The sequence below is a fragment of the Vineibacter terrae genome (assembly GCF_008039615.1).
Classification (GTDB): Bacteria; Pseudomonadota; Alphaproteobacteria; order Reyranellales; family Reyranellaceae; genus Vineibacter; species Vineibacter terrae.
Genome location: NZ_VDUZ01000020.1, coordinates 57,453 through 112,874, shown reverse-complemented (window position 1 = coordinate 112,874; position 55,422 = coordinate 57,453). Strand labels below are relative to the sequence as shown.

Genomic DNA, 55,422 nt, shown 5'->3' with positions numbered 1-55,422 from the left:
TGGAGCGGCAGGACGTGGCGCTGCTGGCGCCCGGCTCGCAGCGGCCCGTGGCGGCCGCGGTGCCGGCGCAGAAGGCGGCCGAAGCCTACCGCCTGCTGTCGGCACCGGACGCCACTGCTACCGATGCCGAGGCGCTGGGCCTGCGCGCGATCACGCCGCAGTCGCTGGGCGTGTCGTATCGCAAGAACCTGCGCAACAACGTGCCGCCCTATGTGCTCTCGGCCAAGGACATGCCGGTGGCAGCGATCGAGCACCACATGTTCATGGCCTCCTACAAGGGCCTGACGGATATCGTCACCAAGCACGTGTGGCCGGCGCCGGCGCTGGTCGCGACGCGGTGGTGCGCGGCGCACGGCATCTCGCCCAACGCCGTGACCCTGCTCAGCTTCCTGTGCGTCGTGGCCGCCACGGTGCTGTTCTGGTTCGGCTGGTTCCTGACCGGGCTGCTGTTCGCTTGGGCGATGTGCTTCCTCGATACCGTCGACGGCAAGCTGGCACGCGTGACGCTGACCTCGTCGAAATGGGGCAATGTCTTCGACCACGGCACCGATCTGGTGCATCCGCCCTTCTGGTGGTTCGCCTGGTACTGGGGCCTGGGCACGCTGCCGTTCGCGCCGCTGCCCGGCATGCAGCTGGCGATGTGGGTCGTGCTGGCCGGCTATGTGCTGGGCCGCCTCGAGGAAGGCATCTTCCTGTGGGCCTTCAAGTTCGAGATGTTCACCTGGCGGCGGATCGATGCCCTGTCGCGGCTGGTCACGGCGCGGCGCAATCCGAACCTGATCATCCTGTCGGTGTTCACGCTGGCCGGCCGCCCCGACATCGGCCTGGCCGCCGTCGCGATCTGGACCGCGCTGTGCATCGGCTTCCATGCCGTGCGCATCCTGCAGGCCTTCGCCGAACGCCGGCGGGGCCGGCCCGTCGCGTCCTATCTCGCCGGTTCCGGCGCGGCGGCATGACCGCGATGGCCGGCCGCGACGAGGCCCGCGCGGCGCTACGAGCCCTGCTGGCGCGCGAGGCCGACCAGACGGTGAACGCGCCGGCACGCGCCATGAGCGATGCCATCGCGATGCGCCATAAGGACTGCCTGGTCGCAACCCTGTTCTATGGCTCATGCCTGCGGCCGGCCGACCACGGCGATGCCGCCGTGGTCGGCCCCGGCGCCGCCGGCGAGCAGCTCATGGATTTCTATGCCGTCGTCGACGATCTGCGGCGGGCCAACGCGAACGCAATTGCGGCGCTGGGCAACCGGCTGCTGCCGCCCAACGTCTTCTACCTGGAAGTGCCGTACGATGGCGGCCGCGTGCGCTGCAAATACGCCATCGTGACGCTGGCGCAGTTCCGCCGCTTCGTGCAGGCCGGCACGCTGCAGAACTATTTCTGGGGCCGCTTCTGCCAGCCGACCGCCGTGCCGTTCGCGCGCCGCGCCGGCACCCGCGATGCGCTCATCGACGCCCTGACCGACGCCGTGATCGCCACGGTGAGGGCGACGGCGCCGCTGCTCGCGGCACCTTTCGATGCCCGCACGCTGTGGGTGCGCGCCTTCGCCGAAAGCTACGGCGCCGAGCTGCGGCCCGAATCGGCGGCGCGGCCGGCCCAGGTCCATGACGCGAACGCCGCGCGCTATGCGACGCTGACCCCGGCGGCGCTGGTTGCCGCCGGCTTCACGGTGATGGTCGACGCCGACGGCCGCTTCGCGCCGGTGGCCGACGCCGCCGCGCAGGGTCGCGCGCGGCGCGCGTGGTTGCGGCGACGCTGGCTGGGCAAGACGCTCAACGTGCTGCGGCTCATGAAGGCGGTGTTCACCTTCGAGGGCGGCGCCGATTATGTCGCCTGGAAGATCCAGCGTCACTCGGGCGTGCGCATCGACATGAGCGACTGGCAGCGCCGGCACCCGCTGCTGGCCTCGCCGGTGCTGGCGGTGCGCTATTGGCGCAAGGGCGCATTCCGATAAGAGCCGGCGCTGTCGGACGCGCCGGCAGGCAACGCGGCGGCTATGCCGGGCGGCGCGGCAGCAGCCCCGGCGCGGCATGCAGCAGCGCATGAATGGCGAAGCCGATGAACAGAACGCCCGACATGCGCGTGATCAGAATTTCGTGCCGCCGGTACGAGCGGCGCACCGCTTCAGCGCCGACGACGGCGACAAGGATCGCATAGGCCATCAGGCCGCCGACGCAGCTTGCCACGACCAGGACCGGCAGCATGCTCCACGTGAGAAGGCCTGCCTTGGCCGAGAGCAGCGCCGTGAAGGTCGCGACCGCAACCGGGTAGGCCTTCGGATTGGTGAGGCCGAAGATGGTCCCGTGCAGCAGGGGATTGCGCACCGGGGCGGCGGCGACGCCATCGGATGAACGCGACACGCGCACCGCGCGCCATCCCAGCCAGAACAGATAGATGCCGCTGATCAGGCCCAGGATGTCGAACACGAGCGGGCCGATGGCGGCGACGCCGATGATCGCCACCAGCGCGATGCTCGCCCACAACACATCGCCCACGAGATGGCCGGCGAGAAAGGCGGCGCCGGCACGCCGCCCCTGCCCCGCGCCGATGCCCAGCACGGCCAGGACGCCCGGCCCGGGTGTGATGCCGTAGACGAAGCCGGCCAGCGCCGCCGCGGACAGGAGCGACATGTCCATGGCGATCACGCCACGGCGGCAGAGCGCTCCTGAGGCAGCACGCCGAAGCGATGGCCGACCTCGGCCAGAACCTCGACCATGTGCTGGAGCTGGCCGCGCGAATGGGCGGCCGACAACGAGCAGCGCAGCAGGCACAGGCCGCCCGGCGTCGCCGGCGGCACCGCCACGTTGACGTAGATGCCGGCCTCCATCAGCGCCTGCCACACGCCGACCGTCGTCATCTGGTCGGGCATCACGACGGCGACCACGGGCCCGTGCTCCGGGCCCAGCCGGAAGCCGGCCTTGGCCAGGCCGTCATACAGCGTGGCGACGTTGTCCCACAGCCGCTTGCGCAGCACGGCGCCGTCCTTGCGCACGATCTTCAGCGCGGCGCGGACCGAGGCCACGATCGAGGGCGGCAGCGACGCGGTGAACATGTAGGCCCGCGTCGCGACGCGCAGCGCCTCGAAGCCCTCGACGTCGGAGACGCAGAAGCCGCCGATGGCGCCCAGGGTCTTGGAGAAGGTGCCGACGACGAAGTCGACCTCGTCGAGCACGCCGGCCTCCTCGACCAGGCCGCGACCGCGCTCGCCCAGCGCGCCCAGCGAATGGGCCTCGTCGACCAGGATGTAGCCGCCGTAGCGCTTGGTGACCTCGACGAACGCCTTCAGCGGCGCCGTGTCGCCCAGCATCGAATAGATGCCCTCGACCACCACCAGCTTGTTGCCCGGCTCGTCCTTCAGGCGGCGCAGACGCGCCTCCAGGCTGGCCGGGTCGTTGTGCCGGAAGCGGATGATGGTGGCCTGGGTCTGCTTGCAGGCATCGTAGATCGAGGCATGGCTGTCGGCGTCGATGACAAGGTAGTCACCTTCGCCGACCAGCGTCGAGATGATGCCCAGATTCGCCTGATACCCGGTGGTCATCACCATGCAATGCTTCTTGCCGTAGAACTCGGCCATCTCGGCCTCGAGCGCGGCGTGCTGCGCATAGGTGCCGTTGGCCGTGCGCGAGCCGGTCGTGCCGGTGCCCTCGGCGCGGGTCGCCTCGATCGCAGCCTCGATGCAGGCCTTGTCGAAGGTCAGGCCGAAATAGTTGTTGGTGCCCACCAGCAACGTCCGGCGGCCGTTGATGACAGCCTCGGTCGGCGACAGCACCCGCTCCATCACCACGAGCGGATCAGCGCCGGTCGCCTGCATCGCCCGGTGCGTCTCCAGGAGATGCAGGTGGCGATCCAAGATACCCATGATTCAATGGCCCCCGATCTTGCGCAGGACCGCGTCCGCCAGCTCGTCCACGGTGTGGATCTCGGCGACGTCGTTGAGCGGTATCGAGATGTCGAACCGATCCTCGAGCTCCATGACCATGTCCATCACGGCCAGCGAGTCGATATTCAGATCCTTGGTGATGACGGTCGCCCCGACCACCGGCCGGGAATCAACCCGGAACGGTTCCAGACGTTGGACGATCTCGGCGACCACCTGCTCGCGGGCCGGCGTATCGGAGTCGCCCGGCACGGTCTCGGTGAAGTCGTAGACTTTGAACTTGTGTGCGCTGCGCATGGCTCAAGGGCCCTGACGGAAGAGGGAGCCCCATTGGACAAAACCTTGGCAAATCAGGCTATTAACAAATTGTTACCCTCTGTTACGCCAGCACTACAGCCACCTGTGGCGCAAATACCACAGAATCGTGTCCTCGAATCCGAGCCGCAGATCGAAATTCGGCACGATTCCCAGCGCCTGCATCAGGCGCCGATCGGTGACGACCCAGTCGTCATGGAAGATCTCGCGGACCTTGCCCAGGCTCAGGATCGCCGGCCGTCCCGTCAGCCGGGCGACCATCTGTTGCACGCCTGCCACACCCGTCATCAGCGCCCGCGGCACCCCGATGGTCCGCGGCCGGCTGCCCAGGACGCCGGCGGCGGCGCCCGCCATGTCGGCCAAGCTGTAGCCGGCGGCAGTCCCGTCGTCGATCTCGTAGACCCCGCTCTGCGTCGGACGGGACACCGCGGCCAGGAGCACCCGGCACAGGTCGCCGACATGGATCAGCGACAGTCGGCCGCGGCCGGCACCCGGGACCGGCGCCAGGCCTCGTTTCACACAGCGAAAGAATGCCAAGGTCTCGCGATCGCCCGGCCCATAGACGGCCGGTGCCCGCACGGCGAGCCAGCCGGGCGCCGGCGCGGCTGCGACCAGGCAATCCTCCCCGGCGCGCTTGCTGGCCGCGTAGTCGGACAGGCCGGGCGCGCGCGCCGCCAGGGACGAGACCAGGATGACCCGCGCCGTCCCGCCGACCGCCGCGGCTGCAGCCAGCAGATCATGCACTGCCTGTGCGTTGAAGCGGAAGAAATCGGCCCGATGGACAGCCTTGATGGCGCCGGCCAGGTGGATCACGACGTCGGCGCCGTCGACCAGCCGGCGCAGGGCTGCCTTGTCGCCAAGGTCGCCCACCACCAGCTCGATCGCCTCAGGGGAGGATGTGGCCGGGAGGGCTGGCAGGCGTCGGACCAGCAGGCGCTGGCGCACGCCGTTGGCGGCCAGCATCGCGATCAGGTGTTGGCCGATGAAGCCGGTGGCACCCGTGACCGCGACCAGGGCGCTCATGACGCGGGCTTGCGGCCGCCGTCCTCGTAGGCGCCGGCCAGCCACTGGGTGCGCGCGCGCGAACGGCTCAGCTTGCCCGAGGAGGTCATGGGCAGCCCGACGGACGGCAGGATCAGCTGCACCGTGCCGTCGATCCCGACGGTCTCCTTCACCTTCTGGGCGATGGCGGCGCTCAGCGCCGCGCGGGCATCAGCCTCCATGGGCCATGACTGGACCACGACCACGACCTGCTCGGCGCCGTCGTCGCCCTGGACCGAGAAGGCGCAGGCATCGCCGCGCCGCAGCGGCGCGATGGCCTCGACCGCCCATTCGATGTCCTGCGGCCAGATGTTGCGGCCGTTGACGATGATCAGATCCTTGGCGCGGCCAGTGACGACGATCTCGCCCTCGCGCCAGTAGCCGAGGTCGCCGGTGTCGAGCCAGCCGTCCTTCAGCACCTCGGCGGTGGCTTCCGGCGCGCCGAAATACCCCGGCATGACGCTGGGGCCGCGGGCGAAGATTCGGCCGACCCGGCGCTCGCCCAGGGGCTTGCCGTGCTCGTCACGGATCTCGACCGTGTGGCCGGGCAATGGCCGGCCGCACACCACGAGCTCGCGCGCGTTGGCGCCGCTGGCCGGCTCGGCGACGTTGCGCTCGACCAGCGCGGCGCGATCGACCGTGTCGGTCAGGAACCCGCGATCGAGCGGCGAGAACGTCAAGCCGACGCAGACTTCCGCCATGCCGTAGCACGGCACGAAGGCGCGCGGATCGAAGCCTGCCGGCGCGAAGGTCTCGCTGAACCGGCGCAGCACAGGCGCCTGGATCATGTCGGCACCGATGCCGGCCAGGCGCAGGCGCGACAGGTCGAGGCCGGCCGGCGATTGCGTCTGCGCCCGCCGCGCCGCCAGATCGTAGCCGAAGCTGGGACTGTAGGTGATGCTGGCGCCGCGCTGCGCCGCCAGCGCCAGCCACTGCAGGGGTCGGCGCGCGAACTCGCCGGCCGGCATCACGTCGGCCGACCGCTGGGAGCAGACCGCTGCCAGCAGAAAGCCGATCAGCCCCATGTCGTGGTACCAGGGCAGCCAGCTCACGGCATGGTCATCGGGGCGGATGTCGGACCCCTGCGACGAGAGCGCGGCATCGATATTGGCCATCAGCCGGTCCTGGCGGATATCGACACCCAGCGGGAAACGCGTGCTGCCGGATGAAAATTGCAGGTAGCAACGTTCGCCCGCCGTCAGCGGCCGCAGGTCGACCGCCTTTTCCGGCAACGTCTCGAACGCCGCCATGGGCCCGACCAGCCGCACCGACGACCCTTCGGCCGCAGTGGCGAGATAGCCCGCCATCGAATCGACCGACAACGCCGCCACCGCGCCTGACGCCTCGAGCTGCCGTCGGAGCTGCTCGATATAGGCGTCACGCGCACCCAATCCGGCGGGCAGCGACACCGGCACCGGCAGCAATCCGGCATACTGGGCGCCGAAGAACGCGATCACGAACCCGGGCCAGGTCTCGGCCGTGATCAGCAGCCGGTCGCCGACCGCGAAGCCGGCGCCGATCAACCGGCGGGCGAAGACATGGGCGCCAGCCTGCGCCTCCCGCCAGGGCAGCGCCGCGGTCAGCCGGCCGCGCGCGTCGAAGAAGCTGACGCCCGTCTCCCCACGCGCGGCATAGTCGAGCGCCTCGGCGAGGCACCCGAACCCCCCGCGCCGAAAGGGCAGGGCGGCGTTTCGCGTCGGCGTGGGCGTCATCTGGTCTTCGGGCGGTTGATCGGGAAGTGGGGCCTGTAGCAAATGATATGGGCACTCACAAGCAAGGGCGGCGGCGCGTCGCGGGCGGCGACGTTGACGGCCTCGCCGGCTTATGATGATTTTTGGCAGCCCGCAGCCCCCGTGCGGCAATGGTGATCGCGAGCGCCACAAAGCCGCCGCATTTCGCTTCGCATAGCCCGCCTATGTCGTCACCCGACCCGTCACTTCCCCCGGCGTCGCCACAGACCTGGCTCCGCCGGCTCTGGTCATGGCGACGCGACGTCACGCTCAAGAAGCTGTACGCCAACACCATCATGCTGTTCTCGGGCCGCGCCTTCAGTGCCGTCATCGGGCTGGGCTCGGTCTGGTTCACCACCGCCGGCCTGGGGCTGTGGCAGTTCGGCATCCTGACGGCGCTGCTCAGCTTCACCAGCCTGGTCGGCAACACGCTGAAGTTCTCCACCTGGGAAGCGGTGGTGAAGTACGGCGCCGACGACCTGATGCGCAACGACCGCGACGCGCTGCGCCGGCTGATCGCGTTCAACACGCTGCTGGATATCGGCACGGCGCTGGTCTCGCTGGCGGTCTGCGCCGGCCTGGCCTTCGTCGTGCTGCCGCTGATCAAGGTGCCGTCCGAATACCTGCATTTCGCGCTGTTCCTGAGCGTCAGCGCCTTCTTCACGGTCAGCGCCACCCCGGTGGGCGTGCTGCGCCTGTTCGATCGCTTCGGCCTGCTGGCCGTCACCGAGCCGATCGGGCCGGCGGTTCGGCTGATACTGTGCGTGCTGTGCTACAAGCTCGAATGGAGCATCTGGGGGTTCGGCGCAGCCTATCTCGCCTCCTCGGCGATCGACCGCTTCATCACCGTGTGGTTCGGCTGGCGCGAACTGCGCCGCCGTGACCTGACGCCCGGCTGGCGCGACATCTTCGCACGCCACACCGACGGCCACCCCGGCCTTTGGAAATTCGTGCTGGCCAACAACGGCCGCACCTCGCTGGGCGTCCTCACCAAGCAGTCCGACGACATGATCGTGGCCGCCTTCACCGGTCCGGCCGGCGCGGCGCTATGGAAGATCGCCAAGCAGGCCGCTTCCGTCCTTTCCGGACCGGCCCGGATGTTCGTCATCTCGGTCTTCCCGCAGCTGGCGCATCTGTGGAGCGCGCGCGACTACCGCGGCTTCCGCCGGCTGGTCGTGCGCAGCAGCGCCACCTCGACCCTGGGCGCCGTGCTGGTGGTGGGCGTGTTCGCCGTGCTCGGGCCACCCCTGCTCGGCCTGTTCTTCCACAAGGCGGCGCAGCAGCATTTCGCCTCGGCCTACGTTCCGGCCCTGATGCTGATGATTTCGCGTGTCGCCTCGGTGGCGATGTCACCGTTCATGCCGGCGATGACCGCGATGGGCCGCGCCGTGCGCAACCTGAAGCTCGCCCTGATCCTGGCCTGCATCTCCGTGCCGACGCTGCTGGTGCTGGCGTGGCAGTTCGGGATCGTCGGCGCCGCCCTTTCGCGTATCTTCGCGGAAGTGCTGACGGCCGTCGTCTTCGGCTGGACGGTGATGCATACGATCAATACGCGCGTGCGCAAGGCCGAGGCGCCCGCACCGGCACCGGCACCGGCACCGGCGGCGCTGGGCCCGCGCCCCGGGCCGGCCGCGGCGGAATAGCGCGTCAGTCCAGAAGCGCGCGGATTCGATCGGCTGCCGCCGGCAGGTCGTCCGGCGGCGGCGTGGTCGGCACCAGCTTCGTGCCCAGGACATGCACATGATGGGCACGTGCCAGCGGCTGCCACAGCGCCGCCATGTCGCGGGGCAGCATGGCCCATCCGCCGGCATGCAGCGCATCGACGACGCCGCGCGGCAGGTGACGCCACAGCGCCCGTGGCCCGCGCTCCCGCGGCGAATCGTCGAGCGGCACGGGTGCCACGGATACCGGCTTGCCGCTGTGGCAGGCCTCGGCAAGCATCGACGCGCTGTCGCCGCTCACCACGATGCGATCCGCAAGGGCGATGAACGCCGCATAGGCGTTGGACGTGTCGTTCGGCCGCCAGCGATGCGCCAGCAGCGGCACCTTGATCTCGCCCAGCAGCGCCGTCGCCACCGCCTCGGGCGTGCGTCGGCTGGTCACCGCCAGCACCGAGCCCTGTAGCGTGCGCGCCAGCGCATCGACACCGCTGCCGATGGCCCGGCCCGCCGCGGCATCGAACCGCAGCGGCCGCGCCCGCCCGCCGATCAGCACGGCGATGTAGGGCGGCTTCAGATCGCCCAGCTGCAGCGCCCACGCTGCCGCCCCTGCCTGCATCGCCGCGGCATCGAGGCGGTTGAACGGCAGCCGGGCGGGCCACACATTGTCGCGGGCCGGCAGCTGGTACTGCGGCATCGCGATCACGAGATCGAAGGCGGCAAGCGGTCCCCAGGGCCGCCCGACATTGACCAGCTTGGCGCGCCCGGCGCTGCGCCGGCGGATCCAGCCGGCGACCGGTGTCGCCCGCCGCCCCGCAGACAGCACGAGATCCGGCCACGGCGGCACCAACCCGGCGTCGGACGGTGATGCCAGGGACATCGTGGAAGCCCCCAGCAGCCGGTTGGGCAGCCGGTACAGGCCGTTGAATTTCAACGGCTTCTCCACCCACGGCCAATCCAGCGCGCGGGCCAGCTGGCGCAGCTGCGCCGTGTCGCCGCCCTTGTCGCCTGTCAGCAGCCACACCACCGGCGCCGCGCGCGTCTTGCCGTTCATGACGGAGTTGTAACGGACGGCGGCGGCACCCTCAAACCAACAAGCCCTGCATCCGGTTGACAGCATGCCGGCCGGTCCGGATAGTGCCGCCCCGCGGCGTTTTCCGGCGATCGGCGGGTCCGAGGCTGGAGCGTCGCGTTTTTGTTGGCGAATGATGGAGGCTGTCGTGATACCGGCCGTGATGCCGACGTACGATCGGAAGGACGTCGCCTTTGAGCGTGGCGAGGGCTCCTACCTCTACGCGGCGGATGGCCGACGATTCCTCGATTACACCTCGGGCATCGCCGTCAACAATCTCGGCCATTGCCACCCCACCGTGGTGAAGGCGCTGCAGGAGCAGGCGGCCAGGCTCTGGCACACCTCGAACCTCTATCGCATCGCCCACGGCGAACGGCTGGCGCAGCGGCTGGTCGAGAACTCGTTCGCCGACACGATGTTCTTCAGCAACTCGGGCGCCGAGGCGATCGAGGGCGGCATCAAGCTGGTGCGCAAGTACCAGTACGTGAACGGCAGGCCGCAACGCTACAAGATCATTTGCTTCGACCAGGCGTTCCATGGCCGCACCGGCGCGGCCCTGGCGGCGACCGGCAACGAGAAATATCTGCAGGGCTTCGGCCCGCGGGCGCCCGGCTTCGTGCACGTGCCGCTCAACAACACCAACGTGGTGCGCGACGCGATCGACGACGAGACCGCCGCCATCCTGGTGGAGCCGATCCAGGGCGAAGGCGGCGTGCGGCCCGGCAGCGGCGAGTTCCTGCGCGCGCTGCGCCAGATCTGCGACGAGTTCGGCCTGCTGCTGTTCTTCGACGAGATCCAGTGCGGCTTCGGCCGTACCGGCAAGCTCTGGGCCTATGAATGGTTCGACGTGAAGCCCGATGTCATGGCCGTCGCCAAGGGCATCGGCAACGGCTTCCCGCTGGGCGCCTTCATGGCCACGGAGAAGGCTGCCGCCGGCATGGTGTTCGGCACCCATGGCTCGACCTATGGCGGCAACCCGCTGGGCACGGCGGTGGGCAACGCCGTGCTCGACGTCATGCTGGCGCCGGGCTTCTTCGCGGGCGTGCGCGAGCGCATCGGCTACTTCCGGCCCAAGCTCGAGGCGCTGGTCGCCAGGCATCCCAAGGTGCTGGCCGAGGTGCGCGGCACCGGCTTCATCACCGGCCTGCGCTGCGTCGTGCCCAGCGCCGACATGGTCAATGCCCTGTTCGAGCGCCAGATGCTGACCGTCGGCGCCGGCGACAACGTCGTGCGCATCTATCCGTCGCTGGTCGCGACGCGCGAGGATCTCGACCACGGGCTGGCCATCATCGACGACGCCTGCCGGGCGCTGGCAGGAGCGGCAAATGGCTGAGACGCGGCACTTCCTCGACCTCGACCGGCTCGATCCGTCGCTCCTGCGCAGCATCCTGGACCGCAGCCGCGACTACAAGCACGCCCGCCGCAACGGCGGTCACGACCAGCCGCTGGCCGGCAAGACGCTGGCCATGATCTTCGAGAAGCCCTCGACCCGCACGCGCGTCTCCTTCGAGGTCGGCATGCGCGACCTCGGCGGCGGCACGGTGATGCTGGGCACCACCGACACCCAGCTCGGCCGCGGCGAGACCATCGCCGACACCGCGCGCGTGCTGTCGCGCTATGTCGACGCCATCATGATCCGCACGACCGCCGAGGAGAAGCTCCTGGAGATGGCGAGGTTCGCCACCGTGCCTGTGATCAACGGCCTCACCGACAAGACGCATCCCTGTCAGCTCATGGCCGACGTGATGACGTTCGAGGAGCATCGCGGCCCCATCAAGGGCAACGTCGTGGCCTGGTCCGGCGACGGCAACAACATGGCCACGAGCTGGATCCATGCCGCCGCGCAGTTCGACTTCGAGCTGCGCATCGCCTGCCCGCCCGAGCTGACGCCGCCCGCCGACGTGCTCGCATGGGCCACCAAGCGCGGCGCGCGTGTGCGCGTGGTCCACGATCCGGCCCAGGCGATCACCGGTGCCGATTGCGTCGTGACCGACACCTGGGTTTCTATGGGCGACGAGGACGAGGCCAGCGCCGGACGCCGGCACAACCTGCTGCGCGCCTATCAGGTCGACGAGCGCATGATGAAGCTCGCCAAGAACGATGCAATCTTCATGCACTGCCTGCCGGCGCATCGCGGCGAGGAGGTCACGGCTGCTGTTCTTGACGGCCCGCAGTCGGTGGTATGGGACGAGGCGGAGAACCGCCTGCACGCCCAGAAGGGTATCCTCGCCTGGTGCCTGGGGCACGTCTGACGCGCTGGTTGCCGGCGCGGCGGGCGCCTATATCGGACAGGTCGGCGCCCGCGCGCAGGCATGACGTATGGCGTAGCCATGAAACGTGCGCGCGGCGATCAGGCGCCGCAAGAGTTGTGGGATTTTCGGCATGAACACCGTGCGCCCTGGATCGGCCCCTGCCACTGGCAGCAACTCGGTGCTGCCTTTCCAGCTCGAGGCCCTGGGCGTGCGCGGCCGCGCCGTGCGCCTGGGCCCGGTGCTCGACGCGATCCTGTCGCGCCATGCTTATCCCGAGCCCGTCGCGGCGCTGCTGGCCGAGGCGCTGGTGCTGGGCGCCGCGCTGGCATCAACGCTGAAATATGACGGCATATTCACCCTGCAGCTGCGTGGCGATGGGCCGGTCAGGCTGATGGTCGTCGACCTGACATCGGAGGGCGCCCTGCGCGGCTATGCCCAGGTCGATGCCGCCCGCCTCGAGGCGGTGCTGCGCGACGTGCCGCTCGATGCGGCCTCGCGGCTGCCGGCCAATCCGGTGCCGCGGCTGCTGGGCGCCGGCCACATGGCGTTCACCGTCGACCAGGGTCCGCAAACGGAGCGCTACCAGGGCGTCGTCGCGCTCGATGGCGCCACGCTGGCCGATTGCGCGCACCACTACTTCCGCCAATCCGAGCAGCTTGCCGCCGGCCTCAAGCTTGCGGTCGTGCATGACGGCCGGCACTGGCGCGCCGCTTCCCTGGTGCTGCAGGCGCTGCCCTCGGCGCAGCTCATCGCCGAGCTCGACGCCGAGGAACGCGAGGATCGCTGGCGCAAGGCCGTGGTGCTGCTGGGCAGCGCCACGGCGGCGGAAATGCTGGATCCGGCGCTGCCGGTCGAGGGGCTGCTCCTGCGCCTGTTCCACGAGGACGGCGTGCGCGCCTTCGACCGCAGGCCGCTGCGCGACCAGTGCCGCTGCTCGCGCGAGCGCATCGACCGCGTGCTGCGCACCATAAGGCGCAGCGAGCTCGACGAGCTGCGCGACGCCGGCGGCAGGGTGATCGTCACCTGCGAGTTCTGCTCGACCACCTATCGCTACGCCGACGCCGATCTGGACGCGCTCGAGACGGCCTGACGATGCCGTCGCGCGCGGCTCGCAGGTGCGAAATTGCATACAGTCTTTCCGCACAGTGACGGGAGAAGGTGGCATCTCGCCGCAATGGCGCCGTAAACGGGCTTACACTCGGCGTTCATGATATCGGCGCCTGCCTGCCTCGTACGCATCGGCCGTCGCGCCGTGCCGGTGCTTGTCGGTGCGGTCGCTGCGCTGCTTTCCATTCCCGCCCTCGCCCAGAACCCATCATTCGGCCAGAACGCGCCGATGGCGCCGCAGGGCCTGCCGCCGGCACAGAACGCAACTGCCCCCCGCGAGGTGGCACCGCCGGCACCGGCACCCCAGGCGGCGCCGACGGCCGCGACCAGCGCGGGCAAGCGCCGCTCGTTCGATTTCTCGGTGCCGGATTTCGGCTCGGCACCGTTGCGGCTGGACGTGGCCCGGGTCGAGGTCGTGCAGGCTTATGCGCCGCCGCAACAGATGCCCAATGTCGAGCACCGCATGATCGTCTCGCCCCTGGCGACGATGGACGACTGGGCCAGGCGCCATATCGAGGCCGCAGCCCCCGGCCGGGACGACTCGGCGGCCGTGTTCGTGATCGAGGACGCCAGTGTCGTCACCGAGAAGCTGCGCACCCGCAAGGGTCTGATCGAATCCTTGATCCGCGAGGATTCCGACAAGTTCACGCTGCGGCTTGCGGTCACCCTGCAGGTGCGCGATCGGCTGGGCGCCACCGTGGGCAGCACCAGCGCCGAGGCCTCCGCCTGGCGCACGGTGCCCGAGAGCATGAAGGACTCCGACCGGTCGGCGGTGTGGCACGAGCTGCTGATCGCCGCGATGGACAATCTTGTCCCGGTGTTCGAAGCCAACGCCCGCGCCTATCTGGCCCGGTTCCTGAAGTAGCCCCGTCTGGGCATCGCCTGTCATCCCGAGCGCAGCGAGGGATCTCCCGCGAATGGCGTGCCGTGCGTCTTTCGCAGGAGATCCCTCGCTGCGCTCGGGATGACGATGTGCGTGTGCCACGCCAGCACTGGCGGAAGCGCGGGCGCTTCTATCCCCGCTCCGCCCACTCGATCATGCGATCGAGGAACGCATCACAGGCGGCAAGCTGCGAGGTCAGCACGAACTCGTTGGGTTGGTGCGCCTGGGCAATGTCGCCGGGGCCGCAGACCACGGTCGAGATGCCGGTCTGCTGGAAGATGCCGGCTTCGGTCGCATAGGCCACCATGGTCGAGTCATTCGAGCCGCTCCAGGCGCGGGCGAGCTGCTCGGCCTCGCCGCGCTCCTCGCCCCTGAAGGCCGGCACGACGAAGCGCGGCGTCATCTCGATCCGCGCCGCGGCATGGCGGCGCAGCATCGCCGGCAGCAGCGCATCGTCGATATGCGCCTGCACGCGGCGGCGCGCCTCGTCGGCGTCATCGCCCGGCACCTGGCGGTATTCCCATATCAGCGTGCACTCGCGGGCCAGGATGTTGCCCGCCGTGCCGCCCGACAGGGTGCCGACATTCATCGTGCCGAACGGCGGCATGTAGCCGTTGTCGGTCGCGCGCGCCGCAAGCTCGTCCTGCAGGCCGTTGATGAAATGGATCAGCTCGCCGGCGAAATGCACGGCGCTGACCCCGAGATGGGTCATCGACGAATGCGCCTCGAAGCCGGTGAGCACGACCTGGTAGCTGTTCTGGCCCTTGTGGCCGCGCACCGTGCCCATCATGGTCGGCTCGCCGATGATCACCGCCCGCGGCCGCGGCACGCTGCCCATCAGGCGCTCGGCCAGCGAATGCGCGCCAAGGCAGCCGACCTCCTCGTCATAGCTGAAGGCGAAATGCACCGGGACCTTCAGCCTGGCCGCGCGCAGCCGCGGCACGGCCGCCAGCACGCAGGCCACGAAGCCCTTCATGTCGCAGCTGCCACGGCCGTAGAGGCGGCCGTCCTTCTCCGTCAGCGTCCACGGGTCGGTGTTCCAGGGCTGGCCGTCGACCGGCACGACGTCGGTGTGCCCCGACAGCACGATGCCGCCGGCAACCGCGGGACCGATGGACGCATAGAGGTTGGCCTTGGTGCCGGCCTCGTTGGGCACCAGCGTCGCCGCCACGCCATGGCCGGCGAGGTAGTCGCGCACCCAATCGATCAGGGCGCGATTGGATTTCGCCGACGTGGTGTCGAAGCCGACCAGGCGGCGCAGCATGTCTGGCGAGGCGGCGGCGCTCGTCATTGCTGCTCGGCCCACTCGACCATGCGGCGCATGAAGTTCTCGCAGGCGTCGATCTGCGACTTCAGGATGAACTCATTGGGCTGGTGCGCCTGGGCGATGTCGCCGGGGCCGCAGACCACGGTCGGCGCGCCGATCGTGCGGCGGAAGATGCCGGCCTCGGTGCCGTAGGGCACGCTGCCCACGACGTTGGAGCCGGACCAGGCGCGCGCCAGCGCCTTGGCCGCGTCATTGCCCTCCGGCGAGAAGGGCGGCGTCGAGGACCGCCGCTCCGTGACGATGTTGGCGTCGGGATGCCGGCGCCGCATCGCCGGCAGCAGCGTGTTCTGCAGGTAGTCGAACGCGCGCCGCTCGATCTCCTCCTGATCGTCCGTCGGCAGCAGCCGCGAGATCCACAGCAGCGTGCATTCGCGGGCCAGGATGTTGCCGGCCGTGCCGCCATGCACGGTGCCGACATTGATCGTCGACATCGGCGGCATGAACTCGCTGTCCTTGGGCGCGCGCGCCTCGAGCTCGGCCTCGAGCCGGTTGAGGAAGGCGATGAACTCGCCGGCGAAGTGCACGGCGCTGACGCCAAGATGCGTCATCGAGGAATGCGCCTCGAAGCCGGTGAAGGTCGTGACGTAGCTGCGCGCGCCCTTGTGCGCGTGCACCACCGTCATCATGGTGGGCTCGCCGATCACGATCACCTGCGGTCGCGGCACGGCGCCCGTCAGCCGCTCCGCCAGGGAGTGCGCGCCCAGGCAGCCGACCTCCTCGTCGTAGCTCAGCGCGAAATGGATCGGCACCTTCAGGCGCGCGCGCAGGAAATGCGGCACCATCGCCAGCCCGATGGCGGAGAACGCCTTCATGTCGCAGGTGCCGCGGCCGTAGTACTGGTCGCCCTTGTCGGTCAGCGTCCACGGGTCGGTGTCCCAGGGCTGGCCATCGACGGGCACGACGTCGGTGTGGCCCGACAGCACCACGCCGCCTTCCTTCACGGGGCCGACGGCGGCGTAGAGGTTGGCCTTGGTGCCCTCGGCGTTGGGCACCAGCGTCGAGTCGATGCCGTGGCCCTTGAGGTAGTCCCGGACGTAGTGAATCAACGCCAGATTCGATTCGCGCGAGGTCGTGTCGAACGCCACCAGGCGCCGCAGCATCTCCACCGAACCGACGATCTCTCCCGCCATTCCGAAGCTCCGCGTCTGTGAGCGCGGATTTCGCCACGGCGGCGGTGGCGAATCAAATGCTTTCGGGACCGCGGTCAGCCTGCCGCAGTCCCGACCGCGCTCAGGCGTAGCCGCCGGCGCCGTTCTTGCCGATCATGGCCAGGAACTCTCGGCGGGTCGAAGGATCGTCGCGAAACGCGCCCAGCATGCGGCTGGTGACCATCGCCACGCCCGGCTTGCGGATGCCACGGGTGGTCATGCACTGGTGCGCCGCCTCGATGACGACGGCGACGCCGCGCGGCTCCAGCACCTCCTGGATGCAGTTGGCGATCTGCGCCGTCATCTTCTCCTGGATCTGCAGCCGCTTGGCATAGGCCTCGACGATGCGCGCCAGCTTGCTGATGCCCACGACGCGGTGCGCCGGCAGATAGCCGACATGCGCCTTGCCGATGATCGGCACGATATGGTGCTCGCAATACGACTCCAGGCGGATATCGCGCAGCACGACCATCTCGTCATAACCGTCGGTCTCTTCGAAGGTGCGCGCCAGGATCTCGCGCGGATCCTCGGCGTAGCCGGCGAAGAACTCCTCGTACGAGCGCACGACCCGGTCCGGCGTGCCGACCAGGCCTTCGCGGTCGGGATCATCGCCCGCCCAGCGGATCAACGTTCGCACCGCCTCCTCGGCTTCCGCCCGCGTCGGCTTCACCTGCGAGGAGGCGGCCGCGACCGACCCGAGGCTGGGCCTCTTGAGCACCTTGTTCATCCTGCTTCCTTCCCGATTCGTGGCCGACAGCGTCAGTTCAGGGTCCGATGCTCCTGCGACAGCGTCGAGCGATGCTCGCGCGGCAGGTCGAGCGAGAATGTCGGAATGCGGATATCGAAGCGCTCGCCGCTCTCCGCGACCATCTGATACGTGCCGGCCATGAAGCCGGACGGCGTGTCCAGCGGGCAGCCGCTTGTGTACTCGAATGACTTGCCGGGCTCGATCATCGGTGTCTTGCCCACGACCCCGGGACCGCGCACTTCCTCCTGCCGGCCACGAGAATTGGTGATCATCCAGTGCCGGCTGACAAGCTGCACCTTCTCGGTGCCCCGATTCTCGATGCGCACGGTATAGGCCCAGACCCAACGAGCCTCGTCCGGATCGGACTGGTCCTGCAGATAGGTCGGCGCCACCGTCACGCGGATGGCGCGAGTCTCTTCGCTGAACATTGCTCGCTCCGTACCCGCCTCTGTTGGTTCGGCAGACTTTATCGCCACAAGACGCTTGTCGCCAGACGACGGATAGGCATCGCAGGCATACCAAACGCAATACATGGGGCAGCATCGGCCGTATTCAAGCGGGTGATGGCGCCCTGCGCCGTCAGGCGGCCGCGGCACGGTCAGAGCGTGTATATGCACTTTGCGGTTTCGGCGTCGCCGGAGCTGCGCTATCCTCGTGCCACATGTTGAATGCCGCCGCGACCGGGCGGCAGCCGCGGCGAGCGACAATGAGCGATTCCAGGATAGATGCAGCACGCGAGCTGCAGCCCTCGCAATGCACCCTGCTGCGGCTGCGCCGCACGGCGCGCCGCGTCACGCAGATCTACGACCATCACCTTGCGCCGCTGGGCCTGCGCGTCACCCAATATTCGCTGCTGGGCCGCCTGATGGGACAGCCGCCGATGGCGATTGGCAGCTTCGCCGAGGTCATGGGCATGGACCGCACCACGTTGACCCGCAACATCCGGCCGCTGATCCGCGCCGGCTGGGTCGAGCTGGTGGCTGGTGACGATCGGCGACAGCGCGCGATCACGCTGACGGCGGAAGGCAAGGCCATGTTCCGCCGCGCCGTGCCGCTCTGGCGTCAGGCCGAAGGCACGCTGCGCGCCGCCGTCGGCACCGATGCGGTGATCGAGCTGCAGCACCTGCTCGACCACACTATCGAGCGCGTCGCGGCGCCGATATAAAGCGGAGGCGCTCTAATCGCTGCCCCGCTCAGCGAATCCCTCATGGCGAGCTTGTCGAACCATGAAGGCCGCACGAACCGTGGTGCGGACATCTCATGGTTCGACAAGCTCACCATGAAGCATCTTGCGCTACAGGCTGGCGTCGAAGAAGCCGTATTCCAGCTCCATGGCGCGGCGATAGGCGTTGCGCACCGCCGGACTGTCGGTGGCGTGCCAATCCACCAGCCCTTCGAGGGTCGCGGCCAGCGCCTCGAACTCGGCTGCGGCATAGGTGCGCACCCATTCGGCATAGGTCGCCGCCACCGGCCCCCTGGCCAGCTCCTGGCCCAGGAACGCATAGAGGCGCATGCATGGCGTCATCGCCGCCGCGGTCAGGCCGATGCGGCCCAGCCCTGCCAGCTCGACGAGGAAGCCGGTGTAGGCCTGCGTCGCCGGCGCCGGCGTGACGCTGGTCAGGTCGACCTGCCAGCGTTCGGCATAGGCAGCGTGCAGCTTCAGCTCCTCCATGACGCCGGCGATCAGGCCGGCGAAGGCCTGCAGGTCGGCCCGTTCCGTCGACTGCGCCAGGCAGGCGGCATAGGCGCGCGCGAACGCCTCCAGGAAATACGCGTCCTGCGCCACGTAGCGGCGGAAGCTGTCCACCGGCAGGCTGCCGTCGCCCAGGCCGCGCACGAACGGATGCGCCAGCGTGCGCTGCGCCCAGTCGGCATTCGCGGCCCAAAGCGCGCAGGCAAGCGACATCGCGCGATCAGCCGGCCAACGCCTGCACCAGATCGTCGATGATGTCGTCGGGATCCTCCAGTCCGACCGAGAGCCGCACCAGGCCGTCGCTGATGCCGAGCCTGGCCCGCTCGGTCTCGCCGATGCGCCTGTGCGTCGTGGTGGCCGGATGCGTGACCAGGCTCTTGGCGTCGCCCAGGTTGTTGGAGATGTCGACCAGCTTCAGCCGATTCAGGGTCTCGAACGCGGCCCACTTGCCGGCCTTCAGCTCGAAGGCGACGATGCCGCCGGCGCCGGTCGGCATCTGCGCGGTCGCCAGCGCATGCTGCGGATGGTCCTTGCGGCCGGGATAGAGCACGCGCGCCACAGCGGGGTGGCCGGCCAGCGCATCGGCGACGCGCGCGGCGTTGGCCGAGTGCCGCTCGATACGCAGCGGCAGCGTCTCCAGCCCCTTCAGCAGCACCCAGGCGTTGAAGGGGCTGATCGCCGGGCCGGTGTTGCGCGTGATCGGCTGCAGCTGGTCGACGATGTATGATTTGGAGCCCAGCACCGCGCCGCCCAGGGTGCGGCCCTGGCCGTCGATGTACTTGGTGGCCGAGTGCACGACCACGTCGACGCCCCACTCGATGGGCCGCTGCAGGATCGGCGTCGCAAACGCGTTGTCGAGCACCACCTTGGCGCCGGCGGCATGCGCGAGATCGACCACGGCCTTGATGTCGACGATGTCGAGCATGGGGTTGGACGGCGTCTCGAACAGCACCGCCTTCGTGGGCCGCGACAGCGCCGCCTTCCAGGCCTCGAGATCCAGCCCGTCGACCAGCTCGCTCTCGATGCCGAAGCGCGGCAGCAGGTCCGAGATGATGTAGTGGCACGACCCGAAGAGCTGGCGCGCCGCCACGACGCGGTCGCCGGCGCGCAGCAGCGCCAGCAGCGAATAGAAGACGGCGGCCATGCCGGTGGCGGTGGCGCGACAGGCCTCGGCGCCTTCCAGGGCCGCCAGCCGGTCCTCGAAGGTCGATACCGTGGGGTTGCTGAAGCGCGAGTACTGGAACCGGTCGAGCTCGCCGGTGAAGGCCGCCTCGGCCTCCTCGGCGCTGCGATAGACATATCCCGATGTCAGGAACAGCGCCTCCGACGTCTCCTCGAAGTCGCTGCGCCGCAAGCCGCCGCGCACCGCGCGTGTCTGCGGCCGCCAGCCCGCGATGCCCTCATCCTGCCGCGTCTCGATGCGCCGCCCGCGGAAATCACCGTCCATCACTGCCTCCCGACCCGCGCAGCGCCAGGCGCCTGCGCAACGAAAAAGCCCCGACCGGTGAAGGACGGGGCTTTTCGAAAGGCTCCCGACCTTTTAGCGGTTTTTAACGTGGCCGCAAGCCGGTCGGCTTCAAATCCCACGTGAGGTCGTACATACAATCGGGCCGATGCCGGCGCAAGCAGGAAATCGTAGGGCGCCTTGAAAAGGGCACTCAACCTAGCTAGGTTAGCTAGAAGGAGCTGCCATGAAGACCGCCAACATGCACGAAGCGAAGACGAAGCTCTCGGAGCTGGTTGACGCCGCGACCAAGGGCGAAGAGGTCGTGATCTGCAAGGCCGGCAAGCCCGTGGTCCGCCTTGTGCCCGTGACGAAGAAGCCAGCCAGACGCAAGCTCGGCCTTTGGAAGGGCAAGGTCTGGATGGCTCCGGACTGGGACTCGCCCGAAGTCAACGAGGAGATCGCACGTTTGTTCGAGGAAGGCGATCCGCCGTCGTGAAGCTGCTGCTCGACACCCACGTCTTTCTATGGGCAATGGAAGGCGGCGGCCGCTTGCGCCCGGCAGCGATCGAGCTGATCACGGATTCCAGCAACGACCTTTTCCTCAGCGTCATCAGCGTCTGGGAGATCGGCATCAAGACCGCAATCGGCAAGCTCCGGGCGCCCGGCGACATTGAAGGCGGCATGCGCGCGCTTGGCGCCGCGCCGGTGGCCATGGAGCTGCCGCACGCACTGCAGGCCGCCCGCCTGCCCCTTCATCATCGCGATCCTTTCGACCGCCTCATAGTCGCGCAGGCAATCGTGGAGCAGATGCCGCTCGTGACGCGCGACCACGTGCTCGCGAGCTACGGCGTCTCGATCATCGCCGCGTAACCGGCTTCAGCGAAGCCGGTGTCGGATGAGCCGCACGAGCCGAAGCCTCGATGCCCGGCACTCTCGCGCACTGGCGCGAGAGTGCCTTTCCTGGCCCGCTTTCGGTGGCGCTGCCGCTGCATCCTCCTGTCAGACGACCATCGCTGGCTCACGGTCGAAGATCATGGCTCCGTAGCCGGACTCTTTCACCGAATTCAAGGCCTTGGTGTAATTGCAAAGCCCGGCCATGTAGAACATCACGGCATTCTTCTTGCCGGGGATGTTGGCTCCAAAAATCCACGACTGTGCCTTGGGGAAGAGTGTCATATCCGCGATTGTGCGACAGGCGGCGATCCATTCGTCCTCTGCCGCCTGCGTCGGCTCGACGGTTCTCGCGCCCTTGCGCTCCATGTGCGCGATCGTGTCAGAGATCCATTCGACCTGCGTCTCGATGCTGGGCGGCAGGTTGGTGAAGGGACCGTTCGGGCCGAGGATCATGAAAAAATTGGGAAAGTCGCTTTCCATCATGCCGAGGTAGCCCAGCGGTCCTTCCTTCCATTTCTCACGGATCGTCACGCCGCTGCGACCGCGCATGTCGATCCTCGTGTAGTTGCCGTCGACAGCGTCGAATCCCGTCGCGAAGACGACCACGTCGAGCTCGTGCTCGGCGCCGCTTTGCAGGCGGATGCCCGTCGGTGTGAACTCGGCGATGGGATCGGCCTTCACGTCCGCCAGCGTGACGTTAGCCCGGTTGTAGACGTCGTAGTAGTCGGTGCCGCAAAGCGGGCGCTTGGCATAGAGATCGGTCGGCATCAGCTTGCGCGCCGTGTCCGGGTCCTTCACGGCCCCTGCGATCTTGCGCTTGATGAAATCTGCCGCCGCAGCATTGGCCTCCGGGCTGGTGGCGATATCGGAAAAGGTTGCGAACATGAAGTAGAAGCCACCGCCGCGCTTCCACGCGTCCTCGAACACGCGTTCGCGTTGCGCCTCGGAAACCGACATGGCAGGCACAGTGCTTTCGGCGAACCCGAAGGCCACGGCCGATTCCTTCACCTGTTTCCAGATGGCCTCGTACTGCGCCTTGTATTCGTTGATCCTCTCCTCGGATTCGGGACCGTTGCCGATGGGAACGACATATTGCGCGGAGCGCTGGAGCACGGTGAGGTGCTTTGCGACCGGCGCGAGCGCGATGATGACCTGCACGCCGGTCGATCCCGTACCGATGACGCCGACACGCTTTCCGGCCAGGTCGATCCCCTCCGGCCACGCCCCGGTGTGGTAGGTTTCGCCCTTGAAGCCGTCGATACCCTTGAAAGGGGGCTTGTTCGTCGCAGACAGAAGTCCGAGGCCGGTGACGAGGTATTTTGCCGTCAGCGTCCGGCCCTTGTCGGTCGTGACGTTCCAGAGGCCCGCGCTTTCGTCGAATCGCGCAGCCGTGACCTTCGTGCCGAACTGATAGCTGCGGCGCAGGTCGAAGCGATCGGCAAACCCGCTCAGGTAGTCGAGGATTTCCGGCTGGGTCAGATAGCGCGATTTCCAGTGCCCCTGCTGGAGCAGCTCCTTGTCGAAGGAGAAGCGGTAGCAGTAGCTTTCGGTGTCGGACAGGGCGCCCGGATACCGGTTCCAATACCATGTCCCACCGACATCGTCGGCACTGTCGAAGGCCTGGACATCAAGGCCCAGTCCGTCGCGAAGCTTGTGCACGGCATAGAGGCCGCCGAAGCCTGCTCCGACGACGATTGCGTCGAAATCCGCGCCCCTGGCCCTCGTGGCTGTTGAACTCGCTTTCACGTGTCTCCTCCAGGTGAAGAATCGCACGCCGCGACGAAAGTGGCGGCCTTCGCTGGTTGCTTGTCGAAAGATCGGCGGACGACACTTGCGTTCGTCCGGCGCGCTGAAGGATCAGAGGGCCTTGTACCAGGCGGCGATTCGCGCGAGCTCCTCGTCAGCCTCTGGCGCCCGCCCGGCCAGCGCCGGGAAGACGTGCTGCATATCCGGCACGACGGAGAGCGTGACCTTCACGCCTTGTGCCTTGGCCTTCGCCGCCAGGTTCTCGGAGTCGCTCAGCAGCGTCTCGGCGCTGCCTGCGTTGATGTACAGGGGCGGAAAGCCGTCGAAGTGGTTCTCGAGCAGATTAGCCAGAGGGTCGAGCGGGCTCGTGCTGCCGCCGAGGAACATGCCGACCATTCCTTCGAGGATAGGCCGACCGACGAGGGCGTCGGTAGCGGCGTTCGCTTCCAGCGTGGCGCCACGAAGCGCCATGTCGAGCCAGGGCGAATAGGCGATGACGCTGCCCGGCAGCGGCAATCCCAGGTCGCGCATCTTCAACACGCTCGCAATGGCCAGGTTGCCGCCAGCGCTGTCGCCCGCCGTCGTGATCTTCCCGGGTTCTTGGCCCTTGGCGAGCAGCGCCTTGTAGGCAGCGACCGCGTCCTCGATCTGGGCCGGGAACGGGTTCTCGGGCGCACGGCGGTAGTGCAGGATGGCGGCGGTCACGCCCAGGGCCTTCGCCAGATGACCCGCCATCTTGCGGTGGCTGTCAGCCGATCCCACCGCGAAGCCGCCGCCATGCGTGTAGACGATCACACGGGAGGCGTCGGCGCCGATCGGCAGCGCCCAGAGAGCCTCGACGCCGCCGATCCGGTCGCTCCTGTAGGTCACGTTCTCCGGTTCGAGCGCGGCCTGCCCCCATTCGTCGAACATGCTGCGGAGGTTGGCGATGGACAGGTTGGGATCGGCGGTCATCCGATTCGTCCAGTCCTGGTAGAGATCGCGCAGCATCTTCGCTGCACCGCTAGTGGTCATGATCATTGTCCTCCCGCGCTATGATCGTCATTCGGCGACGCCACGTCGTTGCGTCGCCCGCAGACATGCGTGCTCGCGTGTAGCGGCATGGCGTTTGGACGCTAACGGATAGACAGGCGATCGGTATTGGATCGGCTTGCGCACCCTCTTGTACGTTCCTGCGCCGACCTTGCGGGCAGCGCCGCTGTCGACCTACGCTTGGTGCCAACAGACCCGCGGGCCGGCGCGAACGCCAGCCTCGGATCCGCAAGGGCGGCGTTGAAGGGGCTGGCCGCAGGGGGGGGGGGAGATGACAGCACTCGTACCGCCGGATCTGATTCCGAACTGGATTCCCGGCGAGAAAACCACGGACAGCGCGCATCTGGGCTGGCGCGGGATCACCCTCAAGGGATACCGCTACGGCGAGCAGGAAGCGGACATTCCACCAATGCGCGACTACATGCTCGTGGTCTATCAGGGCGGCAAATCGACGATGCGCCGTCGAAGCGGCGGCCGCTGGCACAGCGAAGTCGTCGAGCGCGGCGTGATCTCGCTGCTGACGCGGGCGGAGCAATCAGTGTGGCACTGGGACCAGCCGATCGATGTGAAGCACATCCATCTGCAGCATGGCGCCATCGCGAGCACCGCCGAGCAGGTCTTCGAACGTGATCTGGCGAAGGTCGATATCCAGGACAGTGTCCGATCCGAGGACGCAATGATGCCACTGTATCTGCGGATGCTCGAGAAGGAGCTGAACGGCCATGGTTTAGGCGAGCGTCTGTATGTCGACGCAATCCGCACTCAGATCGCGATCCATGTCCTGCGTCACTATGCAAAGGTCAGCTTCCGATCGGTGGAAAGCGGATCGCTCGAAGCAGGCCTCAGCCGCCGGATCAGCGAATTCATAGAAGAGAGACTGTCGGTGAGCATCGCCCTCGACGATCTGGCGTCGCTTACCGGGCTCAGCCCCTACCATTTCTCCCGAAAATTCAAGGGCGCATTCGGCATGGCCCCGCACGCCTATGTCGTCGCCAGGAGGATTGCCAGGGCGAAGAGGCTGCTACGCGACTGCAAGCTGCCGATCAAGGTCGTCGCGGCCGATTGCGGCTTCTCCGATCAGAGCCACCTCAACAGGGTATTCCGTCGCCATACGGGCACGACGCCGAGCCGGTACCGGGGCGATCGGTGAGCAGATCGCCGGCCATGCCGGCACGCTGAGGCGTCGCGACCATCGCTGCGTAATCGGTGGCTTCAGCGAGCGGATGTCGGAATAGATCGCGCGGACGAGCGTTTATCCCCTCGAACCGACCATTGCCGGCGCCACCGCGCCGGCGGATCGTCGGGCCGCCGTCCCGGGCGCAACGGTTCTCCTGTCGTTTCCAAGATTATCGCGGCGTTCGGGATGGCGGCACTCCCGGCCTGCTGCCGGCACTATCCAGCCATGCCAGCGTGTGCCCCGGCGCCGCCTTCTCCGCGCCTTCGCCGCGCGCTATTCTCGCTGCAACAAAGCGGAGGAAACGGCGAGGCGACCATGAAGACCTACGTCTATGCCGGCGTGGCGCAAGCGTTCGGCGCCGACAAGAACACGCCCATGCAGGGCATCTACCGCCTGGATATCGCAGCGGGGCGATGGGATACGCTCGACAGCGGCCTGCCTGAGAATGCCGAGGTGCGCTGCATCGCCACGCACCCGGGCGCGCCGAACGTCGTCTATGCCGGCACGCAGGCCGGCCCCTACCGCAGCAGCGACGGTGGCGACACGTGGACGGCATTGACCCTGCCCGGCAAGGAGCGCCTGGTCTGGTCGCTGGCGATCCACCCCAGGGATTCGCAGACGATCTATGCCGGCACGCAGGGCACGACGATCTATCGCAGCCGCGACGGCGGCGCGACCTGGCGCGAGCTGTCGCCCCCCGAGCCGCGCGGCATGGTGCGCATGAGCTTCCCCTGCCGCGTCATCCGCCTGGCCATCGATCCCAACCGGCCCGACGACCTCTATGCCGCGCTCGAGGTCGGCGGCGTGATCCGCAGCCGCGACGGCGGCGACACCTGGCAGAGCTGCAACGACAGCCTGCTGGAATATGCCGAGCAGCCGCGGCTGAAGAGCCGCATCGTCAGCAACACCGAAACCGAAGGCATGATGGATTCGCACGCGCTGGCCATCAGCCCGGCGCAGCCAGGCACCGTGTTCCTGGCCAACCGCATGGGCCTGTTCCGCAGCGACGACGGCGGCACGCGTTGGTCGGAGATGGGCGTCGGCCGCTTCTCGCCCCTGACCTATGCCCGCGACATCAAGGTCTCGCCGCACGATCCCCGGACCATGTACGCCGCGCTCAGCATCGCCGCGGTGAGCGACGCCGGCTCGCTCTACCGCAGCCACGATCTGGGCGAGAGCTGGCAGCGCTTCGACCACGACGTGTCGATCGACAGCACGCTGATGATCGTCGCGCCCAGCGCCGCCAATCCCGATCGCATCTGGTGCGCCGCCCGCCGCGGCCAAGTGTTCGGCACCGAGGACGGCGGCCGCAGCTGGCAGCAGCACCGGCTGCCCGGCGGTGCAGAGGGCGTGTACGCGCTGGCGACGGCATAGGCCGCCAGCGACGACCTACCCCACGGTCGCCGTGAGCACGCGGATGTAGTTGCCGCCGAGGATCTTGGCCGCATCCTCGGCCTTGAAGCCGCCGGCCAGCAGGGCGGCGGCCAGGTCGGGCAGCTGGCGGTAGCTGTCGAACACCGCCGGCGACAGCAGGCCCAGCATATCGCTGCCGATGCCGACATGGTCGATGCCCACGACATCCACCATGCGGGCGATGCCCGCGACATAGGCCGCCATGTCGGCAAAGATGGTTGTCGGCGGCCAGATGCCGATCACGCCGCCGGTGCGCGCGACGAGCCGGGCGTGATCCGGCGAGATCAGGCGACTGCGCGGCGCCGGTCTGGCGCTCAGCGAGGTGTGCGACAGCACCAGCGGCCGGGTGGTGACGGATGCGGCGCGCTTCACGAGATCGAACGTGCCGTGCGCGACATCCACGACGATGCCCAGCCGGTTGCAGGTACGGACGACCTCGGCGCCGAAGTCGGTCAGGCCGCCATGCTGCGGCGCCTCGGTCTGGATGTCGCCCAGCTCGTTGACGCGATAGTGCGTCAGCTGCAGGTGGCGCAGTTGCCAGCCTGCCTGCGCCTCCTGCAGCCGCTCGATACGGCCCTCGAGGAAGTCGGCGCCCTCGGCGGCGATGACCACCGCCGGGCCGTGCTGCCGCGCCGCGGCCAGAGTGGCAGCGCTGCTGACCACCGCCAGCTTCTGGCTGCGCACCAGGTCCACCACCCGCGCAAAGGCACGCTGCCCCCAGGCGTAGAGCTCACCCGGCTCGGGCGCCCGGCTTGGGACGATGCGCCGCTCCGGCAGAATGCGGGTCACCGGCGTGTCGGCCACCATCGCCAGGCACACCAGCGCCATGCCGCCCTCGCGCATCGGGTCGGCGACCGCCGTGAACGGGCTGTGGTTGGCGACCCGCTCGGCCCCGAGGATGCGGCCGGCGTGACTGTGGAGGTCCACGGTGATGGTCCGGGAGATCAGCCGGCGCGCGTCTTCCATGCGCTGGGCCGGCGTTGCACCCGGCAGCTTGCCCTGCGCCGCCGCGACGGCCGGATAGAGCAGCGGCGCCGCGGCCAGCATCAGGCGCCGCCCCAGCCCGAATCCGTCACCGGGCCGGGGCAGGACGGCGCCGATCCGCGCCTCGCGCAGCTGCCAGCGCCAGTCGCCGGGATCACCATCCGCCAGCCGGTGCCAGCGTCCGCGAAGACGTACGGGACATGGCGGCAGCGACATCGCTTCGGCCGCGAGGACCTCGATGCACGGGCCTGGATCGGACGGCAGGCAACTCCAGCAGCAGACCGGCTCCGGCGTCAGCAGGAAATAGTCGTGGCGCGCGCCCTCCGCCACCGGCGCCACCCAGCCGACGACCTCGACAATCGTGCCCTGCGGACACTCAGGTGTGCCGTCCGCCAGATGGGACCAGTCCAGCATTGTCGCCGACGGGCGTCCAAGTCTCGACATCACGCCTCGCCTGCTCCATGCAGCTTGCGGACAATTGACTGCGGATCGGCATCATAGATCAATCGAGACGGCGTATCCTGACAACGGCCTCAGCGCTCAGGAGGATGACATGCCGGCCCAACGCTTCAACTTTCCCAACGCACGCGGTGAGCGGCTCGCAGCGCTGCTGGACCTGCCCGAAACGCCACCGCGCGCCTATGCGCTGTTCGCGCATTGCTTCACCTGCGGCAAGGACGTGCTTGCCGCCTCGCGCATCGCCCAGGGCCTGACGCGGCTGGGCATCGCGGTGCTGCGCTTCGACTTCACCGGCCTGGGCGCCAGCGACGGCGAGTTCGCCAACACGAACTTCTCGTCCAACGTCGCCGACCTCATCGCCGCGGCCGATCACCTGCGGCGCACGCACGCCGCGCCGCAGCTGCTGATCGGCCACAGCCTCGGCGGCGCCGCCGTGCTGGCCGCCGCCGGCGACATCGCCGAGGTGCGCGCCGTGGCCACGATCGGCGCTCCCAGCGACCCCGGCCACATCACGCACCTCTTCGGCGATCGGCTGGCCGACATCGCCGCCCAGGGCGAGGTCGAGGTGATGCTGGCGGGCCGGCCGTTCCGCGTGCAGCGGCAGTTCCTCGAGGACGTCGCCGGCCAGAAGCTGAGCGAGCGCGTCGCCCATCTGCGCCGGGCGCTGCTGGTCCTGCATGCGCCGACCGACGACACCGTGGGCATCGAGAACGCCAGCGCGATCTTCGCCGCGGCTCGGCATCCCAAGAGCTTCGTGTCGCTGGACGACGCCGACCACCTGCTGCGCCGCCCGCGCGATGCCGCCTATGCCGCCAACGTGATCGCCGCCTGGGTCGAGCGCTATCTCACGCCGGCAGCGGCGCCCGATGCCGGCGACGACGCGCCGGTCGACGGCGTCCGGGTCCAGGAGACCGGCGGCGGCCGCTTCCAGCAGCACGTCGCCATCGGCCGGCATCGCCTGCGCGCCGACGAGCCTGTCGCTTCCGGCGGCCTCGACAGCGGCCCCGATCCCTACGGCCTGCTGATGGCGGCGCTGGGCGCCTGCACCAGCATGACCCTGCGCCTCTACGCCGAGCGCAAGCAGCTGCCGCTGGAACGCGTGTCGGTGCATCTGCGCCACACCAAGATCCATGCGACCGATTGCGACGAATGCGAGACCAAGTCGGGGCGGCTCGATCGCATCGACCGCGAGATCGTGCTGCAGGGCACGCTCGACGATGCGACCCGCAAGCGCCTGCTGGAGATCGCCGACATGTGCCCGGTGCACCGGACACTGACGTCGGAGGTGCTGATCAAGACCAGCGAGCGTGCCATAGATCCGAACTGACAGCAGCACCAGAAGCAGCGAGGACCGCCTTGCACGACACGCACGCCAACGCCGATCTCTATCTCCACGTCCGAGTCATCGTCGGGATCATCCTGGGCCTGAGCATCGCGCGCCTGCTGAACGGCGTCGCCGGCTTCGTGCAACACCCCAAGCGCCAGCAGATCTGGTGGATCCACCTGGGCTGGGTCGGGTGGATGCTGCTGTCGGTCATCGGCTTCTGGTGGTGGGAGTTCCGCCTGGCCGACGTGCCGCGCTGGACGTTCGAGGCCTATGTCTTCGTGCTGCTCTACGGGTCGGTCTTCTTCCTGCTCTGCACGCTGCTGTTCCCCACCGATCTGCATGAGTACCAGGGATTCCAGGACTACTTCATGTCACGGCGCGCCTGGTTCTTCGGCCTGCTCGCCGCCAGCTTCGTGATGGACGTCGTCGACACCTGGCTCAAAGGCGCCCATCATTTCGAGGCGCTCGGCCTCGAGTACCCGATCCGCATCGCCTGCTCGCTGGCGCTCTGCGTCGCGGCGATACGAATCGCGCGACCATCCTTCCACGCCGCCTTGGTCGTCGGCGCCCTGCTCTATCAAGTGTCCTTCCTGGCCCGCTTCTACGGCACTCTGCTGTAGTGCTTGGATTTGCTGATCGCCGATACATCCGTCATCCCGAGCGCAGCGAGGGATCTCCTGCGGGGGACGCACGGTGCGCCATTCGCGGGAGATCCCTCGCTGTGCTCGGGATGACGGCAGCGACTTCTCATTGATGCCGTTACCAGCCTGCTGGACCGCCGCGTCAATGCGGCGGTCTGGTGCCGACGGCGCAATGCATGGGATGGGCCATGAAGAGCAGCGCCTCGCGGCTGGCGGCATCGCGCATGTCGCGCCATGTCCGTGTCTCATCGTCCGACAGCAGCGACAGCACATGGTCCTCGCGGTAGCGCCAGATCGGCCCCGACGGCTGATCGAGCGTCACCAGCGATGGAAAGCAGACGAGGTCGCGCAACCCGGCCGCGCGCATGCGGCGGTAGAGGCTGGCATCGGCCACGCCTTGCGCGCCGACCGACTGCGGCGGCACATCGATCTTGCGGCGGATCGCCTCCGGCGCCGGCAGGTTCCACCACTGCGGCATGTCGATGGCCCGCACGATGACGCCGATCCGGCCGCCGGGGCGCACCACGCGCATCATCTCGCCCAGCGCGCGGTCGGCATCGCATTCCTCGAGCACGGTGACAGAGCAGGCGCCGTCGAAGACGCCGTCCGCGAACGGCAGCGCCTCGGCGTTCGCGGCCAGGAACCGGATCGCGCCATCGAGGCCTTCCGCCGCCGCCAGCGCCTGCGCCTCGCGCAGCAGGAACGGATTGGCGTCGGCCGCCGTGATCGACGTTGTCGACCGCCGCGCCAGCAGACGGTCGAGCGAGCCCGCGCCACAGCCGACATCGAGGATCGCCGCATCAGGCGCCAGCGCCATCGTGTCGATCAGCGTCGCGAACATCGCCCGGTAGGTCGGCGCCCGGGCCCGGTCCTCGAGCGCGGCGACACCACCCAGGTGCGGGCCGCCCAGGGTCACGACGGTGAACCGTGCCGCCAGGCGCGGCAGCAGCGGCGCCCATTGCGATGGCGCCAGGAAGAACGGCAGCAGGACCAGCGCCGGGCCGGCGCCGTCGATGCGCCAGGTGATCCCGGCATGCGTGCCGTGACCGGCACCGATCCGCGGCGGGGCGGCGGGGCGGCCCTGCGCGCTGACGCGGTCGAGGAAGGCCAGCATCGCATCGCCCAGCGTGTCGCGCCGGTCTGCCGCGACATCGGCCCAGCCGGGCGCATCGTAGCCGTCGAGCACGATGCGCTCGGCGGCCGGCATCCTTTCGGCGGCGCGCATCGTGGCGCCCACGGTCGGGCCGCTGGCGCCCGACACCATCAGGATCCGATCGGCGGCGGCGACGAACGGCGTCGGATCAAGCCGCGTCGGCGTGCACAGCACGACGCCCGCGAGCCGCCGGCCATGCTCGCACGCCAGGCCGGCGATGTCGGCCGGCACCTGGGTCGCGACATGCGCGGCCTCGATGCCGAGGTGGTCCCACAGGGCGACGAGCCGGTCGACCACCGGCATATCCGGCGACATGATGCGACCGGGCCTCAGCAGCCGTAGTCGACGGGTGTGGTTTCCGCCTCCTCGCGATGCCAGGTCCAGTAGAGGTCGCGGATGCGCATGGTCATCGCGCCGGGCGCGCCGTTGCCCAGGATGCGGCCGTCCAGGCGCGTCACCGGCATCACGCCGCCCGCGGTCGAGGTCAGGAAGATCTCGTCGGCGTCGCGGAACTCGGCCAGCGGCACCGGCCGCACCTCGACCGGAATGCCGTTGCGCCCGCAGATGTCGATCACCGTCTGGCGCGTGATGCCTTCGAGCACGCCGCTGTCGGGCGTGACGACGGTGCCATTCACCACGGCGAAGGCGTTGAAGCCCGGTCCTTCGGTGACGGTGCCGTCCAGGCTCGGCAGGATCACGGTATCGGCGCCGGCGTCGTAGGCCTCGAACAGGCTGCGCTCCATGTCGAGCCAATGGTAGTTCTTGATCGTGGGATCGACCGATTGCGGCGCGATGCGCGGCCGCGATGCGATGGCAGCGGCGAGCCCGCTCTGCTGCTTCTCGGGGCTGGCGATCCATATGAACGGCAGGGCGTAGGCCACGAAGCGGTTGCGGCACTGGCGCAGGTCGCGCACGCCAGCGGGCGGACGACCGCGCGTGCACAGCATGGCGACATAGGCCTCGCGCAGCCCCGTGCGGCGCACGCATTCCATCAGGATCGACCGGATGGCGTCACGGTCATGCGGGATGCTCATGCGCAGCCCGGCCATCGACGCCAGGAAGCGGTCCAGATGGTGCTCGAGCCGGAAGAACCGGCCGTCCCACACATGCACGACGTCATAGGTGACGTCGGAGCGGGTGAAGCCATAGTCCAGCACCGACACGTTGATCTGCTCGACGGGCTTGTAGTCGCCGTCGGCGAAGCCGACGCCGGTCGCAATCAATGTCCGCGCCGACGCCGCCCGGACAGCTTCATCGATGGACATGGTCTTCTCCTCGCCAACACGACGGTTGTCCATCAGCATGCAGTCGCGCCGCCGCGCCCGCAAGGACGCCGGCGCCGCCACATCCCGTCATCCCTCGCCCAGGAAGGTGCGGACCTCGGCCAGGAAGCGAGGCCATGCCGGCTCGCTCTCGATCAGGAGGTGGCTGCGGCTGTCCAACGCCACGAAGCGCGCGCCGGGAATGGCGATGGCCAGCCGCCTTCCTTCCTCGAACGGCGTGATGCCATCGTCGCGCGCATGCAGGACCAATGTCGGGCAGCGGACCTGCGGCAGCAGCGAGCGGATGTCGACATGCCCCCAGACGTCGTGGATGCGCGCGAGGTTGGCGGACGACGTGAGCTGACGCTGCAGCTCGTTGAACCGCCGCATCGCCTCGCCGCTGGCGTCGGGCATCACGAGGGACGTGATCATCTGGCGCACGGCCGGATTGTCCTGGTCCCAGCCCTGCTGGAACAGGACACCCATCGCCTGGCGGCGCGCGGCATCATGCGGCGTGCGCAGCACCGCCCCTTGCGCGAAACCGCCGAAGAAAATGAGGTGGCTCACGCGGTCGGGATGCTTGACGGCATAGGCGATGGCCGCGGCGCAGCCTTGCGAGAATCCCAGCAGCGGCACCCGCGTCAGGCCGGCGTCTGCGACCACGGCCTCGAGATCGCGGGCCAGCGCGTCGGCCGAAAAATCATCGACATCGCGGTCGGACAGGCCGCTGCCGCGCTGGTCGTACAGCACCAGGCGGTGATTGAGCGAGAACGCGCGGATCCAGTGGCCCCAGGCCGGGCTGAGCGCGTCATGCTCGATATGCGTCATCCAGTTCGCCACCCTGACGAGCGGCGGCCCGGTGCCGACGGCGCTGTGCGCGATCCGCACGCCGTCGCGCGCGACACAGAAGCGGACCGCGGGTCGGGGCTGTGCCGCGGTCGGCGCCTCGGTCGCGGCCGATGCAGACGGTGCCGGCGGCTCGGCTGCCGCCGATGCCTCGCGCCAGGCCTGCAGCAGCGGACCGGCAGGACCGCCCGCGCCGCGCAACGCCCGCTCGGCCGTTTCGTATTGCAGCTGCGCCTCGCGGTGGCGGCCGGCGGCGAGCAGAAGGCGGATCAGCCGGCTCCAGGCCAGCTCGCTCGACGGCTCGACCGTCACCAGCACCCGCGCATGCGGCAGGGCCGCGTCCGGCGACGATGCCAGCCGCTCGGCAAGCTGCGCACGCAGCAGGGCATGGAGGCGGCGCGCGTCCTCCCGCTGCGCGATGCACCACGAGCGGAAGGCGTGATCGTCGACGAGCTCGATATCGCCGAGGAATGCGCCGCGAAACGCCGCGACGGCGTCCTGCAGCCTCTCGATGGCCGCCGTCGCGAGATCGTCGGCTACCAGCGCCCGGATGACGGTCAGGTCCACCGACGCGCTCAGCGGATCGAAGCGCACGGTGTCGCGGTCGGCGATGACCAGGGGCCGTTCCGCCGCCGCCGTCAGCAGGCGGATCTGGCTCAGGCTCCAGCGCAGCGAGCCGCGCGGATCCTCGGCGGCATCCCACAGCAGCTCGCCCAGCCGCTCGCGGCGGTGCGGCTGACAGGTCGCGGCAAGGAAGCCCAGCAGCGCGCGGGTCTTGCGCGAGCGCGGCAGCTCGATCGGCTCGGCGTCGCGCAGCACCTGCATGTCGCCGAGCAGTCGGATGACCAGCATTGTCCTCTCGCGTCGCTGCCGCCCCGCGCCGCCATGCCGGCCCGCGACGGCAGCCTTCGTCAGCCCTTGGACTTGGCCGCCGCCCGCAGCTTGGTGATCGTCGTGCGCGACGTGATCTGCTCGATGTCGGTCTTCACATGGATGATCGACGGCAGGTTTGCCGCCAGGCAGCGCTCGAAGGCCGGGGCGAACTCCTCGGTCTTCAGCACCGTCTCGCCGTGGCCACCGAAGGCGCGGGCATAGGCGGCGAAGTCGGGATTGCGCAGCTCCACGCCGTGGGCGCGGCCGGGGTGCTCGCGCTCCTGGTGCATGCGGATCGTGCCGTAGCCGCCGTTGTCGACCACCACGATCACCAGGTTGGCGCCGTACTGCACGGCGGTGGCGAATTCCTGGCCGTTCATCAGGAAGCAGCCATCGCCGGCGAAGGCCACGATGGTGCGCGACGGCTCGACGATCTTGGCGCCGATGGCGGCCGGCACGCCGTAGCCCATGGCGCCGCTGGTCGGCGCCAGCTGCGAGCGCAGGCCGCGATACTGGAAGAAGCGGTGCACCCAGCCGGCGTAGTTGCCGGCCCCGTTGGCGATGATGGCGTCGTCCGGCAGGCGCTTGTTGAGCCAGGCCACGACCTCGCCGAGATCGACGGCTCCCACCGCGGCGGTCGGCTTCAGGGTCGCCAGGTAGTCGGCGCGTGCCGCGGCGACGCCACCGGCCCAGGGCGGGGCCGGCACCGGCGGCAGGGCCCGCGCCGCGCGCGCGAACGCGGCCATGCCGCTGTTGATCATCAGCGTCGCCTCGTAGACGCGGCCCAGCTCATCGGCGCCGGCATGGACATGCACCAGCGGCTGCCTGGGCACCGGGATGTCGAACAGCGTGTAGCTGGCGCTGGTCATCTCGCCCAGCCGCGGTCCGACGGCGATGATCAGGTCGGACTCCGCCACGCGCCTGCCCAGCGGCGGATTGATGCCGATGCCGACATCGCCGACATAGTTGGGGTGGCGGTTGTCGAGCAGGTCGGCGTTGCGGAAGGCCGTGGCCGCCGGCAGGGCATTGGCCTCGATGAAGGCCCGGATGTCGTCGCAGGCTGCACGCGTCCAGCCGCCGCCGCCCAGGATCACCAGCGGCCGCTGGGCCGCCGCCAGCATGTCGTGCAGGCGCGCCATGTCCTCCGGCGCCGGCGCCGGCCGCACCACGGTGTAAGGCCGGGCGTCGGCGACCTCGACCGTGTCGGTCAGCATGTCCTCGGGCAGCGCCAGCAGCACCGGGCCCGGCCGTCCCGACACCGCGCGGTGAAACGCCTGGCTGACCAGCTCGGGGATGCGGCGTGCGTCCTCGATCTGCGCCGCCCACTTGGTGAGCGGCCCGAACATGCGGCGGTAGTCGATTTCCTGGAACGCCTCGCGCTCCTCCTGGTCGCGCGCCACCTGGCCAACCAGCAGCACCATGGGCGTGCTGTCCTGGAAGGCGGTATGCACGCCGATGCTGGCATTGGTGGCGCCCGGCCCACGGGTGACGAAGCACACGCCGGGTTTTCCGGTCAATTTTCCGTAACCCTCGGCCATGTTGGCGGCGCCGCCTTCCTGGCGGCAGATCACGAACTTGATGGCGTTGCGCGCGTCGTGCAGCGCGTCCAGGGCCGCGAGGTAGCTCTCCCCCGGCACGCCGAAGATGTGGTCGACGCCGTGGATACGGAGCTGATCGACCAGGACCTGGCCGCCGGTGCGCGGCGTGAGGCTTGCGGCAGCGGCCTGGGGTGCAAAGGACGAGGTCGTGGACATGGCTTTCGCTTCAAAGAGGGTGCCGGACGGCGCGGCACGAAATCGTGCAGCCTGCCTATTTCAAGGGCGCGAAGCTGGCAGGCACCACGATCCGGTTGGTCAGGGTCTGGAAGAGCGGTGACGACTTGACGAGATAGGCTTGCCACGCCGGGTCGGCCTGCATCGCGGCCCGCCGCTTCTGGCGGTCGGCGAAGTCCTCATAGGCCCAGATGTGGATGATCTCGTTGACGTTTCCGACCTCGGTGGTGAACCAGGCGAACGGCTTGCCGAGATGCCGGCTCTGCACGGGAAAGCCCTCGGCTTCATAAAGCGTCAGAAATTCGCGCAGCTTGCCCGGGTGCAGCACATAGGTGCGGTGGTCGAGAATCATCGGCATCTCCCCAGCCTGGTGAGCCGGCATCGTGCCCCGGCATCTCGTTCACACGCAAGCTCACACGCAAGCTGATTTGCTGCATCAAAGCCGGCGCGCATGGGTGGACATTTCCAATTGCCCGGGGCATAGTCTCGTTGCTGGCAGAGTACCCGGCGGTTGCATGCGCTGCCCCCCGCTCGGCCAGATGTCATTCGGTTGCGACTTCGGAAGTCTTTGGACAACAGGCCAGATATGTATTTTCCGGCACCGGGCCGTCGTTGCGGCACTGGTTCTCTGGCGGCGCACCCGATCGTTTTACTCCCCACCCGTCAACGAGCCTCTTGGGAATGAGCCGCAAACTTTTCGTGGGCAACCTGCCCTATACGTGCACGAACGAAGATCTGACCCAGCACTTCTCGCCCTACGGCGAGGTCGCTTCCGCCAAGATCATCATGGACCGCGAAACCGGCCGCAGCCGTGGTTTCGCGTTTGTCGAAATGGCCACTGACGAAGCCGGCGCCGCCGCGATGAAGGCGCTGGACGGATCGCAGTTCGGCGGCCGGGCGCTCGCCGTGCGCGAAGCGGTCGAGCGCCAGGGCGGCGGTGGCGGTGGTGGCGGCGGCTTCGGCCGCGGCCCACGCTCCTTCGGCGATGGCGAGGGCGGCGGCGGTGGCTTCCGTCCGCGCGGTCCCGGCGGCTACGGCCGTGGCCCCGGTGGTGGCGGCGGCGGTGGCTTTGAGCGCACGCCGCGCAGCCCCTATGGCCGCGGCAGCGAAGGCGGCGGCTTCGACCGCGGTGGCGGTGGTGGCGGCGGCTACAGCCGTGGCGGCGGTGGTGGTGGCGGCTACGGTCGCGGACCGGGCGGCGGTGGCTTCGACCGCGGGCCGGGCGGCGGTGGCGGCTTCGACCGCGGACCGGGCGGCTTCGGCGGCGGCGGCGGCGGCGAGCCGGCACCGGACCGCGGTGGCGAGCGCCGCCGTGGCGGTCCGGACCGTGGCGATCGTCGCCGCGACCGTGAAGACGACGACGGCGATATGTAATCGCGGCGCTTAGGCGCCTACGCCATGTGATGGGCTTCTTGGGCTCTGGTGACTGCGTCACCAGAGTCTTTTTTCAATAGAATGCACATTTAACGACAGTGCTGTAGCGGTTCCACCATGACCGACCATCCCTACTTCGTGACGCGCCTCGAATGTGGCATGACCGGCGAGGTCCTGCCGGTTGGCGTGCTGCACAACCTGTCGCCCAAGGGCTACCCGATCGTGGTGCGCTACGATCTCGCCGGTGTGCAGCGCGTCGTCTCGAAGGACGCGCTGCGGGAGCGCCCGCAGGACATGTGGCGCTTCCGCGAGCTGCTGCCGGTGCGCCATGGCGAGAACATCGTGAGCCTGGGCGAGACCTGGACGCCGCTGGTGCCGCTGCCGCGCCTGCAGAAGAAGCTGGGCGGCGGCGAGATCCTGGTGAAGGACGAGGGCCGCCTGCCGACAGGTTCGTTCAAGACGCGTGGCCTCGCCATGGCCGTCAGCATGGCCAAGGAGCTGGGCGTGCGGAAGATCGCGATGCCGACCAACGGCAACGCCGGTGCGGCGCTCGCGGCCTATGCCACCCGTGCCGGGATCGAATCGATCGTGCTATGCCCCGACGACACACCGGTGGTGAACATGGCCGAGACGGCGCTGCAGGGCGCCCGCCTCTGGCGCGTCAACGGCCTGATCAACGATTGCGGCAAGATCGTCGGCAGCGGCAAGGAGGCCGGCGGCTGGTTCGACTTCTCGACGCTGAAGGAGCCCTACCGCATCGAGGGCAAGAAGACGATGGGCCTGGAGCTGGCCGAGCAGCTCGGCTGGGACGTGCCCGATGTCATCCTCTACCCCACCGGCGGCGGCACCGGCCTGATCGGCATGTGGAAGGCCTTCAGCGAGCTGGAGGCCATCGGCTGGCTGCGGCGCAAGCCGCGCATGGTGGCCGTGCAGGCCACCGGCTGCGCGCCGATCGTGCGCGCCTGGCAGGCCGGCGCCCGCCACGCCGAGCTCTTCGCCAATGCCCACACGGTCGCTGCGGGCATCCGCGTGCCGGCCGCGATCGGCGATTTCCTGATCCTCGACGCCGTGCGCGAGTCGGGCGGCTTCGCCATCGCCATCGACGACGATGCCATCGACGCCGCCCGCACCGAGGTCGGCGGCCAGGAGGGCCTGCTGCTGTGTCCCGAGGGCGCCGCGACCTATGCCGCCTATGTGAAGGCGCTGGCCGAGGGCCAGATCCGCAAGGATGAGCGGGTGATGCTGTTCAACTGCGCCACCGGCCTGAAATACCCGATGCCGGAACCGACCGCGAAGCTGAACAAGGACGCGCCGATCGATCACGCGCGGCTATAGCTGCGAACCACTGTCATCCCGAGCGCAGCGAGGGATCTCCTGCGGCCGGACGCACAGTGCGCTATTCGCGGGAGATCCCTCGCTTCGCTCGGGATGACGGGACTTGCCCGAGAGCCGTCGCGTGAGCGGACCGCACGCCCGCGCGTCCGGGATCACGCCTTGGCGGCCTGCTTCAGCTCGACGACCTGGCCGCCGCTCAGCGCGACCAGCTCCTCGGCCGTGAGGCGGAACACGGCGAAAGGCGTGCCGGCGGCGGCCCAGATCGGGTCCAGGGCCAGCAGGTCGGCATCGATCAGCGTCGTGATGGGCTGGGCGTGGGCGATCGGCGGCACGCCGCCGATGACATAGCCGGTGGCCTCGCGCACGTAATCGGCATCCGGCCGCTGGATGCGCTCGCCCATCAGCGCCGCCACCTTGCGCTCGTCGACCCGGTTGGTGCCGCTGGCGATCACCAGCACCGGCCGGCCGCTGTCTCGCCCCCTGAACAGCAGCGACTTCGCGATCTGCGCCACCGTGCAGCCGATCGTCGCCGCGGCCTCTGCCGACGTGCGGGTGCTGTCGGGCATCTCCGTGACCCGCCCGGCCAGCCCCCTTGCGGCCAGCCAATCCTCTACCTTCTGAGCCGATGGCGCGAGCGGCATGCGATCTCCACGATGGGGTCCGGCGTCGCCGGGCTTGGCGGCCGATGTGTTTGGCGCGACCATAGCGGGACGGGCGGCCGGCGGGAACGGCAACCGGCCGGCAATGACGGAGGCGGTCATGCAGCGACGGACCCTGCTGCGCGGTGTGGGCGGCGCGGCCCTGGCGACGGCCGTGCCGCAGGCGGTGCGGGCCGACGAGGTTGTCGAGGTCGACCTGCGCCTGGTGATCGCGGTCGACGTGTCGCGCAGCATCGACGAGGACGAGGCGCGGCTGCAGCGCCAGGGCTATCTCGAGGCGCTGGCCGACCGCCGCGTGCTGGATGCCATGACCGGCGGCCCGCTGCGGCGCATCGCCATCGCCTATGTCGAGTGGGCCGGCACGCATTACCAGCGCACCGTGATCGACTGGAGCCTGATCGACAGCGCCCCTGCCGCCGCCGATTTCGCCGGCAAGCTGGACGCCTCGCCCTTCACCTCGCAGAGCTGGACGGCCGTGGGGGCCGCGCTGGCCTACGCCGCCACCAAGTTCGACGAGCCGCTCTTCCGCTCGGCGCGCAAGGTCATCGACGTCTCGGGCGACGGCAAAACCAACAACGGCCCGCCGGCCGAGCTGGTGCGCGACGAGCTGGTCAAGCGCGGCATCGTCATCAACGGCCTGCCGATCCTCAGCGACCGGCCCAATTTCGGCCGTCCGCCCGAGGCCGACCTCGACGTGTACTACGAGGAGAAGGTGATCGGCGGCCCCGGCGCGTTCATGGTCGTGGCCAAGGGCTTCGAGGATTTCGGCCGCGCCATCCGCAACAAGATGACACGCGAGATCTCGTAGCGTCGGAAGTGTGGTTTAAGGGTCGGGCCGCGCCGCTCCAGCGGCGCTCATTCTGCAAGGAAGAGATGAAGAGCGCCGCTGGAGCGGCGCGGCCCTGATCAAGACATGAGCGCCGCGCCTTCCATGGTCGCCTTCAGGCGCAGCAGGGGGCGGTCGTCGCGCATCAGCGCCACCGGCATGGCGAGGTGGCCGACATTGAGCTCGAAGACGTTCTCGGCCGGCAGCGACCAGGCACGCGCCACCTCCTGGCCGGTCTCGAACGGCAGCAGCCGGTCGGCGACACCCAGGACCGAGACGATACGCTCGGGAGGCAGGCCGGGCGCGCCCGACGGGTTGAGCAGGCCCTCCCAGCGCATCAGCGACTGGCGTGTCCAGCCCGCCGCCTGCAGCCAAGTCGTGAGGCCCAGCGCGCGGATCAGCGAGCCTGCGAACGTCACCTCCTCGATACGGCCGGAATGGCTGACCAGCAGCAGCGCGTCGGGACGCAGGCGCTGCGGCCAGTCGCGGCAGCGTGTCGCCACCTGCTGGGCCACGAACGAGCTCATCGAGATGCCGCCGACCGCGACCGGCCCGGAGAACTGGCGCCGGCACCAGTCGATCAGCACCGCGGTCTCCAGGGTCTGGCCGGCGATCAGGTCGAGCGTGCCCAGTGGGGCCGCGGCGAAGAACGGCTCGCCGCCATAGGTCCCCGCCTGCGTCCGCAGTCCGTGATAAGGCGAGACGACCTCCACGACGCGAAAGCCTAGCGGCGCCAGCACCGCGCCGGGATCGATGCTGTTGGTCAGCAGATCGCTCTCCACGCATAGCCCGTTGCCGGCGATCACGGTCGGCGCCCCCGGCGCCAGGCCCTCCGGCTCGATGACACGGGCGTAGACGGTCTCGCATCCCGGCCGCGTCGCCAGCGGCCCATGCGGTGTGGCGAAGCGCAGCCACCACTCCGTGACGCTGGGCCGCGCCGCCGGATGCGAGACCTCGATATGCGGCATGAACGTCGGGACGCTGTAGATCGCGGCCGCATCGTCGAGGCCGGTGCCGTAGGCTGCCTGCATGGTGGCCGGGGCTGGGACCGCCCATGCCGCCAGCGGAACGCGGTGGGAATAGAGCAGCGGATAGAGCAGGCCGCGCGTCGCCAGGTGGCGCGAGGCGGCGCCGCGGCGCACGTCATCGAGCCGGCCAAGCGCTTCGGGCGGGATGGGATCAGGACCGAACGCGGCGCTCTCCCATCGCGCGCGCTCATTGGCGGCACGCAGCCGGGCCATCTCGTGCCGGCGCAGCACCGACCCGATGACGCGGCGCGACCAGGCGCCGTCGGCCGGCGCGCCGGGCTCGACGAAGAACCGCTCGACGTCGCCCTCGGCGGCATTGGCTGCCGCCCACAGCCGCGACAAGGGGAAGAACCAGCGCCGCAAGGCGCCGAGCGCCACGGGATCAACCCAAGGTCGAGCCACGATCGCGCCCAGCGGCGAGCGCGCCGCTCGCCGGATGGCCGCTTCAGGTGCCGCCGTCCGTGCCGACACGGCCGGATTGGGCACCACCCTCCCCCGCTTTCCAGGCATCCACTGGACCATGCCATAGACATGGTCGGAAATGATGACGAATTCGTGTCGCGCAATGCCGTCCCGCGCCGTCAGGATGGGATCAGGCTTGTCGCCGGCCGATGGCTGCGACCTAATGCGGCTCTCGCTGCTGAGGAGCCTCATGTCCGTCACCGCATCCGCCATCGATGCCGTCACCCAGGCCCGCATCGACCTTGCCGCCGCGCTGCGCTGGGCCGCGCGCCATCAGCTCAACGAAGGGGTGTGCAACCATTTCAGCATGGTGGTGCCCGGCCGCGAGGACCGCTTCCTGATCAACCCGCAGGGCTTGCACTGGTCGGAGATCACGCCGGCCGACATCGTGATGACGGACGCCACCGGCACCATCATCGAAGGCCGGCACAAGGTCGAGCCGACGGCCTTCTTCATCCACGGCCGCGTGCACCTGGGCAACAAGCGGGCCAAGGTCGTGCTGCACACCCACATGCCCTATGCCACGGCGCTCACCACCCTGGCCGACGGGCGGCTGGAGATGTGCACCCAGAACGCCTTCCGCTACCACGACCGCATCGCCTACGACGAGCACTACAACGGGTTGGTGCTGGACAACGAGGAAGGCGACCGCCTGTGCCGCGCCATGGGCGACAAGCCGATCCTGTTCCTGCGCAACCACGGCGTCGTCGTCACGGGCGAGAGCGTGGCCATGGCCTACGACGAGCTCTACTACCTGGAGCGGGCGGCGCTGGTGCAGGTGCTGGCGATGCAGACCGGCCGGCCGCTCGAGATCGTGCCGACCCAGGTCGTCGAGCGCACGACGCGCCAGATGGCGGGCGAGAGCCAGCAGGCCCTGCTGCATTTCGAGGCGCTCAAGCGCATGCTCGGCCGCGATGAGCCGGGCTGGGACCGGTTGGACTGAGCGCATGCGCATTCATAGGGTGCGCCGCGCTGCGGCCTTGACGTCAACGCCTTTGTGATATGGTCGCGATGCAGCGTGTGGCGTCGACCCGCGTTTGAGTCGACGTTAAGTCCGCTGTGACTGACGGAAACACTCCCATGCGCGCGTCTTCCATCACCTTCTGGGCCTTGCTCGCCTTCGCCGCCCCGGCCGGAGCGCAGAACCAGGCGCTGCTCGACATCCAGGCCAAGCGACCGCTGCCGACGGGCAAGTATGCCGTCGAGCTCGTCGAGGACAGCGAGCTGGGCCGCGACCTGCGGCGCTTGGTCATGGACAAGCTGGCTGCGCGCGGCAACCAGGTCGGCTTCAGCGGCGGCCATGTGATGCGCATGCAGGTGAGCCAGACGCGCAACTTCGCCGGCGGCCTGACCCAGGAAGGCGTGATGGTGGGCACGCCCGGCCAGGTGCCGTCCACCAGCGATCGCCCCGACGTGCGCCCGCCCATGCCGGAGCGCAGCGTGCGCAGCCAGGAGCTGCGGCCGCGCGGCGGCGACGATGTCCTGCGCATCACGCTGACCCTGAGCAATTCAGGCAGCGGCGAGGTGACCTGGGTCGCCTACGCCGCCTGCCCGTTCCCGGGTGGCCGTGCCTTCCCGGCCGGCCGCCAGCTGATCGACACCATCTTCGCCAATCCCAACAACTCGCGCCGCGGCGAGCCGGATTGCGCGCGATAATCGCTGCCGGCGATCACGACAGCTGTCGACAGCGTGCTTGCATGCAGGCGATAAGAGCGGCCGTCACCCCGGAGGAGTTTGATGGCCGAGACGTATCGCCTTGCCCCGCTTGACCTTGCCACGCTGACGCCCGAGCAGCGGGCCGTCGCCGACGCCATCATGAGCGGGCCGCGCGGCGGCCTTCGTGGTCCGTTCGAGCCGTGGCTGCGCAGCCCGGTGCTGGCCGATCGGGCCCAGAAGCTGGGCGAATACTGCCGCTTCAGCAACTCGCTGCCCAAGGATCTGTCGGAGCTGGCGATCCTGCTCACCGGCAAGCATTTCCGTGCCCAGTTCGAGTTCTGGGCCCATGCGCGGCTGGCGCAGCAGGCCGGCTTGCCCGACGACATCATCGAGGCGGTGCGGCTGGGCAAGACGCCGCGCTTCCGTCGCGACGTCGAGCGCGCGATCTACGACACCGTCACCGAGTACTTCGCCACCAACCGCGTCAGCAACGCCACCTACAAGCGCGCCATCGCCACGCTGGGCGAGCAGGGCCTCGTCGATCTGGTCGGCGTCGTGGGCTACTACAGCCTGGTGTCGATCACCCTGAACGTCTTCCAGATGGAGCTGCCGCCGGGCGAGAAGCCGCCGCTGGCCGCGCCGCGCGCCCGCAAGGCGGCCGCCAGGAAGCCGGCCGCGAAGAAGGCGCCGGCCGCGAGGAAGGCTCCAGCCGCGAGGAAGGCGCCGGCCGCGAAGAAGGCTGCGGCCCGCAAGACGGCCCCAGCCCGCAAGAAGGCGGCGGCCAAGAAGAAGCGGCGCTGACCAATCACCGCTGCGCAGGGCATTCCATATGCGTCTACTGTCATCCCGAGCGTAGCGAGGGATCTCCCGCGAATGGCGCACCGTGCGCCCTGTCGCAGGAGATCCCTCGCTGACGCTCGGGATGACAGCGAGAGCAGCGCGGGCGGAGAGGACTTTACTCGTCGAAGATCGCGACGGCGCGGGTCCAGCCGGCGGACGCGCCGCGGATCTTGTGCGGGAAGCAGGAGATGATGAAGCCGTCGGGCGGCAGGGCTTCGAGGTTGTGCAGCTTCTCGAGGTGGCAGTAGCCGATATGGCGGCCGGCCTTGTGGCCTTCCCAGATGATCGAGGGGTCCTTGGTCTCGGCGTATTTCTGGGCCGTGAAATAGAAGGGCGCGTCCCAGCTCCAGGCGTCGGTGCCGGTCAGCCGCACACCCTTCTCGAGCAGGAACATGGTGGCGTCATAGCCCATGCCGCAGCCCGAGTTGACATAGTCGTTGTTGCCGTAGCGCGCGCCCGCGCGGGTGTTGACCACGACGATCTCCAGCGGCTTCAGCTCGTGGCCGACGCGCCTGAGCTCGTCCTCGACATCCTTGGCGGTGATGACGTAGCCGTCCGGCCGGTCGCGGAAGTCGAGCTTGACGCCCGGCTGGAAGCACCATTCCAGCGGCACCTCGTCGATGGTGATGGCCCGCTCGCCGCGATCCATCGTCGGGTGGAAATGATAGGGCGCATCGAGATGCGTGCCGTTGTGCGTGCTGAGGTTGACGTTCTCGACCGCCCAGCCGGCGCCGTCGGGCATATCCTCCTTCTTCAGCCCCGGGAAGAAGCCCGCGATCTGGCCGACCGTGTCCTCGTGCTTGTGATACTGGATCTTCGGCCCGAACGGGATCGGGTCGGAGATCACGTCGTTCTCCAGGTAGATCGACAGGTCGACGAAACGGCGGGGCATGGCGGGTTCCTCCGGTTGCTGCGTGACGATGGCCGTGGCGTTCAGTGTCGCGCATCCGCGCGACGGTGACGAGGCTGTCGTGGGCTACACGTCCTGCCGCACGACGGTGTTGCGCAGCACGCCGATGCGCTCGACCTCGAGCTCGACGATATCGCCATGCTTGAGGAAACGGTCGAGCTCCAGGCCGCAGCCATTGCCCATCGTGCCCGAGCCGAAGAACTCGCCGGCACGCAGGGTCTCGTCGCGCGAGACGAAGGCGATCATGTCCTCGAAGCCATGCAGCATGTCGGCCGACGTGCCGCTGGCCCAGGTCTCGCCGTTGACGCGCACCGACATGGCAAGCCCATACGGATCGGCGATCTCGTCGGCCGTCACCAGCCACGGCCCGATGGCGTTGCCGGTGTCGAAATCCTTGCCCTTGCATGGCCCCAGCATGCCCTGCATCTCGACGAACTGCGCGTCGCGGGCCGAGAAGTCGTTGAAGATCGCGAAGCCGAAGATGTGCTGCCGCGCTGCGCCCCGGGCGATATCCGCGCCACCCCGGCCGATGAACACGCCGAACTCGAGCTCGAAATCCATCACCTGGCTGTAGCGCGGCCAGCGCACGACCTCCTCGGTGCCGATCACCGAGAAACGGTTGGCCTTGTAGTAGATCGGCTGCGCGCGATAGACCGGCGGCACGTCGGCGGCCGGCATCACCGCGGCCGCGGCCGCATTGTCGCCGCGCTGGCGCGCCAGCAGCCGCTGCATGCCCGCCGGCGCCTGGCGGATATGGCCGGGGAACACCGAGAAATCGCGGATCTGCCGCGGCTCGGGCACCGGCGACAGCAGCTTCACCGATGCCAGCGTGCTGTTCAGGTCGCCGTCATCGGCATGGCGCGCCAGCAGCGCGCGGGCACCGTCGAGCGCCGACGGCCCGGCATCGATCAGCGCCAGCATCGAGGCGAAGGCTGCGTCCGGCATGCCGTCGCGCGACGCTGCCGCCGCCACGTCGAGGATCCGGGCATCGCCGTCATGCACGGCGCCGAGCCGGACTGCGCCGCCGTTGCGATAGGTCGCAAGCTTCATGGTCTCCCCCCAGGGTTTCCGATAAAATATATATAAAAACGATTTTGTCGATATTCCTTGTTGCTGCCCCGGCCCCGGCATGACACAGTCGCGGCATGGCCACGATGGTGCCGTCGCCCGATCCGACGCACGCTGCGGAGACGCTCGCGGAGCGGGCGAGCGCCATCCTGCAGCGCGAGATCCTGTCAGGTGCGCTGCCGCCCGACTCCAAGCTGCGCATCCAGGAGCTGGCGGCGCGGCTCCGGATCGGCGCCACGCCCTTGCGCGAAGGCCTGTCGCGCCTGGCCGCGCAAGGCCTGGTCAAGGCGATCGGCCAGCGCGGTTTTCGCGTCGCCGCCGTCAGCCGCGCCGACCTCGAGGACATCACGCGCACGCGCACCCTGATCGAGGTCGAGGCCCTGCGGCTGGCGATCGCGCGTGGCGACGATGTGTGGGAAGCCGGCATCGTCGCCGGCCTGCACCGGATGCGGAAGTTCACCGCCCGCGGCACCGGGCGCTTCCGCGAGGGCGTCGCCGACTTCGACGCCGTGCACAAGGCGTTCCACACGGCGCTGATCGCCGCTTGCGGCTCGCATCGGCTGCTGGCGCTGCACAGCGCGCTCTACGACCAGGCCTACCGCTACCGCCGGGTGATGATGACCCGCTTCGAGCGGCCGGGCGCGCTGGACGACGAGCACCAGGCGCTGGCCGACCTGGCGCTGGCGCGCGACGGCGCCCGGGCCGCGTCTCGGCTGGCCCATCACCTGGCTTCGACCCTGGCGATCGTCTATCCGCCAACCAACAAGGCTAAAGGGGAACGCATCGATGACGAGGCTGCTCACAGGACTCGCCGCCGCCCTGCTGTCGGCGGCGCTCGCCGCTAGCGCCGCGGCCCAGACGAAGGTCGGCATCGGCTACACCGCCGTCACCGACTTCGCGGCGGCGTTCGTCGCCAGGGAGGAAGGCTTCTTCAAGAAGCGCGGGCTCGATGCCGAGCTGACCCTGATCGCGATCAACTCCAACATCCCGGCCGCGCTGATGTCTGACTCGATCCAGTTCGGCGGCCCGACCCCGTCCGTCTTCCTGCAGGCGGTCGACGGCGGGCTGGATCTCGTCGCGGTCAGCGGCGCCAGCGTCTCGGCGCGCGAGAACGCCAGGGGCGGCGGCGTGGTGGCGCGCACCGGCGTCGAGATCAAGACGCCGCAGGACTTCGTCGGCAAGAAGGTCGGCGCGCCGGGGCTGGGCGCCTTCCTGCACGTGCTGTTCCGGCAATGGCTGATCGAGAAGGGCGTCGACCCGCGCAAGGTGACCTTCGTCGAGGTCTCGTTCCCGACCATGAACGACGTGCTCAAGGGCGGCACGGTCGACGCCGTCGTCACCGCCGATCCGTTCATGAGCCGCATGGTCGCGGCCGGCACCGGCACGGTGGCTTTCCACTACATGGCCGACCTGCCCGACGGCAAGCCGCAGATCCTCTATGCCGCCACGCGCGACTGGGCGCAGAAGAACGCCGCGACGGTGGCGGCCTTCCGCGCCGCGATCGCCGAAGGCTCGGCGTTCGTGGCCGCCAACCCCGACAAGACGCGCGAGCACATGGGCAAGTACATCAAGCTGCCGCCCGAGGTACTGAAGGGCGTGCTGATCTCCAGGCCCGACGCGGCGCTGACGGCGGACCAGCTCAACTGGTGGGTCGACGTCATGAAGGGCCAGGGCATGTTCAAGACCGGGCCCGACGCGGCCAAGCTGCTGTTGCCGTGAGGGGCACGGCGCCCGCGACGGAGCCTGACATGGACAGCCTCGCCCTGCCGACATGCGAGCCGCTGATCCGCTTCTGCGGCGTCGCGCTCACGCTGGGCGGCAGGCGCATCCTCGATCCCATCGCGCTCGATATCGGGCGCGGCGAGTTCGTCTGCGTCGTGGGCCCCTCGGGCTGCGGCAAGACCACCCTGCTGCGCCTGATCGCCGGCCTCTACCTGCCGACGGAGGGCCAGGTCCTCTATGGCGGCAAGCCGGTCGCCGGCCCGCGTCAGGACATCGCCATCGTCTTCCAGGACTACGGCAAGGCGCTGCTGCCCTGGCGCACCGCCAGCGGCAATGTCAGCCTCGCGCTCGAGGCCCTTGGCACGCCGCGCGCGCAGCGGCCGGCGCGCATCGCCGCCCTGCTTGCCAAGGTCGGCCTGGCGCAGCATGCCGACAAGTTCCCCGGCCAGCTGTCGGGCGGCATGCAGCAACGGCTGCAGATCGCGCGCTGCCTGGCGCAGGAACCCTCCGTGCTGCTGATGGACGAGCCGTTCGGCGCGCTCGATGCCATGACCCGCCAGGCGCTGCAGGACGAGGTGCTGGGCCTGGCCGCCAGCTCGGGCGCCACGGTGTTCTTCGTCACCCACGACCTGGAGGAGGCGATCTATCTCGGCGACCGGGTGGTGGCGCTCAAGCCCAACCCCGGCCGCGTCGCCGACATGTTCGAGGTGCGCCTGCCGCGCCCGCGCGACCAGCTCGCCACGCGCGAGCACCCCGAGTTCCTGCGCCTGCGCCGGACCTTGTTCGACTTCATCAAGGAAGCCGAGGCATGAGCAGACGGACGCACGGCGGCACGATCGGACCGCGCGGCTCCTGCCGCGCATCTCCTTCGTCTGCCGCACCGTATGAGCGCGCCGTGAGGCGCGCGGTCCGTCCGGACCATCAGGCGCTGCCCTCATGAGCGGCTGGCGCGGCCTCGTCGTGCCCCTGGGCGTGCTGGCGGCGGCTGAGGTCGCGGCGCTCGCGGCCGGACTGCAGAGCGACAGCCTGGCGCGGCCCAGCGAGATCGCGGCCGCAGCCGGCGTGGCGCTCGTCGACGGCACCATCCTGCGCGCCACGGTGCAGACCTTGGCCGCCGCCGGCGCCGGCCTCGCGATCGGCACCAGCCTGGGGCTGGCGCTCGGCATCCTGCTGGGGCTGTTCCGCACCGCCGGCCGCCTGGCCGAGTTCTCGATCGAGGCGTTCCGGCCGATCCCGTCGGTGGCGCTGATCCCGATCGTGCTGCTGATCTTCGGCTTCGGCTATCGCATGGAGATCGCGATCGTGGCGTTCGCCACGTTCTGGCCGATCCTGATCCTGACGCAGACAGCCATCGCCGGCATCGAGCCGCGCCTGCTGGAGGTCAGCCGCGCGCTCGGCTTCGGGCTGGGCCGGCGCGTCGCCAAGATCGTGCTGCCCGCGGCGCTGCCGCGGCTGTTCGTGGCCTTCCGGCTGGCCGTCGGCATCGCCCTGATCGTGGCCGTCACGGTCGAGATCACCGGCAACACCCTGGGGCTGGGCTACGCACTGATGGACGCGCAGCAGTCGCTGCGGCCGGCGCTGATGTTCGCCCTGCTGCTGTGGGTCGGCCTGGTGGGCTGGGGCCTGAACGCGCTGCTGCTGTGGGCGCAGGCGCGCCTGTTCGGGCCTGCCGCGATGGTCGAGGCCAGGCCATGAGCGCAAGCCGCATCCTGTGGTTCGCGGCCAGCATCCTGGTCGGCCTGTGCCTGGTGGCGATCTGGCAGCTGGCGGCCGATGCCCGGCTGGTGTCGCCGGTGTTCCTGCCCGGCCCCGACAAGGCCTGGGCGGCGCTGGAGCGCGGCATCGCCAGCGGCGAGCTGCTCGACAAGCTGCTGGGCACGGTCGGGCGCATGGTCTGGGGCTGGCTGCTGGCGTCGCTGCTGGGCATCGGCGTGGGCGCGCTGATCGGCATCTCGCCGGCGGCCCGCGCCTGGCTGGGTCCCACGCTGGAGTTCCTGCGGCCGCTGCCGGCGTCGGCGATCGTGCCGGTGGCGATCGCCTTCCTCGGCCTGTCCGAAGGCATGGTGCTGGCGGTGATCGGCTTCGGCGCGCTGTGGCCGATGCTGCTGGCCACCGTGCACGGCTTCGCCGCCGTCGAGCCGCGGCTCTACGAGGTCAGCCGCGCGCTGGGTCTGTCGCGCTGGGAGGTGATCGGCAAGATCGCGCTGCCCAACGCCCTGCCCGACATCTTCGCCGGCCTGCGGCTGGGCCTGACCGTGGCGCTGATCCTGGCCGTGGTGGGCGAGATGCTGGCCAGCCGCGAGGGGCTGGGCCTCTGGATCCTGCTCTCGGCCCGCGCCTTCCGCGCCCCCGACCTGTTCGCCGGTGTCATCCTGCTGGGCCTGGTCGGGTTTGCCAGCGCCCTGCTGCTGTCGGCCGTGGAGCGCCGCGCCCTGCGCTGGCGCCTGCCTCCGGGTTGATCCTCTGCGCTGCACGGTCGGCAGCCCGCCGGCGACGTCCACGTGCCTTGCCACCGGCGCCGTGGCGAGGCGACACGCTACGCCAGCGGCGGGACGCTTGGCGCCCGGGCCTTCAAGCCATCGAACGGCTTCTTGCTGCCCTGGTCCCAGCCGACATTGATGCCGGCGGGCAATGTGACGTCGGCACCCGCCCTCATCCTGAGGCGCAGCTTCCTGGCCTTGGCGATGCACGGACTGCCCCGATCCAGGCTGAGGTCACCTGTTGTCGGCGCCACGAACATCGGGTCCGCGCCGGCGCCTGCCCTGACCGCATAGCCCATCGCGCGCAGGCCTCGCGGATAGTGCGGATGGTTGATGACATCGCCCACGAAACGGATGTCGAAGACATCCCAGCAGCGCGTGAAGTCGGCCGGCGGCAGCGGCGTGTCGGGCTCGGCGACATCACGGCGCCCGAAGAACGGCGTCCAGGGCCAGTAGATCGGCGCCGGCTTGCCGTCCGACGGGCCGTAGAAGCGGATCGCGTTGTTGACGTGGTGCAGGCCGCGCACGAAGCCTTCCTGGACGATGGTGCTGCGCAGCGCCCAGCTGTTGTTGAAGACATAGATCGGCGCCTCCGACATCTCGGGCTTGTCGTCCTTCTTGAAGAACTTGAAGACAGCGCCGCTGGCGTTGGCATCACCCTTCGGACCCGGCCGGCTGTCGGCCCAGGCGCAGTTGCGGAAGATGTAGACCCAACCCACCTTCTTGAGCTCCAGCGACAGCCATTTGTGGCAGTTGTGGAAGACGTTGTCGTGGATCCACCAGTTCCACACCGCGTCCTCCGCCTCGATGGGGTTGTCCTTGATGTGGCTGAAGGTGCAATCATGCACGCGCACGCCCACCGACAAGTCCGGGCGGCCGCCGCGGTTGAACAGATGCACGCCGTTGAAGGCATGCTGGATCGTGCAGCCGACGATCTCGACGCCGCCGGCGATCTCGTTGGCATTGAAGAACGAACCGTCGAAGCACCGCCAGCCATTGCCGGCACTCTCGCCCCAGTTGCCGTGCACATCCGCCCAGGCAAGGCTCTCCCAGAGCAGCTTCCTCGTCGTATCCTGGGTCCAGGTGCAGCCCTCGATACGGAGCTGCGCGGTGCCGGTGCCGCGGGCCTGGAAGCCATAAGCGCCGCCTTCGATGCCGATGCCGCGGAACTCCATATGGTGACACTCCAGCAACGCGATCGCCGTCGGCGAGCAGTTGCGGAAGAGCAGGCCCTCGACGATCACATGCTGGCAACCGACGAAGCGCAGCTGGCCTTGGTCGGACAGCTTGTACACGCCGGGAAATTCCGTCGCCGGATCCAGCACACGCACCGCGGCACGGGTCCGTTCGATGACCTCAAAGCCCGCGTCCGTCGGACCCACCTGCAACCGGTCGGGCATCGCAAGCCCAGCGTCGAAGACAGCGCCCGGCTGCGCGCGGATCCGGACAGGCCGGCCCGGCACGCCGCGGACCTGCGCGAAGGTCACGGCCTTCCGATAGATGCCGGCCCCCAGCTCAAGAACATCACCCGGGTGCAGTTCCACCACGTCGCCGGCGATCGTATCCGGCGTCGTCACCTTCACTTCCATGGCTCCCCCTCGTCGTTCTCTACATCGCAAGCCACTCCGTCAGGGCGCGGTTGACGGCCTCGGGCTTCTCCATCGTCGAGAGGTGGCCGCAATCCTCGAGCACGTCGAGGCGGGCGCCGGGTATGGCGACGGCGATCTCCTGCGACAGCATCAGCGGCGTCGCGGCGTCCAGCCGGCCGCACAGTACTAAAGTCGGACAGTGGATCGCCGCCAGCGACGGTCGGCTGTCGGCGCGGGTCATGACCGCCTGCTCCTGCCGCAGATAGGTGGCGGCGCCGACGCGCCGCATCATCTTCAGCGCCCGGTCGATCAGCGCACTGTCGCCCAGCCGCGTCATCGGCACGAAGCGCGCCAGCTGCAGGCCCAGCACGATATCGACGTGGCCGGCGCGCACCATCGCCATGCGGCCGGCGCGTATGGCCAGCTCCTCGTCGTGGACGCCGCGCGCGCTGGTGTCGAGCAGCGCCAGCCGCGTCACGCGCGCCGGCGCCTGGCGCATGACCTCCAGCGCGATCATGCCGCCCATCGACAGGCCGGCCAGCGCGAAGCGCGGTGGCGCCGTGGCGAGGATCGCGGCGGCGATCGCGCCTATCGTCGGATGCCGCGTCTGCTCCATCGTGACAACGGCGTCGGCGACGGGTGCCAGCGTCGGAAGCTGATCGCGCCACAGATCCTCATCGCACAACAGACCGGGCACGAGGATCAGCGGTTGCCTTGCCATGAAAGACTCCGTCGGGAAAGTTCAACTCCCGACAGGATAGACCGCTGGGCGCGCGCCACTCCAGTGGCGCGCTGCGGCGCTATGCAGCGGCGCGCTCGGCCTGCGCGGTCTGGCGCATCAGCAGGTCGCGGAACGGTCCGGCCCGGCGCGCAAGCTCCGCCGGCGAACCGTCCTGCACGATCCGCCCGGCATCCATCACCACGATGCGATCGAAGTCGCGCAAGGTCGACAGGCGGTGCGCGATGGCGATCACCGTGCGGTTGCGCATCAGGCGCGCCAACGCATCGTGGATCGCCTGCTCCGATTCGCTGTCCAGCGCCGAGGTCGCCTCGTCGAGCAGCAGGATCGGCGAGTCCTTGAGGAAGGCGCGCGCGATCGCGATGCGCTGCCGCTGGCCACCGGACAGCTTGATGCCGCGATCGCCGGCAACGGTCGCGAAGCCTTGCGGCATCGCGCCGATGAAGCCGCGGCAGCCTGCCGCCTCGGCGGCAGCCATCACCTCAACCTCGCTGGCCTCGGGTCGGCCGTAGCGGATGTTCTCGAGGATCGAGCGATGGAACAGCGAGATGTCCTGCGGCACCACGGCGATCGCCTCGCCCAGGCTCTGCTGCGCCAGCTGCGCCACGTCCTGGCCGTCGATGCGCACGCAGCCGCCCTGCACATCGTAGAAGCGCTGCAGCAGCGCCAGCACCGTCGACTTGCCCGAGCCCGAGCGTCCGACCAGCCCGATGCGCTGGCCTGGCGCCACGCGCAGGCAGAAATCGCGCAGCACGGGACGGCTGCCGGGATAGGCGAAGTCGATGCCGTCGAACTCGACGCGCCCGCCGCGGACCGCCAGCGGCGTGGCGCGCGGATGCTCGCGCATCTCATGCGGCAGCAGCAGCGTGGATAGCGCCTCGCCCAGGCGCGCCATATGCTGCGTGACCTCGACCAGCGCCACGGCAAGGTCACGCGAGGCGTGGAGGATCGTGAAGCCCAGTGAGCAGACCAGCACCACGTCGCCGGTGGTGATGGTGCCCTGCTGCCACAGCTTGAGCGCCCACCCCAGCACGCCGGCGGTCAATGTCGCCGTCAGCGCGGCGTGCAGCAGGCGCAGCTTCTCCAGGTAGCGCAGGCTGCGTCGCCGCGCGTCCATCTCGTTGTCGACCGTCGTGGAGAAACGCTGCCGCTCGCGCATGGTTGCACCGAACGCGCGCACGACGCCGATATTGCCGATCACGTCGACGAGCTCGCCGTCGACCAGCGCTGCCTTGCTGGCAAAGGCGTGGTGCAGTGGCTGGCCGCGGTCGGCCAGCTTGAACATCACGGCCACGATGAAGGCGGCGATGATCACGAGAACGCCCGCCAGCGGCGCATTGACGGCGCTCAGCAGCGCGATCGCGCCCATCACCGCGACAGCCGGTGGCATCACGTTCCAGGTGAACATGGTCTCGGTGGTGTAGACGGCATTGGCCGTGGCGGTGATGCGGCTGGCCAGCATGCCGGGCAGGCGGTCGGCGAAATATCCCGGCGCATGTCCCGTGAGATGCCGGAAGAGATCACGCCGCAGGTCGCCGGTCACCGTGACAAATGCGTGACTGGCCGCCCAGCCGCCGACACGCCACAGCAGATTGTCGGCGGCGATCAGCCCCGTCAGGATAATGAACGCCGCCCATACGAGATCGCCGGGATCGGGCGTCGACAGCACGTCGATCAGGTTCTTGATGGCGTATTGCGAAGCAATGGCGCAGCCCACTGCAGCGAGAACGGAAGTAATGACAATCGAGTGAGACGGCGCGCGATGCCTTACGTAGCGCAGGATGAACAACAACGGTCGATGCGCGTAGCGCACCAAATAACTTGAGTGGCCGCCCGCGCCGTCGTCGAGCAAATTGTCGACGGGCGAGGCTTGGTGAAGGCCGCGATCTTGCATTTGCCTCAATCTCCTGCGTAGATCGGTGGCGTCTCGTTTTGTGTATGCTTGGGAACAGTGACGCGGGCCGGCAGTTGATCACCGGTACTAACGCACATGGCGCTGCTTCGGCGCCCATCAATCACGATAGTCAGCGCGACAGTCAGTCACAACACTGAACCTTTTTCCGAAAGGTGCGAGGACATGCGCATTGCTCAGATCGCTCCGCTCACTGAAGCCATCCCTCCGAAGCTTTACGGCGGAACCGAACGTGTCGTTTCCTTCCTCACCGAAGAACTGGTGGCGATGGGCCACGAGGTCACCCTTTTTGCCAGTGGCGATTCTGAGACAACGGCGGAGCTCGATGCCGTCTGGCCGCGCGCTCTGCGGCTCGATCCCAGCGTGCGTGACCCCATGTCGCTGCACATGCTGCTGCTCGAAAGAGTGCGGCAGCGCGCGCATGAATTCGATCTGCTGCACTTTCATCTCGACTACTTTCCCTTCTCGCTGTTCACTCGCCAGCGCACGCCTTTCGTGACGACATTGCATGGCCGCCTCGACCTGCCGGAACAGCAGCCGGTGTTCGGCGCCTTCTCGTCGGTGCCGGTGATCTCGATTTCGGATGCGCAACGGCGGCCGCTGCCGCAGGCAGGCTGGATCAAGACCGTCCTTCATGGACTGCCGGATCGACTGCTCACCCCGCAGCCAGCCAAGCCGGCATACCTGGCTTTCCTCGGACGCATCGCGCCGGAGAAGTGCGTCGACCGCGCGATCCGCATCGCGCAACTTTGCGGCCTGCCCATCAAGATCGCGGCCAAGGTCGACAAGGCCGACGCCGCGTACTTCAAAAAGGATATCGAGCCGCTGTTGTCGCAACCGCATGTCGACTTCATCGGCGAGATCAGCGATGCGCAGAAATCGGAGTTCCTCAGTGGCGCCATCGCGCTGCTGGTGCCGATCGACTGGCCCGAGCCATTCGGCCTGGTG

53 protein-coding genes and 1 riboswitch (2 of these 54 running past the window's edge) are annotated in these 55,422 nt (G+C 69.0%); of the genes, 26 read left to right on the top strand and 27 right to left on the bottom strand.

The genetic code is table 11. The features are described from left to right. Both FHP25_RS18385 and FHP25_RS18380 read left to right on the top strand, forming a co-directional pair. A protein-coding gene (locus FHP25_RS18385; RefSeq protein ID WP_178133616.1) for a CDP-alcohol phosphatidyltransferase family protein crosses the window boundary here: on the top strand, window positions 1–956 show its 3' portion. 229 nt of this gene lie to the left of the window's left edge; the window shows 956 of its 1,185 coding nt (coding positions 230–1,185); its start codon lies beyond the left edge, outside the window; its stop codon occupies window positions 954–956. Further along, entirely contained in the window at window positions 953–1,951 is a 999-nt protein-coding gene (locus tag FHP25_RS18380) for a hypothetical protein (RefSeq protein WP_147848406.1), read from the top strand. Before FHP25_RS18385 ends, FHP25_RS18380 begins: the two co-directional genes overlap by 4 nt. A gap of 40 nt (window positions 1,952–1,991) precedes the next feature. On the opposite strand, the gene FHP25_RS18375 is transcribed toward FHP25_RS18380, so the two are convergent. From FHP25_RS18375 to FHP25_RS18355, 5 genes are all read right to left on the bottom strand, one after another. Next, window positions 1,992–2,633: a LysE family translocator gene (locus tag FHP25_RS18375; protein ID WP_147848405.1), complete on the bottom strand. Its 642-nt coding sequence runs from the start codon at window positions 2,631–2,633 to the stop codon at window positions 1,992–1,994. Between the two features lie 5 nt (window positions 2,634–2,638). Beyond that, window positions 2,639–3,856, bottom strand: coding sequence for a serine palmitoyltransferase (spt, locus tag FHP25_RS18370; protein WP_147848404.1), 1,218 nt, complete (start codon window positions 3,854–3,856; stop codon window positions 2,639–2,641). Window positions 3,857–3,859: 3 nt separating this feature from the next. After that, a complete protein-coding gene (locus FHP25_RS18365) occupies window positions 3,860–4,171 on the bottom strand; it encodes an acyl carrier protein (RefSeq protein ID WP_147848403.1) in 312 nt (103 codons plus the stop codon). Between the two features lie 93 nt (window positions 4,172–4,264). Next, window positions 4,265–5,212 (bottom strand): NAD-dependent epimerase/dehydratase family protein, encoded by a 948-nt coding sequence (locus FHP25_RS18360; RefSeq protein WP_147848402.1) that lies wholly within the window; start codon window positions 5,210–5,212, stop codon window positions 4,265–4,267. After that, entirely contained in the window at window positions 5,209–6,942 is a 1,734-nt protein-coding gene (locus tag FHP25_RS18355; RefSeq protein ID WP_147848401.1) for a fatty acyl-AMP ligase, read from the bottom strand. Before FHP25_RS18355 ends, FHP25_RS18360 begins: the two co-directional genes overlap by 4 nt. Before the next feature lie 203 nt (window positions 6,943–7,145). On the opposite strand from FHP25_RS18355, the gene FHP25_RS18350 reads away from it, so the two are divergent. Continuing rightward, entirely contained in the window at window positions 7,146–8,603 is a 1,458-nt protein-coding gene (locus tag FHP25_RS18350; protein WP_178133615.1) for a lipopolysaccharide biosynthesis protein, read from the top strand. A gap of 4 nt (window positions 8,604–8,607) precedes the next feature. On the opposite strand, the gene FHP25_RS18345 is transcribed toward FHP25_RS18350, so the two are convergent. Beyond that, entirely contained in the window at window positions 8,608–9,672 is a 1,065-nt protein-coding gene (locus tag FHP25_RS18345) for an ELM1/GtrOC1 family putative glycosyltransferase (RefSeq protein WP_178133614.1), read from the bottom strand. A 154-nt stretch (window positions 9,673–9,826) separates the two neighbouring features. Here FHP25_RS18345 and FHP25_RS18340 point away from each other — a divergent pair, with 154 nt between their 5' ends. The 4 genes from FHP25_RS18340 (at window position 9,827) to FHP25_RS18325 (ending at window position 13,914) form a co-directional block, all read left to right on the top strand. Next, window positions 9,827–11,023 (top strand): aspartate aminotransferase family protein, encoded by a 1,197-nt coding sequence (locus FHP25_RS18340; protein ID WP_408068533.1) that lies wholly within the window; start codon window positions 9,827–9,829, stop codon window positions 11,021–11,023. After that, on the top strand, window positions 11,016–11,942 hold the full coding sequence (gene argF / locus FHP25_RS18335; protein WP_147848397.1) for an ornithine carbamoyltransferase: 927 nt from the start codon (window positions 11,016–11,018) through the stop codon (window positions 11,940–11,942). Before FHP25_RS18340 ends, argF begins: the two co-directional genes overlap by 8 nt. A gap of 130 nt (window positions 11,943–12,072) precedes the next feature. Then, the gene (gene hslO / locus FHP25_RS18330) at window positions 12,073–13,032 is read left to right on the top strand and encodes an Hsp33 family molecular chaperone HslO (protein ID WP_147848396.1); all 960 of its coding nucleotides are present in this window, start codon (window positions 12,073–12,075) and stop codon (window positions 13,030–13,032) included. Between the two features lie 117 nt (window positions 13,033–13,149). Continuing rightward, on the top strand, window positions 13,150–13,914 hold the full coding sequence (locus FHP25_RS18325) for a hypothetical protein (protein ID WP_147848395.1): 765 nt from the start codon (window positions 13,150–13,152) through the stop codon (window positions 13,912–13,914). A gap of 148 nt (window positions 13,915–14,062) precedes the next feature. On the opposite strand, the gene argE (FHP25_RS18320) is transcribed toward FHP25_RS18325, so the two are convergent. The 4 genes from argE (FHP25_RS18320) to apaG form a co-directional block, all read right to left on the bottom strand. Then, window positions 14,063–15,223 carry an acetylornithine deacetylase gene (argE, locus tag FHP25_RS18320; RefSeq protein WP_147848394.1) on the bottom strand — a complete coding sequence of 387 codons (1,161 nt, stop codon included), beginning with the start codon at window positions 15,221–15,223 and terminating at the stop codon, window positions 14,063–14,065. After that, a complete protein-coding gene (gene argE, locus FHP25_RS18315; protein ID WP_218578437.1) occupies window positions 15,220–16,389 on the bottom strand; it encodes an acetylornithine deacetylase in 1,170 nt (389 codons plus the stop codon). The genes argE (FHP25_RS18320) and argE (FHP25_RS18315) overlap by 4 nt, the downstream gene beginning before the upstream one ends. 100 nt (window positions 16,390–16,489) lie before the next feature. Next, entirely contained in the window at window positions 16,490–17,134 is a 645-nt protein-coding gene (folE, locus tag FHP25_RS18310; protein WP_147848393.1) for a GTP cyclohydrolase I FolE, read from the bottom strand. A 32-nt stretch (window positions 17,135–17,166) separates the two neighbouring features. Next, window positions 17,167–17,583, bottom strand: coding sequence for a Co2+/Mg2+ efflux protein ApaG (gene apaG, locus FHP25_RS18305; RefSeq protein ID WP_147848392.1), 417 nt, complete (start codon window positions 17,581–17,583; stop codon window positions 17,167–17,169). Between the two features lie 278 nt (window positions 17,584–17,861). Here apaG and FHP25_RS18300 point away from each other — a divergent pair, with 278 nt between their 5' ends. Next, window positions 17,862–18,320: a MarR family winged helix-turn-helix transcriptional regulator gene (locus tag FHP25_RS18300; RefSeq protein ID WP_147848391.1), complete on the top strand. Its 459-nt coding sequence runs from the start codon at window positions 17,862–17,864 to the stop codon at window positions 18,318–18,320. A 129-nt stretch (window positions 18,321–18,449) separates the two neighbouring features. On the opposite strand, the gene FHP25_RS18295 is transcribed toward FHP25_RS18300, so the two are convergent. Next, complete coding sequence (locus FHP25_RS18295; RefSeq protein WP_147848390.1) at window positions 18,450–19,061, bottom strand: TenA family protein; 612 nt, start codon at window positions 19,059–19,061, stop codon at window positions 18,450–18,452. A 7-nt stretch (window positions 19,062–19,068) separates the two neighbouring features. Further along, window positions 19,069–20,295, bottom strand: a complete 1,227-nt coding sequence (metZ, locus tag FHP25_RS18290; RefSeq protein ID WP_147848389.1) for an O-succinylhomoserine sulfhydrylase — start codon at window positions 20,293–20,295, stop codon at window positions 19,069–19,071. A gap of 73 nt (window positions 20,296–20,368) precedes the next feature. Next, window positions 20,369–20,445: riboswitch (SAM riboswitch) on the bottom strand. A gap of 94 nt (window positions 20,446–20,539) precedes the next feature. Between metZ and FHP25_RS18285 the strand changes: the two genes are divergently transcribed. Beyond that, window positions 20,540–20,791 (top strand): type II toxin-antitoxin system Phd/YefM family antitoxin, encoded by a 252-nt coding sequence (locus FHP25_RS18285; RefSeq protein WP_147848388.1) that lies wholly within the window; start codon window positions 20,540–20,542, stop codon window positions 20,789–20,791. After that, entirely contained in the window at window positions 20,788–21,165 is a 378-nt protein-coding gene (locus FHP25_RS18280; RefSeq protein WP_147848387.1) for a type II toxin-antitoxin system VapC family toxin, read from the top strand. Before FHP25_RS18285 ends, FHP25_RS18280 begins: the two co-directional genes overlap by 4 nt. A gap of 129 nt (window positions 21,166–21,294) precedes the next feature. Here FHP25_RS18280 and FHP25_RS18275 read toward each other — a convergent pair whose 3' ends face one another. Beyond that, entirely contained in the window at window positions 21,295–22,935 is a 1,641-nt protein-coding gene (locus FHP25_RS18275; protein ID WP_147848386.1) for a flavin-containing monooxygenase, read from the bottom strand. 111 nt (window positions 22,936–23,046) lie between these two features. Further along, the gene (locus FHP25_RS18270) at window positions 23,047–23,925 is read right to left on the bottom strand and encodes an alpha/beta hydrolase (RefSeq protein WP_218578436.1); all 879 of its coding nucleotides are present in this window, start codon (window positions 23,923–23,925) and stop codon (window positions 23,047–23,049) included. Between the two features lie 313 nt (window positions 23,926–24,238). On the opposite strand from FHP25_RS18270, the gene FHP25_RS18265 reads away from it, so the two are divergent. Together FHP25_RS18265 and FHP25_RS18260 are read left to right on the top strand one after the other, a co-directional pair. Continuing rightward, a complete protein-coding gene (locus FHP25_RS18265) occupies window positions 24,239–25,117 on the top strand; it encodes a helix-turn-helix domain-containing protein (RefSeq protein ID WP_147848384.1) in 879 nt (292 codons plus the stop codon). Between the two features lie 342 nt (window positions 25,118–25,459). Further along, window positions 25,460–26,518: a WD40/YVTN/BNR-like repeat-containing protein gene (locus tag FHP25_RS18260; protein ID WP_178133613.1), complete on the top strand. Its 1,059-nt coding sequence runs from the start codon at window positions 25,460–25,462 to the stop codon at window positions 26,516–26,518. 15 nt (window positions 26,519–26,533) lie between these two features. On the opposite strand, the gene FHP25_RS18255 is transcribed toward FHP25_RS18260, so the two are convergent. After that, window positions 26,534–27,985 (bottom strand): dipeptidase, encoded by a 1,452-nt coding sequence (locus tag FHP25_RS18255; RefSeq protein ID WP_218578435.1) that lies wholly within the window; start codon window positions 27,983–27,985, stop codon window positions 26,534–26,536. Between the two features lie 109 nt (window positions 27,986–28,094). On the opposite strand from FHP25_RS18255, the gene FHP25_RS18250 reads away from it, so the two are divergent. Beyond that, on the top strand, window positions 28,095–29,327 hold the full coding sequence (locus FHP25_RS18250) for a bifunctional alpha/beta hydrolase/OsmC family protein (RefSeq protein ID WP_147848381.1): 1,233 nt from the start codon (window positions 28,095–28,097) through the stop codon (window positions 29,325–29,327). A gap of 29 nt (window positions 29,328–29,356) precedes the next feature. Beyond that, window positions 29,357–29,947 carry a hypothetical protein gene (locus tag FHP25_RS18245; protein ID WP_147848380.1) on the top strand — a complete coding sequence of 197 codons (591 nt, stop codon included), beginning with the start codon at window positions 29,357–29,359 and terminating at the stop codon, window positions 29,945–29,947. 163 nt (window positions 29,948–30,110) lie between these two features. On the opposite strand, the gene FHP25_RS40845 is transcribed toward FHP25_RS18245, so the two are convergent. The 5 genes from FHP25_RS40845 to FHP25_RS18220 form a co-directional block, all read right to left on the bottom strand. Then, window positions 30,111–31,436 (bottom strand): methyltransferase domain-containing protein, encoded by a 1,326-nt coding sequence (locus tag FHP25_RS40845; protein WP_178133612.1) that lies wholly within the window; start codon window positions 31,434–31,436, stop codon window positions 30,111–30,113. 14 nt (window positions 31,437–31,450) lie between these two features. Then, a complete protein-coding gene (locus tag FHP25_RS18235; RefSeq protein ID WP_147848379.1) occupies window positions 31,451–32,386 on the bottom strand; it encodes an aminotransferase class IV in 936 nt (311 codons plus the stop codon). Window positions 32,387–32,473: 87 nt separating this feature from the next. Beyond that, window positions 32,474–34,081 (bottom strand): alpha/beta fold hydrolase, encoded by a 1,608-nt coding sequence (locus FHP25_RS18230; protein ID WP_147848378.1) that lies wholly within the window; start codon window positions 34,079–34,081, stop codon window positions 32,474–32,476. Window positions 34,082–34,140: 59 nt separating this feature from the next. Beyond that, entirely contained in the window at window positions 34,141–35,856 is a 1,716-nt protein-coding gene (locus FHP25_RS18225) for a thiamine pyrophosphate-binding protein (protein WP_147848377.1), read from the bottom strand. Window positions 35,857–35,911: 55 nt separating this feature from the next. Continuing rightward, window positions 35,912–36,226 (bottom strand): NIPSNAP family protein, encoded by a 315-nt coding sequence (locus tag FHP25_RS18220; protein WP_147848376.1) that lies wholly within the window; start codon window positions 36,224–36,226, stop codon window positions 35,912–35,914. A 329-nt stretch (window positions 36,227–36,555) separates the two neighbouring features. Here FHP25_RS18220 and FHP25_RS42270 point away from each other — a divergent pair, with 329 nt between their 5' ends. After that, the gene (locus FHP25_RS42270; RefSeq protein WP_147848375.1) at window positions 36,556–37,248 is read left to right on the top strand and encodes an RNA recognition motif domain-containing protein; all 693 of its coding nucleotides are present in this window, start codon (window positions 36,556–36,558) and stop codon (window positions 37,246–37,248) included. Between the two features lie 117 nt (window positions 37,249–37,365). Beyond that, window positions 37,366–38,583 (top strand): threonine synthase, encoded by a 1,218-nt coding sequence (locus FHP25_RS18210; RefSeq protein WP_147848374.1) that lies wholly within the window; start codon window positions 37,366–37,368, stop codon window positions 38,581–38,583. A gap of 152 nt (window positions 38,584–38,735) precedes the next feature. On the opposite strand, the gene FHP25_RS18205 is transcribed toward FHP25_RS18210, so the two are convergent. Further along, the gene (locus FHP25_RS18205) at window positions 38,736–39,224 is read right to left on the bottom strand and encodes a YbaK/EbsC family protein (RefSeq protein WP_147848373.1); all 489 of its coding nucleotides are present in this window, start codon (window positions 39,222–39,224) and stop codon (window positions 38,736–38,738) included. Between the two features lie 118 nt (window positions 39,225–39,342). Here FHP25_RS18205 and FHP25_RS18200 point away from each other — a divergent pair, with 118 nt between their 5' ends. After that, window positions 39,343–40,050: a DUF1194 domain-containing protein gene (locus tag FHP25_RS18200; RefSeq protein WP_147848372.1), complete on the top strand. Its 708-nt coding sequence runs from the start codon at window positions 39,343–39,345 to the stop codon at window positions 40,048–40,050. Between the two features lie 98 nt (window positions 40,051–40,148). On the opposite strand, the gene FHP25_RS18195 is transcribed toward FHP25_RS18200, so the two are convergent. Continuing rightward, entirely contained in the window at window positions 40,149–41,750 is a 1,602-nt protein-coding gene (locus FHP25_RS18195; protein WP_147848371.1) for a hypothetical protein, read from the bottom strand. Here FHP25_RS18195 and FHP25_RS18190 point away from each other — a divergent pair. The 3 genes from FHP25_RS18190 (at window position 41,749) to FHP25_RS18180 (ending at window position 44,015) form a co-directional block, all read left to right on the top strand. Beyond that, on the top strand, window positions 41,749–42,501 hold the full coding sequence (locus FHP25_RS18190; protein WP_147848370.1) for an aldolase: 753 nt from the start codon (window positions 41,749–41,751) through the stop codon (window positions 42,499–42,501). The two genes, FHP25_RS18195 and FHP25_RS18190, sit on opposite strands and share 2 nt — an antisense overlap. Before the next feature lie 137 nt (window positions 42,502–42,638). Further along, window positions 42,639–43,214, top strand: a complete 576-nt coding sequence (locus tag FHP25_RS18185) for a hypothetical protein (protein WP_147848369.1) — start codon at window positions 42,639–42,641, stop codon at window positions 43,212–43,214. Window positions 43,215–43,295: 81 nt separating this feature from the next. Next, window positions 43,296–44,015 carry a carboxymuconolactone decarboxylase family protein gene (locus FHP25_RS18180; RefSeq protein WP_178133611.1) on the top strand — a complete coding sequence of 240 codons (720 nt, stop codon included), beginning with the start codon at window positions 43,296–43,298 and terminating at the stop codon, window positions 44,013–44,015. A gap of 154 nt (window positions 44,016–44,169) precedes the next feature. On the opposite strand, the gene FHP25_RS18175 is transcribed toward FHP25_RS18180, so the two are convergent. Together FHP25_RS18175 and FHP25_RS18170 are read right to left on the bottom strand one after the other, a co-directional pair. Continuing rightward, a complete protein-coding gene (locus FHP25_RS18175; RefSeq protein WP_147848368.1) occupies window positions 44,170–44,946 on the bottom strand; it encodes a cyclase family protein in 777 nt (258 codons plus the stop codon). Window positions 44,947–45,030: 84 nt separating this feature from the next. Then, complete coding sequence (locus FHP25_RS18170; RefSeq protein WP_147848367.1) at window positions 45,031–46,014, bottom strand: fumarylacetoacetate hydrolase family protein; 984 nt, start codon at window positions 46,012–46,014, stop codon at window positions 45,031–45,033. A 95-nt stretch (window positions 46,015–46,109) separates the two neighbouring features. On the opposite strand from FHP25_RS18170, the gene FHP25_RS18165 reads away from it, so the two are divergent. From FHP25_RS18165 to FHP25_RS18145, 5 genes are all read left to right on the top strand, one after another. Continuing rightward, on the top strand, window positions 46,110–46,877 hold the full coding sequence (locus tag FHP25_RS18165) for an FCD domain-containing protein (protein ID WP_147848366.1): 768 nt from the start codon (window positions 46,110–46,112) through the stop codon (window positions 46,875–46,877). Then, on the top strand, window positions 46,819–47,751 hold the full coding sequence (locus FHP25_RS18160) for an ABC transporter substrate-binding protein (RefSeq protein ID WP_147848365.1): 933 nt from the start codon (window positions 46,819–46,821) through the stop codon (window positions 47,749–47,751). The genes FHP25_RS18165 and FHP25_RS18160 overlap by 59 nt, the downstream gene beginning before the upstream one ends. 29 nt (window positions 47,752–47,780) lie before the next feature. Beyond that, window positions 47,781–48,566: an ABC transporter ATP-binding protein gene (locus FHP25_RS18155; protein WP_147848364.1), complete on the top strand. Its 786-nt coding sequence runs from the start codon at window positions 47,781–47,783 to the stop codon at window positions 48,564–48,566. A gap of 124 nt (window positions 48,567–48,690) precedes the next feature. Beyond that, window positions 48,691–49,449, top strand: a complete 759-nt coding sequence (locus FHP25_RS18150; protein WP_147848363.1) for an ABC transporter permease — start codon at window positions 48,691–48,693, stop codon at window positions 49,447–49,449. Continuing rightward, window positions 49,446–50,213, top strand: a complete 768-nt coding sequence (locus FHP25_RS18145) for an ABC transporter permease (RefSeq protein ID WP_147848362.1) — start codon at window positions 49,446–49,448, stop codon at window positions 50,211–50,213. The genes FHP25_RS18150 and FHP25_RS18145 overlap by 4 nt, the downstream gene beginning before the upstream one ends. A gap of 77 nt (window positions 50,214–50,290) precedes the next feature. Here FHP25_RS18145 and FHP25_RS18140 read toward each other — a convergent pair whose 3' ends face one another. The 3 genes from FHP25_RS18140 to FHP25_RS18130 form a co-directional block, all read right to left on the bottom strand. Continuing rightward, window positions 50,291–51,823 carry a hypothetical protein gene (locus FHP25_RS18140; RefSeq protein WP_147848361.1) on the bottom strand — a complete coding sequence of 511 codons (1,533 nt, stop codon included), beginning with the start codon at window positions 51,821–51,823 and terminating at the stop codon, window positions 50,291–50,293. Window positions 51,824–51,842: 19 nt separating this feature from the next. After that, complete coding sequence (locus tag FHP25_RS18135) at window positions 51,843–52,544, bottom strand: alpha/beta fold hydrolase (RefSeq protein WP_147848360.1); 702 nt, start codon at window positions 52,542–52,544, stop codon at window positions 51,843–51,845. A 79-nt stretch (window positions 52,545–52,623) separates the two neighbouring features. Then, entirely contained in the window at window positions 52,624–54,378 is a 1,755-nt protein-coding gene (locus FHP25_RS18130) for an ABC transporter ATP-binding protein (RefSeq protein ID WP_408068532.1), read from the bottom strand. Between the two features lie 261 nt (window positions 54,379–54,639). Here FHP25_RS18130 and FHP25_RS18125 point away from each other — a divergent pair, with 261 nt between their 5' ends. Continuing rightward, on the top strand, window positions 54,640–55,422 hold the 5' portion of the coding sequence (locus FHP25_RS18125; protein ID WP_147848358.1) for a glycosyltransferase family 4 protein. It continues 273 nt past the right edge of the window; the window shows 783 of its 1,056 coding nt (coding positions 1–783); it begins with the start codon at window positions 54,640–54,642; its stop codon lies off the right edge, out of view.

Bases quoted from the DNA above. Each gene is read 5' to 3' on its own strand.
- argE (WP_218578437.1), bottom strand. From the start codon at position 16,389: ATGGCGGGAGAGATCGTCGGTTCGGTGGAGATGCTGCGGCGCCTGGTG.
- FHP25_RS18140 (WP_147848361.1), bottom strand. From the start codon at position 51,823: ATGGAAGTGAAGGTGACGACGCCGGATACGATCGCCGGCGACGTGGTG.
- apaG (WP_147848392.1), bottom strand. From the start codon at position 17,583: ATGTTCAGCGAAGAGACTCGCGCCATCCGCGTGACGGTGGCGCCGACC.
- folE (WP_147848393.1), bottom strand. From the start codon at position 17,134: ATGAACAAGGTGCTCAAGAGGCCCAGCCTCGGGTCGGTCGCGGCCGCC.
- FHP25_RS18190 (WP_147848370.1), top strand. From the start codon at position 41,749: ATGTCCGTCACCGCATCCGCCATCGATGCCGTCACCCAGGCCCGCATC.
- FHP25_RS18365 (WP_147848403.1), bottom strand. From the start codon at position 4,171: ATGCGCAGCGCACACAAGTTCAAAGTCTACGACTTCACCGAGACCGTG.
- FHP25_RS18380 (WP_147848406.1), top strand. From the start codon at position 953: ATGACCGCGATGGCCGGCCGCGACGAGGCCCGCGCGGCGCTACGAGCC.
- FHP25_RS18155 (WP_147848364.1), top strand. From the start codon at position 47,781: ATGGACAGCCTCGCCCTGCCGACATGCGAGCCGCTGATCCGCTTCTGC.
- FHP25_RS18220 (WP_147848376.1), bottom strand. From the start codon at position 36,226: ATGATTCTCGACCACCGCACCTATGTGCTGCACCCGGGCAAGCTGCGC.
- FHP25_RS18350 (WP_178133615.1), top strand. From the start codon at position 7,146: ATGTCGTCACCCGACCCGTCACTTCCCCCGGCGTCGCCACAGACCTGG.
- FHP25_RS18270 (WP_218578436.1), bottom strand. From the start codon at position 23,925: ATGCTGCGCGATCTCTACCAGGACTGGACGAATCGGATGACCGCCGAT.
- FHP25_RS18160 (WP_147848365.1), top strand. From the start codon at position 46,819: ATGACGAGGCTGCTCACAGGACTCGCCGCCGCCCTGCTGTCGGCGGCG.
- hslO (WP_147848396.1), top strand. From the start codon at position 12,073: ATGAACACCGTGCGCCCTGGATCGGCCCCTGCCACTGGCAGCAACTCG.
- FHP25_RS18345 (WP_178133614.1), bottom strand. From the start codon at position 9,672: ATGAACGGCAAGACGCGCGCGGCGCCGGTGGTGTGGCTGCTGACAGGC.
- spt (WP_147848404.1), bottom strand. From the start codon at position 3,856: ATGGGTATCTTGGATCGCCACCTGCATCTCCTGGAGACGCACCGGGCG.
- FHP25_RS18300 (WP_147848391.1), top strand. From the start codon at position 17,862: ATGAGCGATTCCAGGATAGATGCAGCACGCGAGCTGCAGCCCTCGCAA.
- FHP25_RS18150 (WP_147848363.1), top strand. From the start codon at position 48,691: ATGAGCGGCTGGCGCGGCCTCGTCGTGCCCCTGGGCGTGCTGGCGGCG.
- FHP25_RS18175 (WP_147848368.1), bottom strand. From the start codon at position 44,946: ATGCCCCGCCGTTTCGTCGACCTGTCGATCTACCTGGAGAACGACGTG.
- FHP25_RS40845 (WP_178133612.1), bottom strand. From the start codon at position 31,436: ATGTCGCCGGATATGCCGGTGGTCGACCGGCTCGTCGCCCTGTGGGAC.
- FHP25_RS18355 (WP_147848401.1), bottom strand. From the start codon at position 6,942: ATGACGCCCACGCCGACGCGAAACGCCGCCCTGCCCTTTCGGCGCGGG.
- FHP25_RS18285 (WP_147848388.1), top strand. From the start codon at position 20,540: ATGAAGACCGCCAACATGCACGAAGCGAAGACGAAGCTCTCGGAGCTG.
- FHP25_RS18325 (WP_147848395.1), top strand. From the start codon at position 13,150: ATGATATCGGCGCCTGCCTGCCTCGTACGCATCGGCCGTCGCGCCGTG.
- FHP25_RS18185 (WP_147848369.1), top strand. From the start codon at position 42,639: ATGCGCGCGTCTTCCATCACCTTCTGGGCCTTGCTCGCCTTCGCCGCC.
- FHP25_RS18235 (WP_147848379.1), bottom strand. From the start codon at position 32,386: ATGTCCATCGATGAAGCTGTCCGGGCGGCGTCGGCGCGGACATTGATT.
- FHP25_RS18265 (WP_147848384.1), top strand. From the start codon at position 24,239: ATGACAGCACTCGTACCGCCGGATCTGATTCCGAACTGGATTCCCGGC.
- FHP25_RS18340 (WP_408068533.1), top strand. From the start codon at position 9,827: ATGGAGGCTGTCGTGATACCGGCCGTGATGCCGACGTACGATCGGAAG.
- FHP25_RS18230 (WP_147848378.1), bottom strand. From the start codon at position 34,081: ATGCTGGTCATCCGACTGCTCGGCGACATGCAGGTGCTGCGCGACGCC.
- FHP25_RS18200 (WP_147848372.1), top strand. From the start codon at position 39,343: ATGCAGCGACGGACCCTGCTGCGCGGTGTGGGCGGCGCGGCCCTGGCG.
- metZ (WP_147848389.1), bottom strand. From the start codon at position 20,295: ATGGACGGTGATTTCCGCGGGCGGCGCATCGAGACGCGGCAGGATGAG.
- FHP25_RS18225 (WP_147848377.1), bottom strand. From the start codon at position 35,856: ATGTCCACGACCTCGTCCTTTGCACCCCAGGCCGCTGCCGCAAGCCTC.
- FHP25_RS18135 (WP_147848360.1), bottom strand. From the start codon at position 52,544: ATGGCAAGGCAACCGCTGATCCTCGTGCCCGGTCTGTTGTGCGATGAG.
- FHP25_RS18205 (WP_147848373.1), bottom strand. From the start codon at position 39,224: ATGCCGCTCGCGCCATCGGCTCAGAAGGTAGAGGATTGGCTGGCCGCA.
- argE (WP_147848394.1), bottom strand. From the start codon at position 15,223: ATGACGAGCGCCGCCGCCTCGCCAGACATGCTGCGCCGCCTGGTCGGC.
- FHP25_RS18250 (WP_147848381.1), top strand. From the start codon at position 28,095: ATGCCGGCCCAACGCTTCAACTTTCCCAACGCACGCGGTGAGCGGCTC.
- FHP25_RS18360 (WP_147848402.1), bottom strand. From the start codon at position 5,212: ATGAGCGCCCTGGTCGCGGTCACGGGTGCCACCGGCTTCATCGGCCAA.
- FHP25_RS18260 (WP_178133613.1), top strand. From the start codon at position 25,460: ATGAAGACCTACGTCTATGCCGGCGTGGCGCAAGCGTTCGGCGCCGAC.
- FHP25_RS18180 (WP_178133611.1), top strand. From the start codon at position 43,296: ATGGCCGAGACGTATCGCCTTGCCCCGCTTGACCTTGCCACGCTGACG.
- FHP25_RS18165 (WP_147848366.1), top strand. From the start codon at position 46,110: ATGGCCACGATGGTGCCGTCGCCCGATCCGACGCACGCTGCGGAGACG.
- FHP25_RS18375 (WP_147848405.1), bottom strand. From the start codon at position 2,633: ATGGACATGTCGCTCCTGTCCGCGGCGGCGCTGGCCGGCTTCGTCTAC.
- FHP25_RS42270 (WP_147848375.1), top strand. From the start codon at position 36,556: ATGAGCCGCAAACTTTTCGTGGGCAACCTGCCCTATACGTGCACGAAC.
- FHP25_RS18170 (WP_147848367.1), bottom strand. From the start codon at position 46,014: ATGAAGCTTGCGACCTATCGCAACGGCGGCGCAGTCCGGCTCGGCGCC.
- argF (WP_147848397.1), top strand. From the start codon at position 11,016: ATGGCTGAGACGCGGCACTTCCTCGACCTCGACCGGCTCGATCCGTCG.
- FHP25_RS18145 (WP_147848362.1), top strand. From the start codon at position 49,446: ATGAGCGCAAGCCGCATCCTGTGGTTCGCGGCCAGCATCCTGGTCGGC.
- FHP25_RS18255 (WP_218578435.1), bottom strand. From the start codon at position 27,985: ATGTCGAGACTTGGACGCCCGTCGGCGACAATGCTGGACTGGTCCCAT.
- FHP25_RS18295 (WP_147848390.1), bottom strand. From the start codon at position 19,061: ATGTCGCTTGCCTGCGCGCTTTGGGCCGCGAATGCCGACTGGGCGCAG.
- FHP25_RS18210 (WP_147848374.1), top strand. From the start codon at position 37,366: ATGACCGACCATCCCTACTTCGTGACGCGCCTCGAATGTGGCATGACC.
- FHP25_RS18195 (WP_147848371.1), bottom strand. From the start codon at position 41,750: ATGAGGCTCCTCAGCAGCGAGAGCCGCATTAGGTCGCAGCCATCGGCC.